We start from the raw sequence: 57,024 nt of genomic DNA on the forward strand, positions 1-57,024 counted from the left end.
GCCGTTCTTCACCTCCAAGGAGTACTGGTCCGCGTGAAAGACTTGCAACGCCTTAGGGTTGATCTCCGGATAGCGATAGAGCCCTTTGGAAACCATCGTCACGACAAATTGCATGACGGCGAAGACGAGATGAAATGCCTCTCCGTCGCCTTGTTCGATCTTTGAACGAGGCACGACAATCAGAGGTACGAGGAGGCCTCGCTTATCCTCGGCGGCCTGCGATTTCTTCTTGGAGGCTTCTTTGGATTTTCGCGAGAAGAATTCGAACATCGAAAATTTTCCGTAGTCCAAAGTAAATGAGACGACTATTTCTGCCGACACCATATCAGCGCCGCTGAAGATAAAAGCCCTTGGCTGATCTATTGAATAGGAATGAGCGACGCCCATCAACTGGGCGCCGCTAGGATATCCTTACACCTCCGGCACGCGCTGGTAGTTGGCGATGTCGGCTTTCACGCCGAGACGCGCGATGGTTTCCTGCGCGCTGAAGGCGATGCGCTCGTGCGCGGCCTTGACGATCGGCACCACCTTGTCGACCGCGGCCTGGCTTTCCCACTCGACCATGGTGACGATGTTGAACTCGCCGGGACCGGAGAATTGCTCGAGCAGGAAATCCTGCACGAAGCCTTCCTGCTGGCGCAGCAATTCATGCGTCATCCTGGCCTTGCTCAGGATTTCGTCGCGCGCTTCGATCGGCACGACGAATTTGTCGACCCGGAAGACACTGCCGGTGCGGTGGTTGTTGGTGCTCATTTCGATCTGTCTCCGTTCTTGGACGCGTTGCTTCGCAGGCGCTCGGAGACGGTTTGCAAGCTCAAGATAGGTTGAGGTCAAGGGGAATTTTCGACTGTTGGGAGGCGCGGCGCCGAAGCTGCTGATCTCCCCCCTTGTGGGGGAGATGTCCGGCAGGACAGAGGGGGGCGCGAAGGAACGCGGCCTTTCTGATTTCAGCGAGGTGGAACCGCGAGCCGGCAGATGTTTGTGGATGTGGAAAGCGTTGACAGGGTCGGCGGGACAGCGCCCCCCTCTGCCCTGCCGGGCATCTCCCCCACAAGGGGGGAGATTGGCGCTCAACCGTCTCAGCTCACCTCCGACGTCCGTCTGCGCACGATCACCCCTAGCTCATCGCCCTCACGTGCGATGCGCAGACGCTCTTCCGCTTCGGTCGCTTCGCGCTGGCGGTCCCACATCGAGGCGTAGAGGCCGTGTTTGGCGAGAAGTGCGGCATGCGTGCCGCGCTCGGCGATCTGGCCGTCCTTCAGCACGATGATCTCGTCGGCCGAGATCACCGTCGACAGGCGATGCGCGATCACGATGGTGGTGCGGCCCTTGCTGACGAGATCGAGCGCCGCCTGGATCTCCTGCTCCGTCTGGGTGTCCAGCGCCGAGGTCGCCTCGTCCAGCATCAGGATCGGCGGCGCCTTGAGGATGGTGCGGGCGATCGCCACGCGCTGCTTTTCGCCGCCCGACAGTTTCAAGCCCCGCTCGCCGACCATCGAGCGGTAGCCTTCGGGGAGCTTGTCGATGAAGGGGCCGATCTGGGCGAGTTCGGCCGCCTTGCGCACCTCGTCCTCGCTGGCGCCGACGCGGCCGTAGCGGATGTTGTAGGCGATGGTGTCGTTGAAGAGCACGGTGTCCTGCGGCACCATGCCGAGCACGGCGCGCAGGCTTTCCTGCGTGACGTCGCGGATGTCCTGGCCGTCGATCAGCACCTGGCCGCGCTGCACGTCGTAGAAGCGAAACAGCAGCCTGGAAATGGTCGACTTGCCGGCGCCGGACGGGCCGACGATCGCCACTGTCTTGCCGGCGGGCACCTCGAAGGAGACGCCTTTCAGGATCTTGCGGTTCGGGTCGTAGGAGAAATGAACGTCGCGGAATTCGACCTTGCCGGGGCCGACCTTCAAAGGCTTGGCGTCGGGCTTGTCGACGATCTCTTGGCGAACGTCGAGCAGGTCGAACATGTGCTCGATGTCGGTCAACCCCTGCCTTATTTCGCGATAGATGAAGCCGATGAAGTTGAGCGGCACCGAGAGCTGGATCAGCATGGCGTTGATGAAGACGAAGTCGCCGACGCTCTGCGTGCCGGCCTGCACTTCCAACGCCGACATGCACATGACGATGACCGTGCCCAGGCCGAAGATGAGGCCCTGGCCGAAGTTCAGCCAGCCGAGCGATGTCCACGTCTTGGTCGCGGCGATCTCGTAGCGCGCCATCGAGCGGTCGAAACGCTCGGCCTCCATCCGTTCGTTGGTGAAGTATTTGACCGTCTCGAAGTTGAGCAGCGAGTCGATCGCCTTGGTGTTGGCGTCGGTGTCGCTGTCGTTCATGTCGCGGCGGATCGAAATGCGCCAGTCGCTCGCCTTGACCGTGAACCAGACATAGAGCCAGACGGTGACGGCGACGACCGCAACATATTTCCAGCCATAGGTGAAGGCAAAGATGCCGGCCGTCAGCGCGAATTCGAGGATGGTCGGCGCCGTGTTCAGCATGATGAAGCGCACGATCGTCTCGATGCCCTTGGTGCCGCGCTCGATGATGCGCGACAGGCCGCCGGTGCGGCGCTCGAGATGGAAGCGCAGCGACAGCTCGTGCATGTGGACGAAGGTACGGTAGGCGAGCTGGCGCACCGCATACTGGCCGACGCGGGCAAACAGCGCGTCGCGCAGCTGGTTGAAGCCGAGCTGGATCAGACGCAGCACATTGTAGGCGATGACCAGCATAACCGGCGCCAGCAGGAAGGCCGGCAGCGGCGGCGGCGTCTTCGCGGCATGGGCCAGCGCATCGGTCGCCCATTTGAAGAAATACGGGCCGGCGACCAGGGTGACCTTGGCGACGACCAGAAGCAGCGTCGCCCAGGTGACGCGGGCCCGGAGATCGGCACGCTCGGCCGGCCACATATAGGGCCAGAGATTGCGCAGGGTCGTGAGGGTGCCGGCTTCGGCGGATACGGTCTTTTCGGCCACTAGTCTTGCCTTTTGGGTAAACTGCCGGAACAGCAGGAATCAACGAGTTGGGTGAGTGAAGCGGAAACGCCGGCGAGCGCGGCGTGGTCCACGGCATATCGCGAGCGCTGCCGGTCGGCCTCGAAGCGGACGAGCCCGGCCTCGACCAGCACCTTCAGGTGCTGCGAAACGGTCGACTGGGCAAGGTCGAGATGGTCGACCACCTCACGGCACGAGCAGCAGGCGCTGGCCGAGAGGCGTTTCAGGATCTCGATGCGCGCCGGGTGCGAGAGCGCGGCCAGGCGGAGCGCCATGGCGCTGCTTTCGGGGGATTCGGTCATCGTTCATCGCCGATAGACGATGGAGGATGAGAGGGCAAGCTAGGCGGATGGGTAGATTGAGATGCGGCGCGCGCCATTCACGTTCGTCATCCTAGGGCGGAGCGCCGCGCAGCGGCGTGCAGACCCTAGGATGACGGGGTTATCCTACTCCGTCTTCGTCGGCGCGGCTGTCATCTGCTCGCCCATGGCCTTCATGTCGGCGTCCTCGCCTTCCTTCGACTTGGACGGCACCTTGAACACCTGGCCCGGCCAGATGCGGTCGGGATCGCGGATTTGATCCTTGTTGGCGAGATAGATGGTCGAATAACGCACGCCATGGCCGTAGACGCGGCGCGAGATGCGCCAGAGCGTGTCGTTGCGGCGGATGATGACGGCGCCGTCGGCATGTTCGAGCTTCGGCGCCACGGTCTCGGGCACGTCGGCCGAAGGCGTCGCCTCGGCGACCTTGGCCGGAGCCTCGGCGGGCTTAGCCGCTTCGGCCGTTGCGGCAGGCGCGGTGGTTTCGGCTTCCACGGCCTGGGATCCGGCGCCTTGGACCTGTGCCAGCTTGGTCTCGGCCGGCTTGGCCTCGCCGGTCTTTGTCTCATTCGGTGCGACGGCGGYGATCGACTCGCCGGGCTCGCGCTCGAACGGCACGGCGGCGCGGGCGACGACCTTGACGCCGTCATCGTCGAGACCATCGACATGGATGGTGTAGTTGCCGACCGGAATGTCGCGGGTCGCCTCGATCAGGAAATGGCCGTCGGCGGAGGTCTGCGCATCGCCGAGCAGGATGGCGTCGGCATAGGCGCGCACCTTGCGGCCGGGATCGGCCGTGCCGGCGACGAAGATCTTGCTGCCGTCGATCTCGACCGCTTCGACGGCGATCTTGGGCTCCGCCGCAGCGGCCGCAGCCGGCGCGGTTGCCTGGTCCGTGGCGGCCGGCGCGGTCGCGGCCGACGCCGTGTCGGATGCAGCCGGCGCGGTCGTTGCGGGGGCGGTCGTTGCGGGGGCCTGGGCTGCCGGTGCCGCCTGGTCGCTCGCGGCCGGCGGCGCCGGCTTGGTCTCGGCCTGCGGCACGGTGATCAACTGCGAGGCCTTGCCCGGCTCCTCGACCATCGCCAGAACCTGCCCGGTCGGGCTCTGCGGCACCGAGACGACGGCGGTCTGGGCCGAGGCGACGGTCGTGCCGCCAACCGTCTGGCGGAGCGTGATCGTATAGTCGCCCGGCTTCAGCGGGTCGTCGAGCACGATGGCGAAGGCGCCGTCGGGGCCGGAATCGGTCGAGCCGAGCACGGTGCCGCCATTCAGGATCTCGACCTTGGCGTTGGGCGCGGCGCTGCCGGCGACGACGATCGAGCCATTGCCTTCGACGCGCACGACGTCGAAGGTCGGCACTATCGGACCCGCCGCGGCGGCAGGCGCCTGGGCAGGCGTCGTTGCGGCCGGAGCCGTCGCGTTGTCGGCCGGCGCCATGGCGTTGTTCGCCGGCGCCATCTTGTTGGCGGGCGCCATCGTGTTGGCTGGAGCCATTGTGTTTGCAGGAGCCATTGTGTTTGCAGGAGCCTGGGGCACGCGCGCCTCCGTGCTCGTGCTCGAGGATTCAGCCGGTTTCGCATCGGTCTGCGGCAGCGCCGCGACCTGCGCCGGCTTCTGGTTGCTGATGTAAGGATCGAGCGCGCCCGATCCATAGGCGACCGCCGCGATGGCGACAACGCCGCCCGTCGCGAACAAAAACGCCTTAGAAGGATTGATAGCCATAATTCTTTATTGCCCCCTTAGCCACCTAACGCCCGGTCTAGCGTGTTTTCTCCATGCTCACAAGAAAAAGCCCGTCCGCGGGCTTGACCGCGCCAACCGTCCCCATCACCAATCATCGCCATGAACACGATTCGATCCGTTTGCGTCTATTGCGGCTCGTCTCCGGGCCGCGACGAGGCCTATATCAAGGCCGGCCACACGCTCGGCCGCTCGCTTGCCAAATCCGGGTTGCGCCTGATCTATGGCGGCGGCACCAAGGGCATCATGGGCGCCGTCGCCGATGGCGCGCTCAAGGCCGGTGGCAAGGTCACCGGCATCATCCCGCGCTTCCTGATCAACAAGGAAGCGACCGAGACCGCACTCGACAAGCTCGATGAGCTTTTGATCACCGACAACATGCACGAGCGCAAGCACAGCATGTTCGAAAAATCCGACGCCTTTGTGGCGCTGCCCGGCGGCATCGGCACGGTGGAGGAAATCGTCGAGATCATGACCTGGGCGCAGCTCGGCCATCACCGCAAGCCGATCGTCTTCGCCAACGTCAAGGGTTTCTGGGACCCGATGCTGGCGCTGATCGAGCACATGTCGGAGGAAGGCTTCATCCACACCGCGCACCGGGTCAAGCCGCTGGTGGTCGACGACCCCGAAGCGATCGTCGCCGCTATGATGGTGGCAGGCTCGTCGGTCGACGCACCGACGGAAGGGGTGCAGTCGGTGATCGATAAGATGTAGGCAGTAGGGATTAGGCAGTAGGCAATAGGAAGACAGCCCTACTGCCTACTGCCTTCCTCAAATCCCCAACCACCGCCCTTCGATCCTGCCTTCGCCATGCCAGATGGATCGAAACGCTGCGCTTGAACCACGGCAGGTCGCGGAAGATCACGCCCGGGGGTGCGGCGCTTCGCAGGCTCTCCTGGACCGTGGCGAGGCCGAGGCCGGCGCTGACAAGGCCGAGCGAGGTCAACGGGTCGTTCGTCTCGTAAGCGATATCGGGCATGAAGCCGGATTCGGCGCAGGCCGCCAGGAACTGTGCGCGGTTGGTGTCGGCGGGCTGGCGCACGACGATGATCCAGACGCGGCCGTCGAGGTGGCCGGGTTGGATGTCGGCGACACCGACCAGCGGATCGCCCTCCGGCATTGCCAGCACCAGCGGCTCGCGCCGCACCAGCATGCTTTCAACATCGGGGTCGCTCTCCGGCGCAGGGGAATAGACGAAACCGAGGTCGAGGACGCGCTGCCTCAGATCCTCGAACTGCGCCGCCGTTCGCCGGCTCCTGAGTTGCAGATGAAAATCCGGCCGCGCACGGCGGAAATCCTTCAGCATCGCGGCAACAAGCCCCGAATGCACCGCGCCCTCGACATAGCCGATGGCGAGGCTGCCTGTCGCGCCACTGGCAAGGTTGTGGCCGAGCTCTTCCAGGCGCGCAGCGTTGGCAAGCAATGCGCGGGCTTCGGCGAGGAAGGCCCTGCCCTCGGCGTTGAGATGGACGCGCTGCTTGGCCCGCTCGAACAGGGCGACGCCCAGTTGCTCCTCGAGCTGCATGATCTGCCGGCTCAAGGGCGATTGCGAAATGTGCAATTGCTCGGCGGCGCGGCCGACATTGCCGGCCTCGGCGACGGCGACGAAATATCTTATCTGGCGCAGATCGAGCATTTTTCCGCTCCCAGCCTCAAGTCCTCAAAGGTCTGAACTTTATCCTAATCAGTCTTGGACAGTCCGACCAGCCGGCGCGATATCTCCCGCAACAACCAGCCACGAAGGAGATCGCCATGCAGTTCTTTGCCCTGCTCACCCGCAACACCGAAAAGTTCAGCGACGCCGATTTCGCGCCGCTGCTGCCGCCCGAGTCCGAACAGCGCAAGACGCTCTACGTGCAAGGCGCGGTACGCCAGATCTGGAACCGCGGCGACATTCCCGGCACCGGCATCATGTTCGAGGCGGCCGACGAGAAGGACGTGCGCGGCCATCTTGCCACGCTGCCGCTGATCGAAGCCGGCATGATGGACATCACAGCGATCGTGCCGCTCAACCCTTATCCGGGGTTCGGGCCGAAGCGCTAAGTGCGACTTCAAGTGAGGCTGTTGTCCCGCACGGCAGCCTCATCGCCTCGGAGCCGTAATCACGGCCACTCRCTCCCTTTGCCGAAGAAGAAGCCGTCGCTATTGTCGGCGGCGATCCGAAACAAGGGGCGGAACATCCATGAAACTTGGCTTTGTCGGCACGGGCACATTGAGCTCGGCCATCGTCACCGGGCTGAAATCGCTGCCGGGCGAGACGACGCCGGTGGTGGTCTCGCCGCGCAACGAGGAGATCGCCGCGGAGCTTGCCAGGCGCTACCCGGATGTGTGCATCGCCGCCGACAACCAGGCCGTGCTTGACCAGTGCGACACCGTCATGCTGGCGGTGCGGCCGCAGATCGCGCACGAAGTTCTCAAGGAACTGCGGTTCCGGCCGGACCATCATGTTGTCAGCCTCATCGCCACGATATCGCTTGAGGGGATCGCCGGCCTCGTGGCGCCGGCGGCGCGTGTCGGCAAGGCGCTGCCGATGCCGATGATCGCCCGCTTGCAGGGCGCGACGATCATCTGTCCGCCGGACCCGATCATGGCGACGTTCTTCGGCAGGCTGGGCGGAGCGATTGAGGTCGGGGACCAGGCCGAATTCGACGCGCTCAGCGTCGTCACCGCGAACTACGCCAGCTATTTCAAATATCTCGGTACGATCGACACCTTTGTGCGCAGCCAGGGTGTGGCTGGAGACAAGAGCCGCGCTTATATCACCAGCATCTACAAGGCGCTGGCCAACGCGTCCGACACCGTGCCGGACGAAGATTTCATGCATCTGTCGCAGGAGTACACGACGCGCGGCGGCATCAACGAACAGGTGCTGCGCGAGCTGACCGAGCACGGTGCGTTCGAAACTTTTGCGGAAGTCCTCGGCCGCGTGCACCAGCGTATTGCCGGCGGGTGATCGGGATTACTCCGCCGGCGCGAGCCGAGGCGATGGTCGACGCGCGCTGAGCCTGTCAAGATAGAGATAGACGACCGGCGTGGTGTAGAGCGTCAGGAGCTGCGAGACGATGAGGCCGCCGACGATCGCCGCGCCGAGCGGCTGGCGCAGTTCCGCGCCCGTGCCGGTTTCGATCGCCAGCGGCAACGCGCCGAGCAATGCGGCGAAGGTCGTCATCATGATCGGCCGGAAGCGCTGGACGCTCGCCTTGTGGATGGCCGCGCGGGCCGACAGTCCTTCCTGGCGTTCGGCCTGCAACGCCATGTCGATCATCATGATGGCGTTCTTCTTGACGATGCCGATCAGCAGGATGATGCCGATCAGCGAGATCACGTCGAACTCCATGCCGGTGACGATGAGCGCGAGCAGCGCGCCGATGCCCGCCGACGGCAGCGTCGACAGAATGGTGATCGGGTGGACATAGCTTTCATAGAGCACGCCGAGCACGACATAGATCGTCGCGAGCGCGGCGGCGATCAGAAGCAATTCGCTGAGCAGGTTGGCGCGGTAGGCGAGCGCGGTGCCGGCCAGAGAGCCATGGATCGTGACCGGCATTTTCAGCTCGGCCATGGCGCGGTCGATCGCGGCCGAAGCGTCGCCGAGCGTCGCGCCCTCGGCAAGGTTGAACGAGATCGTCGTGGCGACGAAATGGCCCTGGTGGTTGACCGAGAGCGGCATGGTCGCCGGCCCATAGGTGCTGAAGGCGGCCAGAGGCACCATCTTCTCGGCCGAGGTGCTGACCGCCGCGCCGCTCGAGGCGCTGCCATGGCCGGTGACGGCAATGGCGTTGGTGGCCTGGTTCCGCAGCGAACCCGTCAGGCTGCCGGCCAAGGCGTTGGTTGCCTGCGTGCCGCTGGCCGTGGCGCCGGACGTGCTGACATAGATGCCGTTCAACGCGCTTGGGTCCTGCAGGTAGCGCGGCGCGACCTCCATGACGACATGGTACTGGTTGCGGGCGTTGAAGATGGTCGACACCTGGCGCTGGCCGAAAGCATCGTAGAGCGTGGCGTCGATGCTGGCGGGCGTCAGGCCGAGGCGTGCCGCACTCTCGCGGTCGACCGTGATGTTGGTCTCGAGGCCAGCCTCGTCGCGGTCGGAGTTGACGTCGGTGAGCTCAGGCGCCCGCTTTAGGAGATCGACCAGCTTCGGCGTCCATTCGTCGAGATCGGCGGTCGTGTCGGCCTGCAGCGTGTATTGATAGGTCGCAAGGCTCTGGCGGCCGCCGACCCTGATCTCCTGGCGCGGATTGAGGAAGAGYTGCGCGCCCGGCAGTTGCCCGAGCTGCGCGCGCAGTCGCGTCAGCACCACCTGCAGCGGCGCCCGATCGCCCTTCGGTTTCAAGGCGACCTGGACGAAGCCGGAATTGGTCTGCCGTCCGCCGATAAAGCCGACGACGTTCGCGACCGCCGGGTCGCTCTTCAGGATCGCCTCAAGCTGCTCGAATTTCTGCCGCATCAGTTGGAAAGAGATGGCCTGGTCGGCGCGCAGGCCGCCCATCAGCTCGCCGGTGTCCTGCTGCGGGAAGAAGCCCTTCGGCACCACCGTGTAGAGATAGACGTTGAAGACGATGGCCGCGAAAAGCACCACGAGCATGATTTCCGAATTGTCGAGCGACCAGCCAAGCGAACGTCCGTAGAAGGCGCGGATGCGCTCGAAGACGCTCTCGCCGAAGCGGGCGAGGAACGAGCGCCTCGTCGACGGGATTGCGCCCGGGCGCAGGAAATGCGCGCACATCATCGGCGTCACGGTCAGCGACAGGATTAGCGAAATCGCGATCGACAGCGACAAGGTCAGGGCGAATTCCTGGAACAGGCGGCCGAGTATGCCGCCCATCAACAGGATCGGCAGGAAGACGGCGACCAGGGAGGCGCTCATCGACAACACCGTGAAGCCGACTTCCCTGGCGCCGACGAGTGCTGCCCTGCCGCGCGGCATGCCGTCCTCGATGTGGCGCGTGATGTTTTCCAAGACCACGATGGCGTCGTCCACGACGAAGCCGGTGGCGATGGTGAGCGCCATCAGCGACAGATTGTCGAGGGTGAAGCCGAGCAGGTACATCGCGCCGAACGTGCCGAGGATTGAGACGACCAGCGCCACGCTCGGGATCAATGCCGCGCGCCAGTCGCGCAGGAAGCAGAACACGACAAGGATGACGAGCAGCACCGCCAGCACCAAAGTCAGCTCGGTGTCGTGCAGCGAGCCGCGTATCGTGGTCGAGCCGTCGGTCGCGACGCTGAGTCGCGCATCGGCCGGCACGGAGGCCTGCAGCGTCGGGATCAGCGCGCGGACGCGGTCGACGGTCTCGATGATGTTGGCGTTGGGCTCGCGGTAGAGCACCAGGAGCACCGCCGGCTCGCCATTGGCGAGGCCGAGATTGCGCACGTCCTCGACGGAATCCTCGACGTCGGCGATGTCGCGCAGCTTGACCGCCGCATTGTTGCGCCAGGCGATGACCAGATCGCGAAAATCGGCGGCGTGGCTCGCCTGGTCGTTGGTGTAGAGCTGGTAGCGCAGCGCGCCGTCTTCCTCGAAACCTTTCGGGCTGCGCGCATTGGCCGAGGCAAGGGCTGCGCGCACATCCTCCAGGCCGATGCCGTAATGGAACAGCGCGCCGGGATTGAGCTCGACGCGCACGGCCGGCAGCGAGGAGCCGCCGAGGTCGACATTGCCGATGCCCTCGACCTGCGACAGGCGCTGCTGCAGCACCGTCGCGGCGGCGTCGTAGAGCTGACCGGGGGTCAGCGTGCGCGAGGTCAGCGCCAGGATCATCACGGGCGAGTCGGCGGGATTGTATTTGCGATAGGTCGGGTTGCTGCGCAGGTCCGACGGCAGGTCGGCGCGCGCGGCGTTGATCGYTGCCTGCACGTCACGCGCCGCCCCGTTGATGTCGCGGTCGAGATCGAATTGCAGCACGACATTGGTCGAGCCGGTGCCCGAGCGCGAGGTCATCTCGGAGACGCCGGCAATCTGGCCGAGATGGCGCTCCAGCGGTGCCGCGACATCGGTCGCCATCGTGTCCGGACTGGCGCCCGCCATCGAGGCCTGCACCGAGATGGTGGGGAAATCGACCTTGGGCAGAGGCGCCACGGGCAGATTGAAATAGGCGATAAGCCCGGCGGCGGCGAGGCCGATCGCGAGCAGCGTCGTGGCGACCGGCCGCGCGATGAACGGCGCCGAGAGGTTCACGGCGCTGACCCGCCGGCGGAGGCCTCGGCGACACCGGAGCCGCGCCGCGTCAGTCGGTCGAAGGCGAGATAGATGACCGGCGTGGTGAACAAAGTCAGCACCTGGCTGACGATCAGCCCGCCGACGATGGTGATGCCGAGCGGCTGGTGCAGCTCCGAGCCGGCCAAGCCGCCGACCAGAAGCGGCAGCGCGCCGAAGAGTGCCGCAAAAGTCGTCATCAGGATCGGGCGGAGCCTCAGCAGGCACGCCTCGTAGATCGCCTCGCGCGGGTCGAGTCCCTGCAGCCGCTCGGCCTGCAGCGCGAAGTCGATCATCATGATGGCGTTCTTCTTGACGATGCCGACGAGCAGGACGATGCCGATTATGCCGATGACATCGAGGTCATGGCCGGCGAGCATCAGCGCGACCAGCGCGCCGACGGTGGCCGAGGGCAGCGTCGACAGGATGGTCAGCGGGTGGATGAAGCTCTCGTAGAGCACGCCGAGCACGACATAGACGGTGGCGACGGCCGCCAGCACCAGAAGCAGCTCGTTGGACAGCGAGCTCTGCAGCGCCAGCGCCGCGCCCTGGAAGCCGGTCGTCAGGCCGGCGGGCGGCTGCATGTCCTTCTCGGCGGCGGTGATGGCCGCCGTGGCGTCGCCGAGCGAGACGCCGGGGGCGAGGTTGAAGGAAATGGTCGCGGCCGGGAATTGCGCCAAATGGTTCACCAGGAGCGGCGCCTGCCGAACATGGATACTGGCGATCGCCGACAGCGGCACCTGGCCCGAGCCCGAGGACGGCAGATAGATCGAGCCGAGCGAGGCCGGCGTCTGGCCGACCGACGGATCGGCCTCGAGGATGACGCGGTACTCGTTCGACTGGGTGAAGATGGTCGAGATGATGCGCTGGCCGAAGGCGTCGTAGAGCGCATTGTCGACGGTCGCCGGCGTGATGCCGAAACGCGCGGCGGTGGCGCGGTCGATGGTGACGTCGACGGCGAGCCCGCTCTGCTGGCTGTCGCTCGCGACATCGGCGAGCTCCGGCAGCGCCGAGAGCCGGTCGGTCAGCTTGGTCGTCCATGCCGCCAGCTCGACCGGATCGGAATCCTGCAGCACATACTGGTATTGCGAAGCGCTTGTCGTGGAATCGACCGTGAGATCCTGCACCGGCTGCATGTGCAGCGAGATCCCGGTGACTTGGGCGGTCTCCCGCGTCAGCCGCCTGATGATGGCGCTGGCGTCGGCCTGGCGCTCGTCGCGCGGCTTCAGATTGATCAGCATGTGGCCGCTGTTGGCGGTCATGTTCTGGCCGTCGACGCCGATGAAGGACGACAGGCTGGCGACATCGGGGTCCTTGAGGATCGCATCGGCCAGCGCCTGCTGGTGCGCCGCCATATCGGCATAGGACGCCGAGCCCGCCGCTTCGGTGATGGCCGAGATGGCGCCGGTATCCTGCACCGGGAAGAAGCCCTTCGGGATGACGTCGTAGAGATAGATTGTAAGCGCAAGCGTCGCGACCGCCACCAGCAATGTCAGCGCCTGGCGGTCGAGCACCCAGCGCAGCGCGGCGGCATAGAAGTTGGCGATCGCGTCGAAGGCGCCCTCGCTCCAGCGCGCCAGCGCCCCTGGCCTGCGCTCGGCCGGCGGCTTCAAAAGCCTGGCGCAGAGCATCGGCACCAGCGTCAGCGAGACGATGGCGGAGATGACGATGGCGATCGCCAAGGTAATGGCGAATTCGTGGAACAGGCGGCCGACGACGTCGCCCATGAACAGAAGCGGGATCAGMACCGCGATCAGCGAGACGGTGAGCGAGATGATGGTGAAGCCGATCTGGGCCGAGCCTTCGAGCGCGGCGGTCACCGGATCGTCGCCATGCTCGATGAAGCGCGAGATGTTCTCGATCATGACGATGGCGTCGTCGATGACGAATCCCGACGCAATCGTCAGCGCCATCAGCGACAGATTGTCGAGGCTGAAGCCCCACAGATACATGACCGCGAACGTGCCGACCAGGGACAGCGGCACAGACAGGCTGGGGATGATCGTCGCCGGAATATTGCGCAGGAACAGGAAGGTGACGAGCACGACGAGCAACGCCGCCATCGCCAACTCGAACTCGACGTCGTCGACCGAGGCGCGGATGGTGGTGGTGCGGTCGGTCAGCGGCTCCACGCTGAGCGCCGCCGGCAGGCCGGCGCGCAACTGCGGCAGCAGCGCCTTCACGCCGTCGACGACGCGGATGACGTTGGCGCCGGGCTGGCGCTGGATGTTGAGGATGATCGCCGGCGTGCGGTTTTCCCAGGCRCCCAGCCTGGAGTTCTCAGGCCCTTCGATGATGTCGGCCACCTCGCCCAGCCGCACCGGCGCGCCGTTGCGATAGGCGATGACCATGTCGGCATAGGTTTTCGGGTCGGCGACCTGATCGTTGGCGTTGATGGTGTAGGAGCGCGCCGGCCCGTCGAAGCTGCCCTTCGGCGTGTTGACGTTGAGCGTGCCGATCGTGGTGCGCAGATCGTCGATGTTGAGGCCCATGGCGGCCAGCGCCTTGAGCTTCACCTGCACGCGCACGGCCGGCCGCTCGCCGCCACTGATCGAGACCAGGCCGACGCCGGGAAGCTGCGATATCTTCTGCGCCAGCCGTGTCTCGGCATAGTTCTCGACCTGCGTCAGCGGCAGCGTCTTGGAGGTGATCGCCAAGGTCAGGATCGGCGCGTCGGCCGGGTTGACCTTGGCGTAGATCGGCGGCGCCGGCAGGTCGGCGGGCAGAAGATTGCCCGACGCGTTGATCGCCGCCTGCACTTCCTGCTCGGCGATGTCGAGGCTGAGGTCGAGGCTGAGGTCGAGGCTGAAGCGCAGCGTGATGACCGAGGCGCCGGCGGAGGAGCCCGACGACATCTGCTCCAGCCCCGGCATCTGACCGAACTGGCGCTCGAGGGGCGCGGTCACCGACGTGGTCATCACCTCCGGGCTGGCGCCGGGATAGAAGGTCTGCACCTGGATCGTCGGGTAGTCGACCTCAGGCAGAGCCGAGAGCGGCAGGAACAGGTAGGCGATCATGCCGACGATCAGGATTGTGGCCATGATCAGCGTGGTCGCCACCGGCCGCAGGATGAACGGCCGCGACGGGTTCAGCCAGCCGGCAACGAGACCGCTCGGCGCGTTCATTGGCTGGCGCCGCTGTCGCCGCCATTGTCGGGGGCACCGGCATTGCCGGCACCGCCATTGCGGCGGCCGCTGCCGTCGCGATGATGGCGATGACCTTGCTTGCCGCTGGACGCGTCGCCTGCAGCACCTGCGCCCGCGCCTGCCGGACCGGTGCCCTGGCCGTTCGACATTGCCGGCGCGCCGGCTGGATTGACCACAGGAGTGTTGTTGCCGGCGCTAGCGGCCGGAGCTCCGCCGGCCGCGCCGCCCTCACCTGTCGCTTGCGGCTGCGGCGCGGCGCCACTTCCGCCGGGGGCCGGCGCGGCGCCATTATCAGGCACCGTGACCTTGGCGCCGTCCTTGAGCCGGTCGACGCCGTCGACCACGACCTTGGCGCCTTGCGGCAGACCCGCCAGGAGCTGCGTGACGGTGGCGTTGCCCGGGCCGAGCGAAACGGTCTTCACCGAGACGGTGCTGTCGTCGTTGAGCTGGTAGACGAAGGTGCCCGGCGCGCCGTGCTGGATGGCGGCGTTGGGCAGCACGCTGACGCCGGTCAGGGTGCGCACCAGAAGATGCACGTTGACGAACTGGTTGGGATAAAGCACGCCGTCGGCATTGGGGAAGACGGCGCGCAGCTTAACCGTGCCGGTGGTCGGATCGATCTGGTTGTCGATCGTCTGCAGCGTGCCTTCGGCGATCTGTTTGGTGTCGTTGCGGTCGAACAAAGTGGCCTTGAGCCCGGCATTGCCATGGGTCTGTTCCAGCACTTGCGCCAGGCTGTCCTCGGGCAGCGAGAACAGCACCGAGATCGGCTGCATCTCAGCAATCACCGCAATGCCGGTACTGTCGCCCGGCGTGACGTAGTTACCCTGGTCGATGAGGCGCAGGCCGATGCGGCCGTCGGCTGGCGCCGTGATGTGGCTGTTGGCGATGTTGACCTGCACGGCCTCGATCTGCGCCTGATCGGACACCACGGTCCCCTCGTCGGACTGGACGGTGGCGCGCTGCAGGTCGACCGCCTGCTGCGTGATGGCGTTGGAGGTGAGCTTCAGGTCGCGGTCGAGGTCGAGCTTGGCATCGGCAAGCAGCGCCTGGTCGTGCTCCAGCTGGCCCTGCCACTGATGCAGCGAGGCCGTCAGCGTGCGGTCGTCGATCTGGGCGAGGAAGTCGCCCTTCTTCACATTCTGGCCCTCGGTGAAGCCGATCTGGGTGATCTGGCCGCTGACCTGCGCGCGCACCGTGACTGTCGATAGCGGGGTGACGGTGCCGAGCGCTTCGAGCACGATCGGGATATCGGCCTGCGTCACCGGAGCGACGGCAACCGGCTGCGCGAGATCGCCGCCGCCACGGAAACGGCCGCCGCCCCGATGGCCGCTCTGCTGCTGAACCTGAAGGGGATGCAGCCAAAGCGCGGCGCCAGCCGCAGCCAGGACGAGGAGCAGCGCAACGATCCAGCCGCGCCGCCTGCGACGCATGGCGGCCGGCTTGACGTCTATCACGGCCTCCTTTGGTGGCCGGAGCCGGTTGGCGACTTCGTCGTCCACTTCGTTACCTATCCGTCGAACTGCACCCAGGAGGCACCTGCGCCTTTGCCGGCCCCGCGCCCAACGTGGGCGTCAAAGCGGCCGCTTGAGCCGGGATTTGGCCGGAGCATAGGCAGGTGGATTTTCCGGCGCAATTCCGGCTCCCATTAAATTCCTGTAATAATTTGAATGGGTTAGGCTTAGGAAATTGCGTTGGATCGCGAGGTGGGCGGAGCGCGGTCTCGCCGGCAAATTCGTGCGGCAAAGAAGCGTAGACCGCCGGCCTTAGACGAATGGCGACAAGGCTTTAGGAGGACAACTCGGCCACATGCAAGAACCGCCAAGGGTGCACATTGCGCCGATCGAGGCGCGGCGCGCCGGCCTGTATGACCGGGGCCGGCGAGGCCTCACCCTGCTCGCAAAGATGTGAACGCGGCCGCGCCAAGACTTGGTCGAACTTAACGGCGTTCAGGTAGCAACCGCAGGACAAAGCCGACGACAAGGCCGAGCACGAAACCGAGCGGGCCTGTGATGAAGATGCCGAGCAGCGGGCCCTGGTTTGCCTCGGGCGTGAAGATCACCGGGCCGACAAAGCCGCCGAGCAAGCCGACGGTGCCCAGTATCGCGCCCCATTTAAGCATCATTCGCCCCATAGCCTGCCGAGCCACAGCAGCAGATTCGCCCATGCGAGCCAAGTTCCAGCTTTAGCGACATCTGAAATAACAACAGCGGATTTGGGTCACCCGAACCTATCGCGGCGGTTGCTGATGCGGCTGCTATCCCCGCTCCTTCTTCCGCCGGCTCGGCAGCGCCTCGATCTCGTCGGCGGAAAGATGCCTCACCTCCGCCCAGAAGCGCGATTTCGCCGAGTTCAGCAGGCCGTCGGGGTCGAGCCGCTTCTTCCAGGCCAGATGCTTGAAATCCGGCTTCATGCTGCCGCCTTCGACACAGGGTACGTGCGGGTCGGACAGTTTCGGCCCATGYGCGGCGTAGATGCTCCCGATTTCACGCAGGCGCGCGTCGTCTGTGTAGCGCACGATCGGCAGGTCGAAGGCGACAAGCCTGTCGTTGAGCAGCGCGAATTCGTGATGCATCAGCACCTCGTCGCCGAAGATTTTCTGCAGCGGCTCGATCGGGCGGCTGTCGAGCGGCGCGGGGAACGTCACCTGCAGATTGGTCACCGTGCGGTCCTGCTTCAGCACCTGCAGCGTGGTATGGTTGTAGGAGAACTCGGACAGCGCCGGCAGGCCGGAGGCCGCGATGCCTTCCGCATCGAGGTCGATCTCGACTGTGCCGCCAAGATGGCGCAGCACATCGCGAACCGCTGCCGCATCCGGCTCGGCGACGATGACGATGGCGAGGTCGCGGCGGCGCTTCGCGAGCTCGCCGAGCTTGGCGATCGAAGCCGCGATGCGACCGTCCACGGTGGTCAGCAGCTTGAGGTTCAGCGCACGCGCGCCGCCGAGCGCCATGYCGGCCTCGAAAGCCTGCCGGTAAGTGTCGAACGAGGCGACGACGTTGCGCCAGCGCGGTGACGCGACGGTGCCGAGCGTCACGTCGGTGATAACGCCGTTCAGCCCCCAGGCGTGATGGATGGCGAGAATTTCAGGACCGGTGAAGACCTGGCGTTGCGGTTGCCTTTCCATTGACAGCACCGTGATTGCCTGGATGTTCCTGCCATCGCGCAGCATGCCGTGGCGGATCGAGCCGATGCCGCCGGAGCCGCCAGCGATGAAGCCGCCGATGGTGGCGATCGCCTCGGTCGAGGGCACGATCGGCAGTTCGCGGCCATGCTGCGCAAGCGCCGCGTTGATGTCGCCGATGCGGGCGCCGGCTTCGGCGCGCACGGTGTCGGGGCCGATCTCGAGCACGCGCGAGATGCCGGTCATGTCGATGATCAGCCCGCCATCCATCGGCACGGCCTGGCCGTAATTGCCGGTGCCGCCACCGCGGATGACGACGGGCGACCGCCACTCAGCCGCCACCGCCAGGCAGCGCRCCAGTTCGTCCACCGTGGCGGGTGCCGCGACGAGATCACCGAAGCAGGACGACAGCTCGCGGCTGAGGATCGGGCTGTACCAGAAGAAGTCGCGCGAGCGCCTCTTGACGATCGACGGCGTGTCGAAGGTTTCGATGCCGTCGAGCGCCCTGGCGAAGGCCTGCCAGTCGATGTCGTTTTTGCCTGAGATGGACATGAACGCCCTCGCCTAGCGTTGCTTCGCAGCGAAACGAACACGTGCCAATGGGCGTCCGCGAAAATCACGTTTGGTCTGGAAAATCCGGCTTTCGTCGAGCATCTCGCTTCTCCGCTGGTCGCGCTGCGACCTGTCGAATTGCGGCTCGTTCCCTCGAAAGCCCTGTGCCATGGGGTGGCGCGACTGTCGTTCAGGCCGGGGCATCTGTCAACCGCCTGCCGGCGCTTGACAAAGCCGCCTCCCTGTTGGACGCTTCCTCCTACCATGGCACCGGGTTCGAGCCGCTTTCTCCGACCGGCAAGGCGTCGGAACGAAACGGACCCGCGATGCCAAGCAATCCAGAAATCGTTACCTACAGTGAGCGAGGCCCTCGCGTGACGGCGTGCGCGTCTGCGTCGGCGACTTCGATTGCGGCACGCCGGTTCCCAAGCATCGCAAGGATCGCAAGATGAGTGAGACCATCCCCGCCATCGACATCGCGCCGCTGTTCGAGCCGCCCTCGCCCGCCCGCGACGAGGCCGACCGCCAGATCTTCGCCGCCGCCTCCGGCATCGGCTTCATGACCGCTCGCGGCTTTCCCGGCGCCGAGCTTCTGACGCGTGAGCGGCGCGGCGAGCTCCTGAAGATCTTCGAGCTGCCGGATGCGGAAAAGCAGAAGCTGCTGCGCTGGAACTTCGATCCGTCGAAATCCAACTACTATCGCGGCTGGTTCCCGCTGCAGCCGACCGCGGTGTCCTACAAGGAAGGCATCGACATGGGGCCGGACATCGCCCATGCCGACGCCGAATTCGCCGCCGACGACCCGCTGCTCGAACGCACGCCGCTGCCGGCCGAAAGCGACGTTCCAGGATGGAAGGCGGCGGCCGCGCATTACTACCGCTCGATGGAAAAGGTCGGCGCGGCGCTGATGGCCTCGATCGCGCGCAGCCTCGGGCTCGAGGACGACATTTTCGACGGCCATTTCCAGGGCGGCATCTCGACGCTCAGGCTGATCCGCTATCCGCTGCGTACCGAGGACGGCGTGGTCGACCTGTCGAAGCCTGAATATTCGGTCATGCACAAGGGCGAGCGGCGGCTGGTCATCGGCCGCGAGCACGCCGATTCCGGCTTCGTGACGCTTTTGGCGCAGGATGGCGTCGCAGGCCTGCAGGCCAGGAACCATGCCGGCGAGTGGATCGACGTGCCGCCCGCCGACGGCACGCTGGCGGTGAATTTCGGGCAGTTGCTGGAACGCTGGACAGGCGGCGTGGTGCAGGCGACACGCCACCGGGTGATCGCGCCGAAGACGGCGCGCTACTCCATCCCCTTCTTCTACGAGCCGCGCGTCGACGCCGAGATCGCGCCGCTGCCGATCAAGGGCGCCAGCGATTTCGCGCCCTTCCTCTACGGCGATTATCTGTGGGAGTCGGCGACCAATTTCGTCGAGATGGCCGGCGTCAAGACTCTGCGAAAGCCAAGACGACCGGCCGCCGCCTGATCGTCAGCAACCAACAGGGGGAACGAACAATGAGCACCGACACGCGCAAGCTGCCTTCCATCCTCGGCGGGTGGGAGGCTGCGGTGAGACAAGGCAAGGTCGACCGCCGCGAGTTCCTCGCCGTGGCCAGCGCGCTCGGCGCCTCCACCGCCGCGGCCTACGCGATGGCGGGCCTTGCCGCGCCGAGCGAGGCGCGGGCCGACGAGCCGAAGCGCGGCGGCGTGCTAAAAGTGGCGATGCTGGTGCCGGGGCTGAAGGATCCGCGCACCTTCGATTCCTCCGACCTCGGCAACATCGGCCGGCAGTTCCTCGAGCCGCTGGTGCGTTACACCGAGACCTTCACCTTCAAGCCGATGCTCGCCGAGCGTTGGGAGGTGAACGACGACGCCACACGCTACACGCTCCATCTGCGCAAGGACGCGACCTGGAACAATGGCGATGCCTTCAGCGCCGACGACGTGATCTTCAACTTCACCCGCTGGTGCGATACCGCGGCCGCCGGCAATTCGATGGCGCGGCGCTTTGCCGGCCTCACCGAAGGCGACAGCGGCAAGCTGCGCGCCGGCGCGATCGAGAAGGTCGACGACCATACGGTCGTGCTCAACCTCTCGGCGCCCGATGTCACGGTGATCCCCAACCTCGCCGATTATCCGGCGCTGCTCGTGCATCGCGACTTCGACGCCGCCGACGGCGATCTCGCCAAGCATCCGGTCGGCACCGGCGCCTTCGAGCTGGTGTCGCTCGATGTCGGCCAGCGGGCGGTGTTCAAGCGCCGCGCGAGCGGCAAATGGTGGGGCGGCGAAGCGCTGCTCGACGGCATCGAGATGATCGACTACGGCGTCGATCCCAACGCGCTGGTCAGCGCCTTCGAGGCCGGCGAGGTCCACACCAATCTCGACAGCAATGGCGACTTCATCTCCGTGTTCGACGGCATGGGCCTGACCAAAAGCGAGATCCTTTCGGCCTCCACCGTGGTTGCCCGCGCCAATGCGGCGACCGCGCCCTATACGGACGAGCGCGTGCGGCGCGCTTTGCAGCTTGCCGTCGACAATTCGGTGGTGCTGAAGCTCGGCATCGCCGATGCCGGCGAGGTGGCGGAAAACCACCATGTCTGCCGCATCCATCCCGACTATGCCGAGCTGCCGCCGATCAAGCGCGACCTCGACGAGGCCAAGCGCCTGATGAGCGAGGCCGGCCAGATGGGCTACGAGCACGAGCTCTTCTCGATCGACGACGACTACCGCAAGAACACCGCCGACGCGATCGCCTCGCAGCTACGCGAGGCGGGCTTCAAGGTGAAGCGCACCGTGCTGCCGGCCTCGACCTATTGGAACGGCTGGGCCAAGTTCCCCTATTCGACCACCAATTGGGCGATGCGGYCGCTGGGCGTCCAGGTGCTGGCGCTAGCCTACCGCTCGGGCGAGGCGTGGAACGAGAGCGGCTTCGCCTCGAAGGAGTTCGACGCCAAGCTCGACGAAGCGCTGAAGACCGCCGATGTCGAGAAGCGCAAGGCGGTGATGAAGGATGTGGAAACGATCCTGCAGCAGTCCGGCGTGATCATCCAACCCTACTGGATGAAGCTCTATTGCCACTCGGCCAAGCAGGTGACGAACCGCCACGCCCACCCGACCTACGAGTTGGACTTCACCGACGTCTGGCTCGCGGCTTAAGGCAGGTCGCAAAGGCGTGACCGTGCTGGCCGACGCCTTGCGCTTGCTTGAGCTGTTGGGCAGGGTGACAATGCCCGTCGACACATCGATGAAGGTGCAAATTGCATTCGACTGATTATCTCGGCCGCCTCTTCGGCCTCGAAGGCAGGCATGCCTTCGTCACCGGCGCCAGCCGCGGGCTGGGCCTCGCCTTCGCGGAAGCGCTGGCCGCCGCCGGCGCCCGCGTCACCATCGGCGGCCGCAAGGCCGATGAGTTGAAAGCCGCCGGCGACCGGCTGCGCGCCGAGGGCTACGCTGTGGCGGAAGCGGTGATCGACGTCACCGACACGCGGTCGGTCGACGCGGCAATCGCGGCGAGCGAAGCCGGCACCGCGCCGATCGACATCCTGGTCAACAATGCCGGCATCCAGCGCCGCGCGCCGCTCGAGACCTTTTCCGATGCCGACTGGGACGCACTGATGGCGACCAATCTCGACGGCGTCTTCAAGGTCAGCCGCGCCGCGGCGAAGGGCATGATCCAACGCCGTAAGGGCGTGATCATCAATGTCTCGTCGGTGCAGAGCGCGCTGGCCCGCCCCTCGATCGCTCCCTACGCCGCAAGCAAGGGGGCGATCACCATGCTGACCAAGTCGATGGCCGGCGAATGGGGCCAGCACGGCGTGCGCGTCAACGCGATCGCGCCCGGTTACTTCAAGACAGAGATGAACGCCGCCTTGGTCGCCGACGAACAATTCTCAGGCTGGCTCACCGGCCGCACGCCGATGCGGCGCTGGGGCGATGTCGAGGAACTGGCGGGCGCCGCGGTGTTCCTGGCCTCGGACGCCGCGAGCTTCGTGACGGGGCAGACGCTGCTGGTCGACGGCGGGATCACGAGTGTGCTGTAGAGGTCCCTCACCTAGACTCCCACGTCACATCCGCCGGCATGCTGTGTTCCAGCACGAGGTCGACATTGGGCAGGTCGTTGCCGCGAACCTTGGCGACCGCGTATTCATCCGGATAGCTCAGGTCCGTCCAGCGCTGCAGCAGCCTTCGTTCGAGCTCGGCGCGCGGCGCGGTTAGGAAGACCGACAGGTCGAACAGGCGGGCGAGGCCGGACCATGGCGCGCGGTCGAGCAAAAGGTAATTGCCCTCGACGATGACATAGCGGGTCGTTGGCGCGATCAGCCTTGCGCCGGCGCGCGACAGGTCGAGCGGGCGATCGAAAGTCGGCACGGCGACGCTTTGCGCGGTGTCTCGCACGCGTCGCAAGGTCAGCTCGAAATTGTCGAAGTCGAAGGTCTGCGGCGCACCCTTGCGCTGGCGCAGGCCGAGCTGGTCGAGCACCGCATTGTCATAGTGGAAGCCGTCCATCGGCAGGATTTCGGCGCTTTCGGCGGCGAGCTCCGCCAGCAGCCGTTCCGAGATGGACGATTTGCCAGCGGCGGGCGGCCCGGCGATGGCGATCATGGTGCGTGCGCCGCCAGCTTCGGTCGCCAGGATGCGCGAGACGAGATCGTTCCAGTCGCTCATGGTCGGTCGGTCCTCGGGTCTTGGCTGATTGCATGGATTGAAAGGGATTTGACCAGCGCCGCCTCGCCAAGGCGGTCAACATGGCGATGCCCGGAGGGAGGCCAGGCAGCGGCACTGGTCAAAGGTATGAGAGTCAGTCGCCCGCAATCCAGCGGATGATGTTCGCCATCAGCCGGCCGTAGAGCGGCCATGCGAGAAAATCCTGCGACAGCCAGTGCGGGCCGATGTCGGTCGTCCAGGCGGCGGTCCGGCCCTTGCCAAGCTCGCGCACCGAAAGCAGCGGCCAGTCCGCGCCACGATAGTGGCAGGAGGCGAGCAGCCGGGAGGAGCCGTCACGGCGGAAATCGGTCTTGTTCATGCCGAGGATCGGCGGCAGCGGCCCCTCGATGCCGGCAAGGATCGGATGCGACGTCTGCAGGATGGAGCCCTGCAACCCCTGCGGCACTTCCAGCCCATCGCTGAAAGGCAGGCAGCGTACCGGCAGAACATCCTCCACCGGCGTGTCGTGGAAGCGCGCGGTGCCGAACATGCCMTGGAAGCCCATATAGCCGCCGGCAAGCATCAGCCCGCCGCCGCCCTCGACATAGGCTTTCAGGACGTCGAGGCGATTGACGCCGACACGGCCGGCGCGCGCCTCGGGCGTAACCAGCAGGCTCAGCGCGCCGACGTCGGAGATCACCACCGCACGATAGGGAGCAAGCGCTTCGAGGTCGTAAGGGAATTCGGCCGGACAACGCTCGCCGCCGATTTGGGTAACCGAAATGCCTTCGGTCTCCAGAGCGGCGTTGAACGTTGCGGCGCCGTTGACGTAGGCGGCGCTGGTCAACACCTCGGCGCCGGAAGCCACCGTTGTCGTGGCCGAAAAGGTTTCGCCCGCAAGCAGGATCTTCATTGCCTAACCGTCCGCGCGATCGAGAAAAGAGCGGCGGGCGCTTGGCGCGCCCGCCGAGTTTAAAGGATCAGAACTTGAACTCGGCCAGGTTCTCCGGCGTCACGATCTTGGCCGGGCCGAGCACCAGCTCGCCGCCGGCACCGATCGTGTATTCACCGAGGCGGCCGGCCTTGAACTTCTCGCCTTCCTTGCCTGTGATCTTGCACTGCGCCAGCGCCTGGGCGGTCTGGTAGGTCAGGTAGCCGAGATCGGAAACGTTCCACCAGATGTCCTGGGCGGAGCCGTCCTTGATGTATTTCGAGATGAGCGTCGCCGGCGCCAGGCCGGTCAGCTTGACCTTGCCCATCAGGCCGGCTTCCTCCAGCGCGCGCGCCGCGGCCGGCAGGCCGATGCCGGCCGGAACGATGATCGCCTTCAGATCGGGGAAGGCCTGGACCAGCGCCAGCGCCTGCTGCTGGTTGACCTGCTCGCTCTCCTCGCCATAGGCGACCTGCACCAGCTTCATCTTCGAAAATTTCGGCTCGGCCGCCATCTTCTTCTTCATGAAGTCGATCCAGGCGTTCTGGTTGGTGGCCGTCGGCGTCGACGACAGGATGGCAAAGTCACCCTCGCCGCCCATCAGATTGTACGCGCTTTCCAGCATCATCTCGGCCAGGCTGTCGCCCTTGGCCTGGTTGGCGAAGACCGCACGCGCGTCGCCGGCGACGTCGGAATCGTAGGACACCACCTTCACGCCCTGCTGTGCCGCGCGCTTCAGCGCGGGCGCAACCGCGTTGGCGTCATTGGCCGAGATGGCGATGACGCCGACCTTCTGGGTGACGAGGCTGTTGATGAAATCGATCTGCGCTTCCGCGGTTGCCTGCGACGGCGCGACCTGGATCGCCTTGCCGCCGATCTCCTTGGCGGCCTCCTCCGCGCCCTGCTGGGCGACCTTGAAATAGGGATCGGTGTCGAGCTTGGGCAGGAAGCCGACGGTCACCGGCTCCTTGGCGCATTCGTCGGCAAGGGCCAACGAGGCTGGGGCAAGCAGAATGGTCGATGCGAGCAGGGCTAGTCCGAACGCTTTCATTGTACACTCCTCCGTTTAATTCGGGCTTGCAGGAAGGGGCCCGAGATCACCCCTTGGTTTCGCGCAAGGCGCGCGATCTTGAGAGACGCTCCTCCAGGGAACGCCAGTAATTGCCGACCAGCAGCGAGCCGATCAGGAGCAGGCCGATGATCATCCCCTGCGCGTCGCCGCCGATCTGGTTGAGCGCGAGCACGTTGCGGATGATGGCGATCAGCACCAGCGCCAGCATGACGCCGGTGAGCTTGCCTTTGCCGCCGAAGACGCTGACGCCGCCGAGCAGCACGATGGTGATGACGTCGAGCTCCATGCCAAGCGCGTTGTTGGCGCGCGCATTGGCGAGGCGCGCCGTGTAGACGATGCCGGCGATGGCCGCGACGACGCCCGATACGACGAAGAGCGAAAGCACCATGCGGCGCGTGTCGATGCCGGAATAGCGCGCGACCTCGGGGCTGCCGCCGAGTGCATAGAGCCGCTTGCCGGTCGCAGTCTTCTGCAAGACGATCGCGAAGACCGGCGCCAGCAGCACGAAGGGCACGATGGTCCAGGGGATCTGCGTTCCCGGCAGGTTGTTTATGCCGAAATCGACGATCGCGGGCGGCAGGATGTTGACCGAGCCGGTGCCGAGCAGGATGTAGCCGATGCCGCGATAGAGCGCCATCGTGCCCAGCGTCACCACCAGCGACTGCAGGCCGAGCGCCGACACCAGAAAGCCGTTGAAGGCGCCGAGCAATGCGCCGAAGAGCAGCGTCAGCGGGATCGCGGCGAAGGTCGGCATACCGGCCTGGACAGCGAGGCCGAAGATCACCGACGTCAGCGCCAGCACAGAGGCGACCGAGAGGTCGATCTCGCGGCAGATGATGAGCAGCGTCATCGGCAGGATCAGCAGCGCCTTTTCCGATGCGCTGGCGGCCAGCTGCGAGAGGTTGAAGCCGGAAACGAAGTTGGGCACGAAAACGGCGGCATAGAGGAACACCGCCAGGCAGGCGGCGGCCAGCAGCAAGTCCCAGAAGTCGATGGAGCGGAGGAACTTGCTCATCTCATCCTCGCCTGTCTGGCCTGCTCGGCGCGCCGCACGATGAAGGTGTCGATGCCGATGGYGACGAGGATCACCAGGCCGTAGACGCCCTGCAGCCACAGCGGATCGACCCGCACCAGGGTCAGCCCGTTCTTGATGACCAGCAGCGTCAGCGATCCGAGCACGATGCCGAGCAGCGTGCCGGAGCCGCCACGGATGGCGACGCCGCCGACCACGGCGGACGCGATCACCGTCAGCTCGAAACCCAGCGCGACACGGGCGTCGATGGTGGCGTAGCGCGAGGCCCACAGCGCGYCGCACAGGCCGCCGAGCAGCCCAGCCAGCCCGAAGGCCATCAAGATGCGCCGGTCGACCGGAATGCCGATGAGGCGCGCGCCGTCCGGATTGGAGCCGGTGGCGAACAGCTCGCGGCCGATCGCGGTGCGGTAGAGCAGCACATAGCCGGCGCCGAGGATAAGGATCGCGATGGCGACARTCAGCGGCACGCCGGCGAGCTTCAGCCCGGTCATGTCGAGCCATCTCTGCGTCACCTCGTCGGCGCTGACCTGGTCGCCGGCGGCCCAGATCGAGTTGAAGCCGCGGAAGATCGACATCGAGGCGAGCGTGACGACGATCGCCGGGATCTTTCCCCGGGTGACGACGAGGCCGTTGATGAGCCCGCAGACCGTGCCGACGGCGCAGGCGGTCGTAAGGCCAATGGCGATGTCGAAGCCGGGATAGGCCTGCACCATGCTCGCCGCCATATAGGCCGACAAGCCGATCACCGACGCGATGGAAAGGTCGATGTTGCGGGTGATCAGCACCAGCATCTGGGCAAGGGCGGCAACCACCAGCAACGCAGCATCCATCGATACCGCTGTCAAATTGGCGGCGCTGACCATGCGCGGATTGATGATGGTGACCGGAACGGCGACCGCCAGCATCGCGGCGAGCAGGCCGAACTCGCGGCGCTTGAGGATATTTGCCGGGCCTTTGCTTGCTTCCTCGAGAGCGGCCTGCTCCGTCTGCGTCGTCGCGCCGGCCTGCTCGACCGTGCGGGTCGCGGCCTCGAGCACTTTTTCCTGGGTTGCTTCGCCGCTCGCGAATTCAGCCGTGCGATGGCCCTCGCGCAGGACGACGATGCGGTCGCACATGCCGATAAGCTCCGGCATTTCGGAAGAGATCAGCAGGATCGCCATGCCTTGCGCGGCAAGATCGGCGATCATGGCATGCACCTCAGCCTTGGTGCCGACGTCGATGCCTTGCGTCGGCTCGTCGAGGATGAGCACACGCGGCTCGGTGCGCAGCCATTTGGCCAGCACCACCTTCTGTTGGTTGCCGCCGGACAGTTCCTTGACCGRCTGGCCGTAGCCGGCGAAGCGCAACTTCATGCGCTTCAGCCAATCGGCAACGAGGCCGACGGCGCGGTCGGCGCCGTAGAGGCCGAAGCGAGATGCCTTGTCGAGAACCGGCAGAACGGCGTTGTCGAGAACGCCGAAATCCATCACCAGGCTCTGGCCCATACGGTCTTCCGAGACATAGGCGATGCGCGCATCCATGGCGTCGCGCGCCGAGGCGAAACGCACCGGCCTGCCGTCGATGAGGATCTGGCCAGCGTCAGGCTGGTCGATGCCGAACAGCACGCGCGCGATCTCGGTGCGGCCGCTGCCAACGAGACCGCCTAAGCCCACCACTTCGCCGGCATGGAGCTTCAGGTCGATATCGGCGAAGGCACCGGCGCGCGACAGTCCGCTTGCCTCCAACACCAGCGCGCCGGGCTTTTCGCGCCGGTCCGGGTAGAGATCGCTGACCTCGCGGCCGACCATCATGGAGATCGCGGCGGCGCGGCCGAGCTCCACCTTCGGCTTGACGCCGACCAGGCGGCCGTCGCGCAGCACCGCGATGCGGTCGGCGATGCGGAAGATCTCGTCCATGCGATGGCCGACGAACATCATCGCCACGCCGTGCGCCTTGAGATCGGCGACGACGRCGAAAAGCCGCTCCACCTCGCGCTGCGAAAGTGCCGCGGTCGGCTCGTCCATGATCAGCACGCGCGCCTCGAGCGACAGCGCGCGGGCGATCTCGACCAGCTGTTGCTCGGAAGTGCGCAGAGCGCCGAGCCTGGTATCGGCCGGCACGGCAAGACCGACGGTGGCCAGCACCTTCCTGGCGCCGACAAGCATGGCGGCATTGTCGATGCCGCCGAAACGGTCGCGCGGCATGTGGCCGAGATAGATGTTTTCCGCCACCGACAGGTCGGGAAACAGGCCGGGATGCTGGTGCATGACCGCGATGCCGGCGGCTTGAGCGTCGTGCGGCGAGCGGAAGCTGGCGGGTTTGCCGTCGACCTCGACATGGCCGTCCGTGGGTGAATACACGCCGGCGAGCAGCTTGACGCAGGTGCTCTTGCCGGCGCCGTTCTCGCCAAGCAGCGCCAGCACCTCGCCCGAACGCAGGTCGAAGGAAACATCCTTCAGCGCGACGGTGCCGCCAAAGGCCTTGGTGGCGCCGATCAGCGCCACTGGTGCCCTTGCCGCCGTCGCGACGGCTTCGCCAAGCGCGCCTTGCTGCAGCACGTTTCCTCCCTGGTCGTAGTTATTTTTTCAGTTTGCTATATTAAATACACCAAACCCGCAACCGGAAAATTGACTTCCTCGGGCGCAACGCGCAGTGTCGCGCCGTGCTCAGCCGTGATCCGTCAGCCTTATGGCCGTGACCATGGATAGAGCCGGCCGCGCTCGCGGCAAGACCTGGGAGATGGCGTTTTGTCGGGAAAAGGCAGCAATTCGGTCAAGGTTCGGCACTATAACGAGCGTTTCGTGCTCGACGCCATCCGCCGCTTGAAGGAGGCATCCAAGTCGGACCTGGYGCGCGCCGCCCACCTCACCCCCGCCGCCGTCGCCGATATCGTCGACGGACTGGAGCAGGCCGGTTTCGTAAAGCAAGTGGGAAAAAGGTTCGGGCAGCGCGGATCGCCATCGATCCTCTATCGACTGGCGCCGGAGCGCATCTACAGCGTCGGCATCAAGATCGGCCGGCGCGCGCTGGAAGCCGTGCTGGTCGATTTCGCCGGCGAGGTGCGGGCGCGCGCATCGCACGAGTACCGCTATCCGGATCCGGATCTGGTGCGCAGGGCCGGCAACACCTCGCTCGCCAATTTCGAGGCGCTGGTCGACGGGCTCGACGATGCCTCGATCGTCGGCGTCGGCATCGCCTCGCCMTATTTCCTCGGCGGCTGGAGCGAGGAGCTGGGTTTTCCGGACGACCTCGGCGATCGCTGGGAAGCGATCGACCTCATGACCTTCTTCGCGACGCCGCCAAAGGTTCCGGTGTTCATCGAGAACGACGCCACCTCGGCGGCGTTGGCCGAGCTCGTGCAAGGCGCCGGCGCGCGCTTCCACGATTTCATGCATATCTCGATCGACACCTTCGTCGGCGGCGGCCTGGTGCAGAGCGGCAAGGTGCATACCGGCCCACATGGCAACAGCGCCGCGCTCGGCCCGCTGCCGGTCTCGCCGTCGAGCCTGGATTCGGTGGCGGCGAAGCCGGCGCGCTACCAGAGCCTGCTGCACCGCGCCTCGATCTATGTGCTGGTCAATCACCTGAAATCGCGCGGCATCGAGATCGTCAGGGTGCGCGAGCTCGACCCCATGCCGCCCGGCGCGCGCGAACCGCTGTTCGAATGGATCGAGGACTGCGCCAACGCGCTGGTCGAGGCGATCATCGCCATCACCTCGGTCATCGACATCGAGGCGATCGTGCTGGACTCGATCCTGCCGCGCTCGATCCATCTCGAATTGCTGGCGAAGGTGCAGAACCAGTTCAACCGGGTCAGCGCCATCGGCATTGTCGCTCCGGAAATCGTGCCGGGGCAGTTCGGCCCCGAAGCCTCGCCGATCGGCGCGGCCATGCTGCCCTTCTCGGCGCTGYTCGCGCCCGACAGCAGCGTTCTGATGATCGGCAAGGACCGGACGAAGCTCTTAGGCAGCCTCTCGGCGCTTGCCGGCCAGGCTGAACGGGCGGGTTAGTTCACGCGGGATCGTTGGTAGACCCGATCGATGATCTCATGCACGGCCAGCGCGCCGTCGCCGCGCGGCAGCGGGCGCCCCGAACCAATGTCGTCGATGAAGGACGCCACACATTGCTTCCAAGCAAGCGTCAGATCGGCATGATCGCCGGCCACCGCCATGGATCGAGAATTCAAATCGGCGTCGAAATAGCGCAAGGGCTCCTGGTCGCCATTGGCTTCGGGCCAGTAGTCCAGCCCTCCCTTGTCGCCGATAACGCGCACGCGGTTTTCGTCGGGGCCGGCATAGGCCCAGGCCACATCGCATCTTATCTCGACGCCCTTGTCCGAGCGCAGAGAGACACTGGCCCGGTCCTCGACGTCGAACTGGGTTGCGGACGCCTCGACCGGCTGATGCGGGCTCCAATCGCCAAGCCCTTTGCCAAGGGGACCCAAGCTGCGCCAGATTCTTGACTCGGTCACGGCCGCGCTTGCGCTCCCGGACAGCCACAGAGCCAGGTCGATGACATGCGGACCAAGGTCCGCGAGCACGCCGCCGCCCGCGGTCTGCTTGCGGGTGAACCAGGTGCCGAAACCAGGGATGCCGGCTCGCCGCAACATGCGCAGCTCGACCGTCTGAACATTGCCGATGCGGCCGGCCTCGATGGCATCTCTGATGAAACGCATGGACGGCCGGTGACGCTGAGGCAGGTTGACGGCGAAGCCGATGCCGGCTGCCGAGGCCCCATTGACCATGGCCCGGGCATCGTCGAGCGAGGTCGCGATCGGCTTTTCCATCAAGATGTGCAGCCGCGCTTTGATCGCGGCTTCGGCCGCCTGGCGGTGCAGGAAATTCGGCAAGGCGACCGCCACCGCGTTGAGGCCATCGACGCCCGTCGCCTCCTCGATGGTCCCGGCAACCGTCGGAATCCCGAATTCGGCGGCGAGCTCACCGGCGGTCTCTTTGTTGCGGCCGTAGATCGCCGCCACGTCGACCCTGGCATCGCCAAGCAAGGCGGGCAGATGGGCGCGCCGCACGATCATTCCGGTGCCGAGGACCGCAACCTTGAGCTACTTCACTGCGCTTTCCTTGGAAGGGGCCGGCGGGAATTCCCGCCGGCCCGTTTGAAGATCAGTTCTTGCCGCAGGTGTCGGCCATGTCGGGCGTGCACTTGACGAAGCCGGTGTCGATATAGGGCGGCACCGTCTTGCCCTGCTTCAGCTCGTGCAGGGCCTCGATCGACTTGTAGCCCATATTGTACGGGCTCTGGCCGACGAGGTAATGGGCAAGCCCATCCTTGAGCAGCGGCAGCTGCGGCGCGAAGGCGTCGCCGAAGGAAATGACGAGGTCCTTGGAATCGACGCGGTCCTTCACGCGGCCAACTGCCTGGCGGTAGGCCGACGGCGCGTATTGCGCCCAGCCGCCGACGGCGACGAAGGCGTCGAGCTTGGGATTGGCCACCAGCACGTCGTTCATCTGCTGGGCGGCGAGGCTGATGTTGTCATTGTTGTAGATCGGGCAGCCGTCTACCTCGGTCCAGCCGTTCTCGCCGGCAAGACGCTTCACCGGCTTGTCCTTGGAGACATTGGCCAGCGTGTCGCGAATGCCCTGGACGCGCAGGTCGAGATTGAGCGAGCCGGCCGTGCCGGTCTGGATGCAGACCGTTCCGCCCTTCGGCTTGTATTCGACGACCTTCTTCGCCAGCTCGACCCCGAAATTGTAGTTGTCGGTGCCGATGAAGGTCGAGCGCAGGCCGGCGTCCTCCTGCAGCAGATCGCCGTCGAAGGTCACGATCGGGATTCCGGCGGCCTTGGCCTTCTCCAGCAGCCGGGCCACGGACTTCGGATTGGTCGCGGAGACCGCGATGCCGTCGACGCCCTTGGTCAGCACGTCGTTGATGACCTGGAGCTGCTGGGCCTCGTTCACCTCCGACGGGCCGATGTAGTAGCACTCGACGCCGAGGTCCTTGGCGGCCTTCTCGCAACCCTCCTTGACCGGGGCGCTGAAGACGTCGTTCACCGTCTTGACGATCACCGCATAGGTCTCGGCCGAAGCCGGCGCGGCTGTCGTGCCGGCGGCAAGCGCCGCCGCGATCGCGGTCGCGGCCAGCCGCAACGTCAGTCTGTTGATGATGCCTGTCATGATGTTTTCTCCTCTCTTTTGATGTGTCGTCTGCACGAATTGCGCGATCCCTCCCGGACATGATCTGCGGACCGGGCGCATGGGCTCGGCCTGTCCGGGAGGGTGCTAGGCGCGGGTGGAGCGGAACCGTTCAAGCAGTACCGCGAACAGGATGAAAAGGCCGACGAAGGTGCCCTGCCAGAACGGGTTCACGCCGGCGAGCAGCAGGGCGTTGCGGATCACTTCGATCAGCACCGAGCCGATGACGGCGCCGAAGGACGTGCCGAAGCCGCCGAGCAGGTTGGCGCCGCCGATGACGGTCGCGGCGATGACCTGCAGTTCCTGGCCCTGGCCAAGCGCGTTGGTGGCGGCGCCCATCCAGCCGACGAGGAAGATGGCGGTCATGCCGGTCATGGCGCCGAGCAGCGCATAGGTCGAAACCTTGACGCGATCGACCGGGATGCCGGAGAGACGCGCGGCGTTTTCATTACCCCCGATGGCGCGCACGTAGCGGCCCCATCTGGTCATCGACAAGAGCCACTGCATGACGACGGCCGAGACGATCACGGCCCACAGCACATTCGGCACCCCGAGGAAGGAGCCGCTGCCCAGCGCCAGCAGCGTGTCGCCCGCCTTGCCGAAATCGTAGACCACCTGGTTGTTGGTGACGACCAGCGTCTGCGAGCGCACCAGGCTCATCATGCCGAGCGTGACGATGAAGGGCGGCAGCTTCAGGTATGAGACCAGCGCGCCGTTGACGATGCCGACGAACGTGCCGACGAGAAGCACGAACAGCACGACGACGGCGAAGGGATAGCCGCTGGCGCAGAACAGGCCGAGCAGCACGCCGGTCAGGCCAAGCGTGGAACCGACCGAGATGTCGATGCCGCCGGTCATGATCACCGGCGTCATGCCGATCGCCATCAGCGCCGTGAAGCAGAAATTCTGCAGGATGTTGGCCATGTTGGCGCTGGTGAGGAAGCGCGGCGCGATCATGCCGACCACGGCGCCGATGATCAGCACCGCGACGACGATCCAGAATTCCTGGCTGCGCAGCATCTCGCCGAGCTTGCTGCGTTCCGACAGGCTGAAGACGGAATCCAGGTTGCTTGCGTCCGGAGACTTGTTCATCTCATCCTCCCCTGTTGCCTTCAGGCCGCGGCCTTGGCGCCGACGATCAAGGCGGTGATTTCCTCGGGCGAGCTGGTCGAAGCGAGCTTGTTGGCGACCAGGTGGCCGCGCCGCAGTACCATGATGCGTTCGCACACGCCGAACACGTCGGGCATGCGGTGCGAGATCAGGATGACGGCGACGCCGCGCTCCTTGAGGCGCTTGATCAGCGCCAGCACCTCGGCAACCTGGCGCACCGAGATCGCAGCCGTCGGCTCGTCCATCAGCACCAGCTTGGCGTCGGCCAGGCGGGTGCGGGCGATGGCGACGGCCTGACGCTGGCCGCCCGACATGCGCTTGACCACGTCGCGCGGCCGCGTCTCCGACTGCAGCTCGCGGAACAGCTCGGCGGCGCGCTCGCGCATCTTGCGGTGGTCGAGGAATTTGAACGGGCCGACCGAGCGCATGATCTCGCGGCCTAGGAAGACATTGGCGGCGGCGCTCAGATTGTCGCAGAGCGCCAGGTCCTGATAGACGATCTCGATGCCGGCGCGGCGGGCATCGGACGGCTGGCTGAACTGGACCTCCCTGCCGTCGAAGACCATCTTACCCGACGAGGCCGGGAAGTTGCCCGCGATCATCTTGACCAGCGTCGACTTGCCGGCGCCGTTGTCGCCCATCAGGCCGACGATCTCGCCCGGCTCGATCTTGAAGGACACGTCCTCGACGGCGTGGATGGCGCCGAACTGGCGCGAGATGTTCTTCAGCTCCAACAGGCTCATGGCAGGGACTCCCGTTCTTGCTTGGCTTCGGATGCCGGCATCGATCGCGCCGCGGCATAGTCGTCGGCGGCCTTGAGACCGCCATAGAGGACGGCGCGCCAGYCGAGCCCGGCCCAGCGCAGATCCATCGGGCGGCCCGTCTCGGCGAAGGGCGCGCGCAGCGCCACCAGTTCCTCCAACTGCCGGCGCGGGAATGCTTCGATCGCGCAGACCCCTCCCCCGAGCACGATGGTGGCCGGGGAAAACAGCGCCACCGCCGTGCCGACGGCGAGCGCTTGATCGCGCACGAACCGGTCGACATCCGCGTTGAGCTCAGGGATGCGCCGGGACTGGACAAAGACCTCGGTGACCGGAACGCCGTGCCGGGCGGCGATCACTTCCAGAGCGCGGCCGGAAACATAGGTTTCCAGGCAGTCGGTACGCAGTCCTTCCAGCGTCCTGCCCTCATTGCCGAACGGCATGTGGCCGATTTCCAGCGCCCAGCCGCCGCCGCGAAAGGCTTCGCCGCCCTGCAGGAAGGCGCCGCCGACGCCCGTGCCGAAAAACAGGCCGAGCACGCTGTCGGCGCCTTTCGCAGCACCCGCGATCGCCTCGCCCGCAAGCACCAGCACGGAGTCGCGTTCGATGATGACGGGGAAGCCAAGCAGCGCGCCGAGCTCGCTCGCCAGACGATGGCCGTTGAGCTCGGGCACATTGCCGGCGAAGAGCACGCGGTCGCCGTCGGTATCGATGAAGCCTGGAACGGTCGAGACCATCAGGTCGGGGGGGGTAAGGCCCGCCTCGGCACAGAACTCCCTGACGAGCCTGGCGAAGCTGCCGACGGGATCGGCGTTGCGCAGCAAGGCCGACGGGAAGAGCCGCTCGCCGGCCTGCGGAACACGGTCGACGATCATGCCGCATTTGACCGAGGTGCCGCCGACATCGACGACCAGGATCGAGCGGATCGAGGCGCGCGTCATCGGTCGCCTCCCCTGCCCGGAAGGAAGCCTGCCAAGGCGTTCCGGAACTCGGCGACATAGGCCGCGCGGTCGATCGTCTTCGACGTGATCTCGGCCAGCCGGGCGCCCGGGATGAGCCCGGCCAGCTCGCGCGCATAGGCCAGCGGATGGACGTAGTCCTGGTCGTTGCCGATGACGAGCGCCGGCTGCCGGATCGCCTCGATCCGGGCGCGGCTCACGCCGGGCCAGTCGAGCGGAATGCGCGACAGGAGCGCGATCGTGGTATCAGGCCGCGGGCGCCTGAAGAAACCGATGAGCGAGGCCGCATTGTCGGGCGAGGCCGCCATGACCTGGAGGAACTCAGGCGCGGCGCGAAAACGCTCGGCGCCTTCATCGACGCCGTATTTTTCGAGGTATTGCGCCGCGACGTGATAGCCGTGCTGGCGCTCGATGGAAGGTCCGTCCACCCAGGCAGGCCGCGCCAGCACCAGCTTTGCGACGCGCGGAGCGTTGAGGCTTGCAAGCCTGAGCGCGATCGCCGCGCCCAGCGATATGCCGCCGACCCCGGCCTGCTCGATGCCGAGATGGTCGAGCAACGCCAGCGCGTCTTCGGCGAATTGCGCGATCGAGAGGCGCGACGGATCGCCAAGCGCGGAGGCGCCGTGACCCCGGCACATCAGCGTGATGCGTTGCAGGCCGGTGCTTTCGGGGAACACTTCGACCGGCTGGTCGAGGGGCGCGCCGAGCCCGTGCTGCCACAGCACCGGCTGCCCTTTACCCTCGACATCGAAGGCAAGCGCGCAGCCGTCGGCGGTGATGAAGCTGCCGGCGGTCACGATATGTCCTCGAGAAGCGCGCGAAGAGCTGCGCCCGACGCGGCCGCATCCTTGTGCTCGAAGCCATGCGCGACGACCGCCTGGCCGTAGCCGCAGGAGCGCAAGAGCCGAAGGAAACGGTGCAGGTCGACGGCGCCGGCGCCGGTGGCGACAACCTTGCCGGCGCGGTCGATGTCCTTGGCGTGAGCCAGGATGATGTTCTCGCCGAGCAGGTCGACCGCCTCTTCCATGACCCGGGCCTGGTCGCTCAGCCTGTCGCCGACGAGATTGGCGGCATCGAGGATGATGCCGAGGCGCGGATTTCTGACCTCGTCGAGGATGCGGCGCGCGAGAACCGCATCGGCGACCACGTTGCCGGGCTCGGGCTCAATGCCGAGCCTGACGTCGTGCCTCTCGGCAAGCTCGAGCGCCGCCTCGAGCTCGGCGCGCATGTCGGCCCAGGCGTCCGCCGAGGCGTTGCCGGGGTGGGCTGCCCACATGTCGTCGGCGTTGCGCGAGCCGGTGCACAGCGTCACGATCGGCGCGCCAAGCAGCGGGGCAGCGGCCACGACATTGGCGAAGCGGGCGCGGGCGGCTCGGCGCAAGGCCTCGTCCGGGTGAGCCATGTTGTAGGTGCCGGAAAGGCCGGCGATCGCCAGGCCCCGCTCGCGGGCGGCTTCGGCGAAGGCCGTCAGGTCACCGGTAGGGATAGTGTCGGGAAGGCTGGCCAGTCCGAGGCATGACAGGTTGAACTGCATGCCTTCGTAGCCATCCCGCGCGATCGCCGAGAACAGCTGGCCGACGGAGCCGAGCGGATAGGTCCGGGCAAAGATTGCGGGATACATCAGACCGGCCCCGCAGCGTCCGCCAGATCGACGGGCTTGCCGCTGCGGACCGACTGGCCGATCGCCACCATGGCGCGGACGGAGGCGACGCCGTCCTCGATCGAGGCGCCGTTCATCGGCACGCCGTTCAAGACGACATCGGCGAAGCCTTCGAGCTGACGGCGGTAGAAATGCCCGTCGGCGCCGAGCACGCGCTCGGAGGAGGCGCTGCTCTCGCGAAAAATGTCGACCTCGCTCGACTTATAGTACCAGGGATTGAAAATCTTGCCGACGGCGCTGCCGTTCTCGCCATAGAGCTGGAAGCCTTCGTGCCAGTCCATCCGGATCGGCAGCGTCAGATCGAGATGGCCGAGCGCGCCGTTTTCGAATTCCGTGTCGACGAACCAGCAATGGGCGCCGAAGCGTTCGAGCAGACGCGCCTGGACCGACTTGATCGGCCCGGCCAGATAACGCGCGAGATCGACGAGATGGCTGCCATGCGCCAGCATGAAATAGCGCTGGCGGTCGGCTTTCTGGTCCCCGGCCGGYTTCAATGCCTTGGCGCCGTTCCTCGGCACCGGCTGCACGGCATCGGTCATGGTGTAGCGATGAGTGGAATCGCAGTACCAGGCCTTCAGCGCCAGCAGCGAGCCCATCTCCTTGGTGACGAACTCATGCGCCGCCTGGATGCCCGGATCGAAACGCAGCATATGGCCGATCTGCAGCACAAGGCCGGTGCGCTCGACATGGACCTTCAGGTCCTCCGCCTCCTCGACCGACATGGCGATCGGCTTTTCGCAGAGAACATGCTTGCCGGCCGAAAGCGCCTTGATTGCCGCCGGAACGTGGAAGGCATCGGAAATGCCGATGACGACCGCCTCGACCTCGGGATCGGCGAGCATGCGGTCATAGTCGTCGTAGATGCTGATCGCGTCGTAGAAGGAGCCGAAGCGGCGTGCCAGATCGACATCGGCGTCGCATACGGCCTGGAGGACGACGTTCCTCCCCTTCTGCGCCGATTCCAGATGCGCGAACTGGGATATTGGTCCGCAACCGAGGATACCGATGCGCAGACAACGGGCGTCTTTCTTGACGGGCACGGGCTCGCTCCCTGATATTTGTTTTTGTCTTATACAAAAACAAATATCACAAACGGCGGCGCGTCAAGGGCGGTTCCTGGGAATTTCGGCGATTGCCCACCTTATTTCAGTGAATCGGCGCAAACGCTGGGATTGGCTAAGACCTTCCAACCTCGTCATCCCTGGGCGGAGCAGCCGCGAAGCGGCGTCGCGGAGACCCTGGGATCCATTCCGCGACGTTGCGCGAGGATAAAGGCGGAGCAGAACCGTACTCATTCTGAACCGCTGCAACGCTCACAGGTAACGGAATGGATCCTCGGGTCTGCGCGCGTCGCTTCGCTCCTTGCTCCGCCCGTGGATGACGACTTGATCAGCGTTTCGGCTAATCTCGAAGGTTGCGAACGCTTTGCCCCACGCTGTAGCGGAACTACAGCGTGCTGGCTTCGAGGTCCGGCAGAGCGAAAAGCGTGTCACGGATGGTGGCCGCCGCGCCGATCGCGGCGCCGTCGGCGCCGAACTGCGCCACCCTGATCTCGGGCATGGCGAAACCCGCCAGAAGCCGTCGCTTGATGTCGGCCTGGATGCGCCGGCTGAGTTTTGGGTAGAGGCCGGCCAGCGGACCGCCAAGCACGATGCGACCGGGATCGAGCAGATGGATGGCGTTGACGAGGCCGGCGGAAAGGCCACTGACCCAGGCGTCGAGCACAGTGTCCACATCCTTGTCGCCGACATTGGCGAGCAGCATCTGGACGCCGTCGGCCACCGGCTGGCCCTCTTCGAACAGCCGGGTGAAAAGCTTCGCGCCGGCCAACATCTCGAACGTATCAACGCGTCCGCTGGCGGAAACGATGGTGTGGCCGATTTCGCCGGAATAGCCGTGTCCGCCCATCACGACGCGGCCGTTATCGATGATGGCGCCGCCGATGCCCTCGGCCAGGAGAACGACCAGCATGCTGCCGGCCTTCGCCGTGGCGGAGGCGGCGAGCTCGGCATTGGCGAAGGCGAAGGCGTCGTTGCAGACCATGACCGACCAGTCGGCGGGCGACCTGGCCGTCAGCTCCGCCTGCAGGGGATAGTTGCGCCATTCCAGGAACGGCGCATGCACCACGCTGCCGTCACGCCCGACGAGGCCCGGCACCGAAATGCCGATGCCTTCGACCTTGTCCTGCAAGCCGGGGTTTTCGTTGAGCAGCCTCTCGATCAAGGAGAGCAGCCTGGCCGATATATGCCCGGCATCACGGTAGCGCGGACCGGTCGGCTCGACGATCCGGCTGACGACGTTCATCTGCAGGTCGAGCAGCACTCCGGTCAGGGAACGCGTGCCGACATCGGCGCCGACAAAATAGGCGCCCGAAGGGTTGAGCGACACGCCAACGCCAGGACGGCCCTTGCGCGATTCGGGCGACATTTCGGCGCTCTCGACGACCAGGCCGGCATCGAGCAGCACGCGCATGGCATTGCCGATGGTAGCCCGTGTCAGCCCGAGCTGGCGGGCCATTTCGGCGCGCGAGAGCTGCCGGCCGTTTTGCAGCAGTCGAAGGCAACGCCTTGCATTGATGTGGCGCAGTAGGCTTGTCGTATTCAAGGCGACGTCTTCAGGTTGGGCCCCGAGCAAATAACATCGGGCGCGAGCAATCCAAAGAAATTTCCTTGTCGGCTCGCGCGACGTGACGCGGACCCTGCCTCAAACCGGCAGGCTGGTCTCCCCCACCGACAGGTGCTGTTCGATAGGCGGATCGATCTTGGTGTCCTTGACGAGGCCGGCCAGCACCCTGTCCACCGACAGCCTGCCGGAACCGGCGAGCGCCAGGACGAACATGCCGCCGGCGATCGCCAGATCCTTCTCGAAATGCAGCAATTCGTTCTGGCTGGCGAAATTGGTGTGAAAGAGGCTGGCCGTCATCAGACAAAACAGGCCGAGGCCGATCGCGCCCAACCGCGCCAGGATGCCGAGCGCCACCGAAAGCCCGGCGCCGAGTTGCAGCGCGATGGTCGCCAGAAGCAGCGGCGTGCCGACGCCGAGCGCGGCCATCGCCTTCTCGGCGCCCTCGAAATGCGTCGCCAGTTGCAGACCCTCATGCACGAAGATCAGCGATAGAAGCAGGCGGCCGGCAAGCAGGACCACGTCCCTGGCGTAAAGCTTTTCGGTTAGTTCGGTCGGTGTCATTGTCGGCTCCAATCTTTAGTAACAGTTGGCCGCTACGCGTCCGCATGGACGCACGTGCTCGATGTTGAAAGGTCGGAGCCGGCGCGAGGGAGAGGAACGCCGGCTCCGGTTTTCGGGCGCTACCGCCGTGGCGCCCAAAAGTCGGTACTTGTAGGGGCAACGTCAGTGCCGGGCCCCTCTCCGGCCGCTTCGCGGCCACCTCTCCCCGCTTTGCTGGGCGAGGAAATAGACGCTTTACTTCGTCACCTTGGTGTCGATCGCCTGCTTGAGGTCGGAAAGCTCCTCGCAGCCCGCCGGACAGAGTTTTTGCAGCGAAGCGAGCTGCTCGTTGGCCTTGGCCATGTCGCCGGTCTCGACATAGAGCTCGCCCAGATATTCATGCGCGGCCTTGTGGTCGGGCTTAAGCTCCAGCGCCTTGGTGTAGTAGGTCAGCGAGGTCTGGTAGTCGCCGGTCTTGCGCAGCGTGAAGCCGAGCAGGTTGTAGACATCGGCCTGCTGGTTGTCCTGCGCGAGATCGCGCAGGTCGGCCAGCGCGCCCTTGTAGTCCTTGGCGTCGATCTTGGCTTTCACGGCCGTCAGGTCGGGCGCGTCGGCGCCTTCAATGTCGTCGACGGCATAGGCCGGAACGGCGATGGCGATGGGGGCCGCGGTCAGCACCGCAATGGCGCCGAGCACCGCGAAAAGTGCGTGTTTCATGGGAGTTGTCGCTTTCTGTTCAGGATCCGATTCCGATCAGATCTGGGTTGGGGTGAAGGCGTAGGCGTTGCCGTCCTTGACGAAGCTGCCTGTGCCGGGGAACGGGAAGTGCGAGCCGCAGATGCGGACATTGTCGGCAATGACCTGGTCGATGATCTTGTGGCGCGTGGCGATCGCCATCGGCCCGTCCTGGTCGTAGCTGCCCTGCCATTCGGGATGCGGGGCAAGCAGCGCCGGCACGTACATGGTGTCGGCCGAGACGAGGAACTGCTCGGAGCCGGCATCGACATGGTAGACCGAGTGTCCAGGCGTGTGGCCGGGCGCCGCCATGAGGCGGATGCCGGGCACCACTTCCGTGCCGTCGTCGACCAGCTTCCAGTTCTTCCACTTCGGGAAGTTCTCGGCGATGCRCTTGCCCGCCGGCTTGCGGCCCTCGGGCAGCTTGGCCAGGCGGCTCGGATCCGTCCACCAATTGTATTCGGTGGCGTTGACGATGAGCTCCGCATTCGGGAACACCGGATTGTTGGTGCCCTTCTCCATCAGGCCCCAGACATGGTCCGGATGGAAATGCGAGATCATGATGGTGTCGATCGCCTTGTAGTCGATGCCGGCTGCCTTCATGTTGGCCGGAAGATGCGTGGCGTTGGCCTGCCACTGTCCAACGCCGGAACCAGCATCCATCATGATGGTGCGGCCGTTCATCTGGAGAACGACGACGGTGAGCGGGATCGGCATGAACTCGGTGGTCAGCCCCGCCTTGGCGAGCGCTGCCTTGGTGTCGTCGACCGACACGTCCTTGATGAAGGCCGGGTCGTGAGGCTTGCGCCAGATGCCGTCATAGACGGCGGTGACCTCGAGCGAGCCCACCTTGTATTTGTAGAAGCCGACCAGCGGCTCGACCGGGGTCTCGGCGTAAGCCGCGGGCGCGAACTCCAGCTTGCCGGCAATGCCGAAGGCGGCAGCGGCGGCGGCGGAACCGAGCACCATGCGGCGTGTCATGTTGAACATCAGAAATCTCCTCTTGTGGCTGCAAATCTGCTTCAGGTTTCAGGCGGTAATTCATTGGTCTGCCGCATGTCACCCAAAGCACTGCGCAGTTTTGGGCGACATGCGGGGAATGGCGGAGGGCCCGGTGCTGCCCTCCGCCGGCTGCGAAACCGGCGCCGGCCGTCGCGACTGAAGACCGGCCGGCGCCGGGGAGATCGGGACGTCTGGTCGTTGAGCCGGGGCGAGGCGTGCCTTCCTCACACTGGCGTCCGGACCTTCGGTCCCGGCTCCAAGGCGAGGACCTTTCGGTCCCGCCGGCTCAACGACCCCAAATGCCCTGGCCGGGCTCTTCCGCAGCAATCCTGGCCGCCGGCTTCATGTCGTGGCGGTCCATGTCCGGCTTCGCGATGGAACCGGTGGCGATGGTGTCGATGGCGACGGCCTGCTGGCCGCCATTCGTCCAGGGGAAACGGTCGCTGCCAGCAAAGGCGCTGCCGGTGGCAACGAGAATGGCGAGAGCGGCGAAGACGGTTCTGTTCATATGCGTAGTCCTTCCGGGTTGGTTGATGCGTGCCTTGGGAGGATGGCCTCGCTACAGCCAAGACCCGGAAGGCCCGCGCTTTATTCCCGGGACGCGGAAGATTTTTTGAGACGCGCGAAATCAGGACCGAGACGGCTGAGCGACGGCCGTCATCGAACTGTCACACCCAAACGGGTCGCGCATGCTAGAAACGCTGCTTGGCCGCCCCCGCGAGCCCGACCGCATCAAGAGCCGGCGAAGCCGCCATGAACATCGCCCTCCCCGCCGAAGGCACCGACCTCTCGCCCTATCTGCCGGACGAGCACGGGCTGTTCTTCATCTATCATTTCAAAGCCGACGGTTCCCGCACCAAGGATCCCGCCGAGGCGCACTGGACTTGGCGCAGCTACCAGATCACCGACATGCGTGCCCGCCAGGAGATCGGCGCCGAAGAGGCCCTGCCGGCGCCGGTGCGCGATGCCTTCCTGTCGCCCAGCCATGGCTGCCAGATCGACTTCGAGGACGACTTCCTCTATGGCGACCTGCCCGACCTCAGGCACGATTTCGCCGAGGCGCGCGGGCTCACCCATTTCCGCTTCGCTTTCAACGACCGGATGCTGGTCGGCGCCCGCAAACAGCCGCTGGAATCGGTCGACAAGATCCGCAAGCTGGTGGAGAACGGCACGCGCAAATTCCGCACGCCGGCCGAACTGATCGAAGCGGTGATGGGTCAGTCGCTCGACGGCATGGCGGCCGAGCTCGACAAGATGGGCGACACGCTCGACGGCATCGAGGACCGCATCGTGTGCGATGCATGGCACAATGAGCGCCAGGCGCTGGTCGACGCGCGCCGGCAGCTGGTGCTGATCCATCGGCAGATGGCGACGCTCACCAACCTCTTCCGTCACCTAGACCATTCGCATCGCAATGAGCTGCCCGACCCGATCAACGACATGGCGACACGTCTCTCGCACCGGGCGCACACGCTGCACCATGACGGCGAGCAGTTGCAGGCGCGAACAAGGCTGCTGCAGGACGAGCTGATGGCGAAGCTGACCGAGCAGTCGAACCAGCTGCTCTATATCCTCTCCGTCATGACGGCGGTGCTGTTGCCGATGACCATCATCTCCGGCCTGTTCGGCATGAATGTCGGCGGAGTGCCGCTGGTCGACATGCCGTCCGGATTCTGGGTGGTGACGGCCATCTCGGTCGTCATCGCCGCCATCGTCTATATGGTCGTGCGACGGCTGGGGCGCGTCTGAGGGCAGATGCCTTATCTTGTCGCGGGAGCCGCCTGGCGGATCTCGCGCCCCTTGAACATCGACCAGCTGTAGACCGCAAGCGCGGCCCAGATCAGCGCGAAGGCGATCGCCTGCGTCGTGCCGAACGGTTCGTCGAAGACGAGCACGGCGATCAGGAACACCATAGTCGGCGCGATATATTGCATGATGCCGATGGTGGAGAGGCGCAGCAGCCGGGCGCCGAAGGCAAAGAGCAGCAGCGGCACCGCGGTGACCGGACCGCAACCGATCAGCAGCGCGGTGTCGGCACCGGTGCTGGAGATGAAATGATCCTGGCCGGTGGCGATCAGGTAGAGGATGTAGCAAAGCGCCGGCACCGACAGCAAAAGCACTTCGAGCAGGAAACCCTGGCTCGGGCCGATCGGCAGCGTCTTGCGGAAGAAGCCGTAGGCGGCGAAGGAGAAGGCGAGCGCCAGCGACACCCAGGGCAGCTTGCCGGCCTCGACGGTAAGCACCGTCACCGCGATCGCGGCCAGCGCCACCGCGACGATCTGCAAGCGGTCGAGCCGCTCGCCGAGCAGCACCGCCCCAACGACGATCACCACCAGCGGATTGATGTAGTAGCCGAGCGCCGTCTCGACGGTGCGGCCGACGGAGATCGCCCAGACATAGATGCCCCAGTTGACCGAGATCAGCACGGCCGTCAGCGCGGCCATGGCAAGGCTTTTGGGCGAGCGGATCGCCGCCTTGAAGTCGGCGGTGCGGCCGGCCCAGATGAGCACCGCCGCCGCGATCGGCACCGACCAGACGACGCGGTTGGCGATCACCTCGGCAAGCGGCAGATGCGCCACCGCCTTCATGTAGAAGGGCAAGAGCCCCCAAAGGAAATAGGCGCCGAGCGCCAGTAGGAAGCCGCGGCGACCCTTGGCGTCCTGATCGAGATCGGCTGTAGCGGTGACCATGGCCTAACGCTATGGCCCAGCGCACCGTCCAAGACCATCACAAAATTATGATGGATCAACGGACTGTTGGTGATGGTTCAAACGAGCTCGGCGCCCTTCCTCACCCCACGCAGTGGGGAGAGGTGGCCCGGCGGAGCCGGGACGGAGAGGGGTCAGCGCGGCGGCTGACAATTACTGCTTCGGGATAAGTGTCGTTGTAATCAGCCCTAGCACCCTCCCCTGCATCGACTCTGGCTTCGCGGAGGGCGTCCCCTCTCCGTCCCGGCTTCGCCGGGCCACCTCTCCCCCGCTTCGCGGGGGAGAGGAAAGGAGCCCTCACTCCGCCGCCACCAGTCCCGCCATCTCGCGGTTCTTCATCAGCTTGTAGATGATCGAATCCATCAGCGCCTGGAAGGAGGCGTCGATGATGTTTTCCGAGACGCCGACCGTCCACCAGCGTGCGCCGGTGGAATCATGCGATTCGACCAGCACGCGGGTGATAGCCTCGGTGCCGCCGTTGAGGATACGCACCTTGAAGTCGGCGAGCTCGAGGTCGACGATCTCGCTCTGGTACTTGCCGAGGTCCTTGCGCAGCGCAATGTCGAGCGCGTTGACCGGGCCATGACCCTCGGCCACCGACATCTTCTCCTCGCCGTCGACCAGCACTTTCACGATCGCTTCCGAGACCGTCTTCAACTGGCCGTTGGCGTCGAAGCGACGCTCGACCATGCAGCGGAACGAGGTGACGGTGAAGAACTCAGGCAAGCCATGCAGCATCTTGCGCGCAAGTAGCTCGAAAGAGGCGTCGGCGCCTTCATAGGCGTAACCTTCCGCCTCGCGCTCCTTGACGACGGCGATCAGCGCGTCGAGCCGATGATCGTCCTTCGGCACCTCAATGCCGCGCCGTTTCAGCTCGGCGAGGAAATTCGCCTTGCCGCCCTGGTCGGAGACCATGACGCGGCGGCGGTTGCCGACGGCTTCCGGCGGCACGTGCTCATAGGTCGCCGGCTCCTTGGCGAGAGCCGAGGCATGGATGCCGGCCTTGGTGGCGAAGGCGGACGAGCCGACATAGGGCGCCTGCGCTTCCGGCGCGCGGTTGAGCAATTCGTCGAAGGCGCGGGAAAGCCTGGATATTCCGGTCAGATCCTCGGCCGAAATGCCGGTTTCAAAGCGATCGGCAAAGGCGGGCTTCAGCGCAAGCGTCGGGATGATGGTGATGAGGTTGGCGTTGCCGCAGCGCTCGCCGATGCCGTTCAGCGTGCCCTGGATCTGGCGCACGCCGGCTTGGACGGCGGCCAGCGAATTGGCGACCGCCTGGCCGGTGTCGTCATGAGCGTGGATGCCGAGATGGTCGCCGGGGATGCCGCCGGCGATGACCTTGCCGACGATTTCGCGCACTTCCGAGGGCTGCGTGCCGCCATTGGTGTCGCACAGCACCACCCAGCGCGCGCCGGCATCAAAGGCGGTCTTCGCGCAAGCCAGCGCGTAGTCCGGGTTGGCCTTGAATCCGTCGAAGAAATGTTCGCAATCGACCATCGCCTCCTTGCCGGCCGCGACTGCCGTCTCGACCGAGGCGTTGATCGATTCCAGGTTTTCCTCATTGGTGCAGCCGAGCGCCACGCGCACATGATAGTCCCAGCTCTTGGCGACGAAGCAGATGGCATCCGACTTCGACTGCACCAGCGCCGCCAGCCCCGGGTCGTTGGAAGCCGAGACTCCCGCCCGCTTGGTCATGCCGAAGGCGACGAATTTCGCGCTTTCCGTCCGCTTCTTCTGGAAGAAGGCCGTGTCGGTCGGGTTGGCGCCCGGATAGYCGCCCTCGACATAGTCGATGCCGAATTCGTCGAGCAGCCTGGCGATCGCGATCTTGTCCTCGACGGAAAAGTCGATGCCCGGCGTCTGCTGGCCGTCGCGAAGGGTGGTGTCGAACAGATAAAGGCGTTGCTTTGTCATGGCAGTAGCTCGAAATGCCGCGCTCCTTCAGTGTGGAGCGCGAACGTACATCACTATTTCCCCGCGAACCGATCCGTCGCCCGGATCAGCCGATCCAGGATCCCGGGCTCCGAATAGGCGTGGCCGGCGCCCTCGATGAGGTGGAAATCCGCCTTCGGCCAGGCTTTGTGCAGCGCCCAGGCGTATTTCGCCGGGCATGGCATGTCGTAGCGGCCGTGGACGATGGTGCCGGGGATGTCCTTGAGCTTCCAGGCGTCGCGCAAAAGCTGCCCTTCCTCCAGCCAGCCGGCATGGACGAAGTAATGGTTCTCGATGCGGGCAAAAGCGATCGCATAGTCGTCCTGGCCGAACGGGTCGCTGGTCTCGGGCTCAGGCAACAGCGTGATCGTCTCGCCTTCCCAGATGCTCCACGCGCGAGCCGCCTCGACCTGTGCCTTGCGGTCGGAACCGACCAGCCGCTTGCGATACGCGGCCATCATGTCGCCGCGCTCGGCCTCGGGGATCGGCGCCAGGAAGCGCTCCCATTTGTCGGGGAACATCTCCGAGACGCCGAACTGATAATACCATTCGAGCTCGGCGCGGGTGAGCGTGTAGATGCCGCGCACGACCAACTCGCTGACACGCTGCGGATGCGACTGCGAATAAGCGAGCGCCAGCGTCGAGCCCCAGGAACCGCCGAAGACAAGCCATTTGTCGAAGCCCGCCATCTCGCGCAGCCGCTCGATGTCGGCGACGAGGTGCCAGGTGGTGTTGGCCTCAAGCGAAGCGTTGGGCGTCGACTTGCCGCAACCGCGCTGGTCGAACAGGATGACGTCGTAGAGCTTCGGGTCGAACAGCCGCCGGTGTTTCGGCGAGATGGTGCCGCCCGGGCCGCCATGCAGGAACACGGCGGGCTTGGCGCCCCTGGTGCCGCAGCGCTCCCAGTAGATGGTGTGACCGTCGCCGACGTCGAGCATACCCGACTCGAACGGCTCGATCTCGGGATAGAGCGAGCGCAAGGAACCGCTGTGTATCGTCATAGTTTCAAGCCCTGCTGCGGCCAGTTGGCCGTCTCGTGGTCGGGATGCTGGAAGGAGATGATCTGCTCCTGCCGTCGATAGAAATCGGGGTCGTCGAGGATCGGCGCCTCGAAGATCTTCTCCACCCAGGGCAGCCGCACGGCGTAGTTGACCTGGATCTGGGGCGCCAAGTCGGAGCGGTCGTCGAAGGCGCCGATGGCGATCTCCAGCGCGCCGGGCTGGCGGTAGGTCAGCGGCGTGCCGCAGCGGGCGCAGAAGCCGCGATCGATGTTGACCGAAGACTGGAAATAGCTCGGCTCCTCATGGGTCCATTCGACGCCGTCCTTCGGCACCGTCACCAGCGCGCCGAAGAAATTGCCGAACTGCTTCTGGCACATGCGGCAATGGCAGATGGACGGGCGCCCAAGCTTGCCCTTGATGCGGAAACGCACGGCGCCGCACTGGCAGCCGCCGGTTCGAACTTCATCGGTCATGGTTTTTCCTCCGGCGGCCATTGGTCGGTGTCGTGATCGGGATGCTGATAGGAGACGAGCTCGGCGAGATACGGCGCCGACGAGACATCGCCCATCGTCTCCTCCGACGGCAGTTTCGGGATGCCGTCGACATAGGGAAGCTTTGCCTCGACACCCCATTGAATGGTGGGCGCGATGCCGGCCGGGTCGTCGAAGGCGGCGATCGCCAGCGCTACGCCGTCCGGAGCCTCGAAAGTCAGCGGCGTGCCGCATTCGGCGCAGAAGCCGCGCCAAGCAGCATTGGACGAGCGGAAACGTTTCGRCTCGCCGCGCGTCCAGTCGAGCGTGGCGCCGCGCACCGACACCAGCGGCAGATAGAAATTGCCGCTCGCCTTCTGGCACATGCGGCAGTGGCAGACCGAGGCGTCGCCCAGCGCGCCTTCGACACGGAAGCGCACGGCGCCACACTGGCAGCCGCCGGTGTAGACCGGCCTGTTGTCGAGGCTCATGGCTCGCTCCTGGTCATCGGCTCACTCCGGGTCATGGCAGACCGCCTCGACATTGTTGCCGTCGGGATCGAAGACGAAGGCCCCGTAATAGTTCGGGTGATAGTGCGGGCGCAGGCCCGGCGCGCCATTGTCCCTGCCGCCGGCGGCAAGAGCCGCGGCATGGAAGGCATCGACCTCGGCGCGGCTGCGCGCGGTGAAGGCGATATGCTGGTGGTCCTTCGGCTTCTCCTTGCCTGCGCTCACCCAGAACACCGGCCGGTCGCGGCCATAGCCGCCGACCTTGGCGCCACCGGTATATTCCTGCGGCACCATGTAGAGCAGCGACGCCCCCAGCGGCGCCATCGCCTTGTCGTAGAAAGCCTTGGATGCGTCGAAATCGGATACGGTGATGCCGAGATGATCGATCATGGAACGAGCTCCTCCGTTAGTGGCGCGGCGGCCAGCCCGGCCGCGATGACGATGTGCTGGCAGACATTGTCGATATCGCGGATCACGTCGTCGTTCCAGAAACGCAGGATGGTCCAGCCAAGCGCTTCAAGCTTCGCAGTGCGCGCCGAGTCGGAAGTCGAGACTTCCGCAAGGGCGTGCTGAGAGCCGTCAATCTCGACGATCAGCTTTTTGTCAGGGCAGGCAAAGTCAACGATGTAGCCGGCGATAGGCATTTGCCGCCGAAAGGAAAGGTCCATCAGCCTGTTTGCTCGAACTTCATTCCAGAGCTTCAATTCGGCATCGGTCATTGCCTTGCGCATCTTGCGCGCATTGCCGCGACTGACGGGCGATACATGATGATGGGTCATCGCGAGGCCCCCCTCTCTGCCCTGCCGGGCATCTCCCCCTCAAGGGGGGAGATCGGCAGCTTCGCCGACGGCGCCAAATCGTCAACGTCGGCGATTGGCGAAAGCCAAGGCGACGTCCAATCTCCCCCCTTGAGGGGGAGATGTCCGGCAGGACAGAGAGGGGGGCCTCGCTCCAACCTCTCCATCAAGAGAGCATCGCCCCTCACCTTTTGATCTCCCACGTCGTCACGCGCTCGCCCGTCGCGGGGTCCTTGCCGTCCTTCAGCTGCACGCCCTGCGCCAGCAGCTCGTCGCGAACCCGATCCGCCTCCGCCCAGTTCTTCGCCGCGATCAGCGTGAGCCGGTCCGCGATCGCCTTGGCGACCGCCGCCTCGTCCACCTTGGCCGCGCCGACGTCGAAGCCGAGGAAGGCCAGCGCTGCCTTCAACGAAGCGGCGGCTTTCTCGCCGCCGGCGTCGCCCGCTTCGCTGGCGAGCTGCGTCAGTCCCTGGAAGGCGGCGTAGGTGGCGAGATCGTCGGACAGCGCTTCCACGACCCCGGTCGGCAGATCCGTCGAGGCCGCAGGCGCCAGGTCTGCCGCCCGCTTCCATTTGCGCAGCGTGTTTTCCGCCTCCTCAAGCTTGCGCACGGAAAAGTCGATCGGCTCGCGGTAATGAGTCATCAGCATCGCCAGCCTGAGCACCTCGCCGGGCCATTTCCTACCGCCGAACGTCTCGGTCTCCAGCAGCTCATGGATGGAGAAGAAATTGCCGAGGCTCTTCGACATCTTCTGGCCTTCCACCTGCAGGAAGCCGTTGTGCATCCACACGTTGGCCATGACCTTGGTGCCGTGGGCGCAGCGCGACTGGGCGATCTCGTTCTCGTGGTGCGGGAAGATCAGGTCCAGCCCGCCGCCGTGGATGTCGAAAATCTCGCCGAGATAGGCGGCCGACATGGCCGAGCATTCGATGTGCCAGCCGGGCCGGCCCCGGCCCCACGGGCTTTCCCAGCCGGGCTCTTCGGGCGTGGACAGCTTCCACAGCACGAAGTCGCCGGGGTTCTTCTTGTGCGCGTCGACCGCGATGCGCGCGCCCGCCTGCTGCTCGTCGAGATTGCGCTTCGAGAGCTCGCCATAGTCCGGCATCGAGGCGGTATCGAACAGCACCTCGCCGCCGGCCACATAGGCGTGGCCGCGCTCGATGAGTTGCCGGATCAGCGACAGCATGTCGGCCTTGCCGTCGGCGCGGGGCGCGACGAACTCGGTGGCGCGCGGTTCAAAAGTCGGCTGCAGGCAGCCGAGGGCCGCGACATCCTTGTGGTATTGGTCGGCGGTCTTTTCGGTGACCTTGCGGATCGCGTCGTTGAGCGACAGCTTTCCGGCCGCGATCTCGCCGCCGAAATCGCGCAGCGCCCTGGCATTTATCTTGTCGTCGACATCCGTGATGTTGCGCACATACGTGACGTGGCTTTCGCCGTAGAGATGGCGCAACAGGCGGAAAAGCACGTCGAAGACGATCGCCGGCCTGGCATTGCCGATATGGGCAAAGTCATAGACGGTCGGGCCGCAGACATACATGCGCACATTGCGCGGATCGATCGGAACGAAACGTTCCTTCGTCCGCGTCAGCGTGTTGTAGAGGCTGAGGCCCTTCGATGCGTCCGACATGCGTGCCCTTCCGATCCGTTACTTCAGTTGAGCATGATCTGATCCGAAAACCGGTGTCCACTTTTCGGGATCATGCTCTGGTCGGAGCCTTGTCTGCGCCGAAAGCGCAAATCAGGCTCCAGCCTGCTGGCCGGGGCGTTTTTCCGATCTGGGGAAAGATGAGGCGAAAACGTCCGGACCAGCGCGAGGCTAGCCAATAATGCAAATGCCACAAATGGCGAAAGACGTTTTCATGGGCGGCTTTATCGCGCTGGCGGGTGTTGCCGTCAAGTCGCTCCACTGAGGAAAGATGTCGTTGGATCACAGGTAAAAACAGGCCGAAACATTTTATTAAACATGTCGGCACAGTGATGAAACATTCGCCGGCTAGACCGCCAGATGTCACGATTTGGTCGGAATCGGCCGCCAAACGCTGAACACGAAACCGTTACCAGGGAAGAGAATCATGGCTCGCAGCAAGCAGGAACAGAACCGACAAACGCAGCCGGCTCTCACCAGCCACTACCGCGCGATCGGCCCGGCGGCCATCGTCGCCGCCCTCCTCCATACCGCGAAGAAGAAGAAGCCCGCGCAGAAGATCGTCTCGCCGCGCGCCGCCTGAAGGCACGATCGGCACGGTCCCCGATGATGGGGACGCCGTCGATGAGGGCGCTAGAGAGCGCCCTGGAGATGAAGGCCTCCGGAATCAGCCTCGCATGGCCGATAGTCTTCGCTAAAACAAGCTCATCTGGTTTTCGTCCGCGCCAGGTTTCTGGCGCCCGGGCTTTTCGGCCTGCGGTGAAACGATGCCGCGCTCTTGGATCTCCGGCCCGGTGTTGGCGACCTTGTTGACAAGGCCGGAAACCGGTATCGCCTCGAAGAAATCGGGATCGGCCGGCTTTAGCAGATCGAGCACGTCGCGCGGCTCCTGCGTGCGGCAATCGAGCCAGCGGGCGAAGTCGCGCTCCTCGATGACCACCGGCATGCGGTCGTGGATATGGGCGATGCCGGCATTGGCCTCGGTCGTGATGATCGCGCCGGTATCCATCTCCGAACCGCCAGGCTCAGCGTAAGTCTCGATCAGGCCGGCGAAGGCGAGCACGCCGGCGCGTCGCGGGCGGATCCAGTAGGGTTGCCCCCTGGCCCCACCCGACTGCTGCCACTCGTAGAAGCCCGATGCCGGCACAAGAGCGCGCCGGTGGCGCATGGCGGCCTTGAACGAGGCTTTTTGCAGCACGCTTTCGGAGCGGGCGTTTATGAGCAGCGGAAACGCCTTGGTGTCCTCGACCCAGGCCGGGATCAGGCCCCAGCGCACCAGCATCGCCTGGCGGTCCGGCAGGTTCGAGCCAGGTTCCCGCGGCGGGCCGGCAAGCGCCATCAGCACCGGCTGTGTCGGCGCTATGTTGTAGCGGGCCGGAAATTCCTCCAGCTCGGCCAGACCGAGAAAGGCGGCAGTCTGATCCGGCGTGGCGGTCAGGGCAAAGCGTCCGCACATGGATTTGGGCTCACCAATTGACGGACCATGAAAGTGGCGATGGAACCGCCGCGCCGCAACGGCTAAAGCTGGTTTCGCCCAATCGGTCCACAAAAGCCTGCAGGAAGATCGGCACGCATGGAACAGCGCAAGATCATACCGGCCGTTTCCGTCGCGGTCGTTCGCGGCGGCACCGTGCTTCTGGTCAAACGTGCGCGAGCGCCGTCGCAAGGGCTCTATGCCTATCCCGGCGGCAAGGTCGAGCCGGGCGAAACGCTGGCGGAGGCGGCGGCGCGCGAATTGCTGGAGGAAACCGGGCTCAAGGCGACGGGCTATCGCCCGCTTCGCGACATCCATATCGACGGCCGTGCTGAAAACCACGCGGTCGACTATCTGCTGACGGTGTTCGGCGCCGCCTATGCCGGCGGCGAGCCCGTGGCAAACGACGACGCCGAGACCGCGGCGTTCTACACGCTGGCGGAAATGGCAGGGATGCCGCTTGCCGGCGATGTGTTCTCTGTCGCCGAGGCGTTGCTTGGCCCCGCGCAAGGCGCCAGGCGGTGAGCATCCAGAATGGCCTTGCAGGCGACAAAATGTTTCGCCACAAAGCCCTGCCCTTTCATCGCAAGGCTTTGATGACCCGCGCTTCCGCTTTTCTCGCCGCGTGCCTCGCCGTCAGCGTCGCYGCAGCGGCACCCCCGGCGCTCGCCGCCGAGGCGCCTTTCGAGCCGGGGCTGATGCGGCTGGCCGAGGTGCTCGGATCGCTGCATTTCCTGCGCAATCTCTGCGGTGAAAAAGGCGACCAGTGGCGGATCCAGATGGAAAAGCTGCTCGAGTCGGAAAATCCCGATCCCGACCGGCGCGCCCGCTTCATCGCCTCGTTCAATCGGGGCTACCGCTCCTTCAGCGGCACCTACACCCAATGCACGCCTTCGGCGGCCGAGGCCATCGCCCGCTACATGAAGGAAGGCGAGACGCTGTCACGCGACATCGCCTCCCGCTACGGGAATTGAGCCCGGCTCGTCCGGCGCAAGGTTTTACGCAGTTTTTTTGCGGCAATCGGCGCCAATGTGAGGTGCCTTATTGTCTCCTGTCCCGCTCTGGTGCAATCATGTGTTGCGCTTGCGCAACAGCGTTAATGAAACGTTAGCGCGCACTTGCGGAATTAACTCAAACTGAAGGTTTTGATGCCGCGAGCCGGTCTAATCGGCTAAGCTCGGCATCGATTGAGGGCAGTCTCGCCCACAATGTAGATTTCGACCCCAAAAATGTCGTATTTACAACGGCTTAAGTGAGACTGCAGACGAACTGGCAGACCAAGCCGGATCCGTCCGTCGGATCGCCGCTTGCAGAAGGTGGACATCGCAAATGGAACATGGTGTCAGCGACATCGACGCGTTGGTCAGGGAAGAAAAGCGCCTGACAGCCGTGGAGAGCCACAGCGAAGCCTGGGCGGAAGGCCTGTCGGCTGGCATCGAACCGGAAATCATCGCCGAAGCAGCACTGGAGACGGCTTTCGGCGAGATGCTGCGCGCCAATGGCGAGACCTCGGCGCTGGCGCTGCTCGACCGCATGCGCGAAAAGGTGATTGCCGGCGCCTTCGAACCGGAACGGCTCAAGCACTAGTCACCTGTTTTGACAGCGACTTTTTGACAGTGAGTTTTGACGCGGGCGCGCCGTTTGGGCATCATACCCATGCGCTTGATTGTTCGGAGCGCGGCCCGGGCCAGGCCGGGTAACAATGGAGAGGCAAGCGGTGAGATTTTCGATGTCAGGCCGGCCACGCGGGCTGGCCCTCAGCATCCTGATCGCCGCTTCCTGTCTGGCGTTGCCGCTGTGCCTCGCCAGCACGCCTTCCTACGCGCTGAGCGAGATCCAGCGCGAGGACCTGCCTTCCCCGGTCGTCCCGCCCGCCAACGGCGACAGCGCCGCGCCCGGCACCGCCGTGCCGATGCCGGAGGCGCCCGGCACCAAGCCCACGGACGGCGGACAGCCGGCCGACGACACCGATAAGCAGGAGCCGGAAACGCCGCCCGCCAATGGCGGCATCACCAGCCCGCGCGCCGATCCGGACGCGCCGCCGCCTGCGGTCGTCTACGACCTCAACACGCTTCCCGAACCCGTCAAGCGCATGCATGGGCTGATCATCGAGGCCTGTAAAAGCGGCGACATCGAGAAGCTGAGGCCGCTGATCGGCAAGGGCGATGCCATGACGCAACTGTCGCTGGGCGACATTGACGGCGACCCGGTCACCTTCCTGAAGGGCCTCTCGGGCGACGGCGACGGCCAGGAGATCCTCGCCATCCTGGAAGAGGTGCTTTCGGCCGGCTATGTGCATGTCGACGCCGGCACGCCGCAGGAACTCTATGTCTGGCCGTATTTCTTCGCGCTGCCGCTCGACAAGCTCGACCCCAGGCAGCGCGTCGAATTGTTCAAGCTGGTCACAGCCAGCGACTATGACGACATGAAGCAGTTCGGCGCCTACATTTTCTATCGTGTGGGCATCACGCCGACGGGCCAGTGGCTGTTCTTTGTGGCCGGGGATTGAGCCGCTTTAAACCGGCAGCGCCTCGGAAAACTCGACCGCCCTGCCCTGGCCGGGCGTCACGATCTCGCCTTCCCACATGACGCGGGTGCCGCGCACGATGGTGCCGACCGGCCAGCCGGTGACCTCCTTGCCGTCATAGGGCGTCCAGCCGGCCTTGGAGCCGGCCTGGGCGTTGGCGATGGTCTCGCGGCGCTTCATGTCGACGATCGTGAAGTCGGCGTCGTAGCCGGCGGCGATGCGGCCTTTCCTGGCCATGCCGAAAATGCGCTGCGGACCGTGGCTGGAAAGGTCGACGAAGCGCTGCAAGGTGAGCCGGCCGGCATTGACGTGGTCCAGCATGATCGGCACCAGCGTCTGCACGCCCGTCATCCCAGACGGCGAGGCCGGATAGGTCTTCGCCTTCTCGGCCAGCGTGTGCGGCGCGTGGTCGGAGCCAAGAACATCGACGATGCCTTGCGCAACGCCATGCCAGACGCCGTCGCGGTGGCGGGCGTCACGCACCGGCGGGTTCATCTGGATCAGCGTGCCAAGTCTGGCATAGTCGTCCGCCGTCAGCGTCAGATGATGCGGCGTGACCTCGCAGGTCGCGACATCCTTGTGCTGCTGGAGGAAGACGATCTCCTCGGCGGTCGAGATGTGCAGCACATGGATGCGCGCGCGTGTCTGCCTGGCGATGCGCACCAGCCGCTCCGTGCAGCGCAGCGCCGCGATCTCGTCGCGCCAGACGGGATGCGACGATGGATCGCCCTCGACGCGCTCGCCGAGCCGTTCGCGCAGGCGGAACTCGTCCTCCGAATGGAAGGCGGAGCGGCGGCGGGTGTTGCGCAGGATCGAGGCGACGCCTTCATCGTCCTCGACCAGCAGGTCGCCGGTGGACGAGCCCATGAACACTTTTATGCCGGCTGCTCCCGGCAGCCGTTCCAGTTCGCCGACATCGCGCGCGTTGTCGCGCGTGCCGCCGACCCAGAAGGCGAAGTCGCAATGCATGCGGTTCGTGGCACGCCGCACCTTGTCGGCGAGTGCGGCCTCGCCGGTGGTCAAAGGATTGGTGTTCGGCATCTCGAAGACGGCGGTGACGCCGCCGAGCACCGCCGCGCGGGAGCCGGTCTCCAGGTCCTCCTTGTGCTCCAGCCCCGGCTCGCGGAAATGCACCTGGCTGTCGACGACGCCCGGCAGGATGTGCAGGCCCGTGCAGTCGATGGTTTCGCCGGCCGAGGCCTGGCCGAGATCGCCTATCCGCGCGATGCGTGCGTCCTTCACGCCGATGTCGCGACGACCCTCGCCGTCATGGTTGACCACGGTGCCGCCTGTCAGGATGAGGTCGAAGGTGGTTGCCATAGGCAGGTCCAATCTCTTGCGGGGGGAGTGTGGCCGGCTTACGTAATGACCGACCGTTTTGCAAGATCAGGCCGATTTCACGCTCATGCCCTTTGCCCAGCTCAAAGACCGCGCGCTCATTTCCGTGTCAGGCCCCGACGCCGAGCATTTCCTGCAAAACATCCTCACCACCGATCTCGATGCGCTCCGGCACGGCGAGGCAAAGCCCGGTGCGCTGCTTTCGCCGCAGGGCAAGATCCTGTTCGATTTCCTGATCTCGCGCGCCGGTGACAACGCCTTCCACCTGGAATGCCGTGCCGACATCGCCGACGACTTCGTGCGCCGCCTGATGCTTTACCGGCTAAGGGCGAAGGCCGATATTGCCAAGCAGGATCAGGCGCTTGTCACGATCGCATGGGGCGATGATTCAAGCCGCTCAGTTTCTGATTCAACGGCGCTTGCCGACACGCGTTTTCGCGACATTGCGATCAGCCGCACTTATGGCGGCGAAACAAAGGACGGTGACGATCCAAATACCTGGCAAAAAATTCGCATAGGCTATGGCATTGCCGAAAGCGGCAGCGACTACCAGCTTGGCGACGCATTCCCGCATGATGTGCTGCTCGACGAAACTGGCGGAGTCGGCTTCAAGAAGGGCTGCTATATCGGCCAGGAGGTCGTCTCGCGCATGCAGCATCGCGGCACCGCCAGACGCCGTGTGCTGATAGCGTCGGCCGATAGCCCCCTGCCCGCTGCCGGGGCCGAGCTCACGGTCGCCGGGCGGCCGGTGGGGACGCTCGGGTCTGTCGACGGCCGGACCGGTCTTGCCGTTGCCCGCATCGACCGCGTCAAGGCGGCGATCGACGCCGGCGAAGCGATCATGGCGGGCGAGACTCCGGTGAAGCTCGCGATTCCCGCCTGGGCGAAATTCGCCTTCCCGCAGGACGCGGCCAGCGCGGAGGAGGCCTGATGGCGGCCGACCGGGCAGGCGCGCCGCCGCGCGCCTGGCAACGCATGCTTTCGGGCCGGCGGCTCGACCTGCTCGACCCCTCGCCGCTCGACATCGAGATTGCCGACATCGCGCATGGGCTTGCACGCGTCGCGCGCTGGAACGGCCAGACCAGCGGCGACCATGCCTTTTCCGTTGCGCAGCATTCGCTGCTGGTCGAAGCGCTTTACGGTGAATTGGCGCCGCAGGCCACGGTCGAGGCGCGGCTCGCCGCGCTGCTGCACGACGCGCCGGAATATGTCATTGGCGACATGATCTCGCCGTTCAAATCGGTGATGGGCGGCTCCTACAAGGACTGCGAGTTGCGCCTACAGCGCGCCATCCACCTGCGTTTCTCGCTGCCGGCGGAGCTTAACGCGGCCTGGCGCAAGGACATCAAGCGTGCCGACCAGATCGCCGCCTA

54 protein-coding genes and 1 pseudogene (2 of these 55 cut by a window edge) are annotated in these 57,024 nt (G+C 65.4%); 15 read left to right on the forward strand and 40 right to left on the reverse strand.

The genetic code is table 11. The features are described from left to right. From LCM4577_RS31230 to LCM4577_RS31250, 5 genes are all read right to left on the reverse strand, one after another. Positions 1–387: the beginning of a DUF4375 domain-containing protein gene (locus tag LCM4577_RS31230; RefSeq protein WP_083354918.1), read on the reverse strand. The gene continues 984 nt to the left of window position 1, outside the view; the window shows 387 of its 1,371 coding nt (coding positions 1–387); its start codon is at positions 385–387; its stop codon lies beyond the left edge, outside the window. A gap of 24 nt (positions 388–411) precedes the next feature. Further along, entirely contained in the window at positions 412–753 is a 342-nt protein-coding gene (locus LCM4577_RS31235) for an antibiotic biosynthesis monooxygenase (protein ID WP_071035721.1), read from the reverse strand. A gap of 326 nt (positions 754–1,079) precedes the next feature. Then, positions 1,080–2,963 carry an ABC transporter ATP-binding protein/permease gene (locus LCM4577_RS31240; protein ID WP_071074632.1) on the reverse strand — a complete coding sequence of 628 codons (1,884 nt, stop codon included), beginning with the start codon at positions 2,961–2,963 and terminating at the stop codon, positions 1,080–1,082. Further along, complete coding sequence (locus LCM4577_RS31245) at positions 2,963–3,283, reverse strand: helix-turn-helix transcriptional regulator (protein WP_040984585.1); 321 nt, start codon at positions 3,281–3,283, stop codon at positions 2,963–2,965. The genes LCM4577_RS31240 and LCM4577_RS31245 overlap by 1 nt, the downstream gene beginning before the upstream one ends. Positions 3,284–3,427: 144 nt before the next feature. After that, on the reverse strand, positions 3,428–5,023 hold the full coding sequence (locus tag LCM4577_RS31250; protein ID WP_071074633.1) for a LysM peptidoglycan-binding domain-containing protein: 1,596 nt from the start codon (positions 5,021–5,023) through the stop codon (positions 3,428–3,430). 120 nt (positions 5,024–5,143) lie between these two features. On the opposite strand from LCM4577_RS31250, the gene LCM4577_RS31255 reads away from it, so the two are divergent. Next, positions 5,144–5,755: a TIGR00730 family Rossman fold protein gene (locus tag LCM4577_RS31255; RefSeq protein ID WP_071074634.1), complete on the forward strand. Its 612-nt coding sequence runs from the start codon at positions 5,144–5,146 to the stop codon at positions 5,753–5,755. Between the two features lie 10 nt (positions 5,756–5,765). On the opposite strand, the gene LCM4577_RS31260 is transcribed toward LCM4577_RS31255, so the two are convergent. After that, complete coding sequence (locus LCM4577_RS31260) at positions 5,766–6,677, reverse strand: LysR substrate-binding domain-containing protein (protein WP_071074635.1); 912 nt, start codon at positions 6,675–6,677, stop codon at positions 5,766–5,768. Between the two features lie 116 nt (positions 6,678–6,793). Here LCM4577_RS31260 and LCM4577_RS31265 point away from each other — a divergent pair, with 116 nt between their 5' ends. Then, on the forward strand, positions 6,794–7,084 hold the full coding sequence (locus tag LCM4577_RS31265; RefSeq protein WP_071035716.1) for a muconolactone Delta-isomerase family protein: 291 nt from the start codon (positions 6,794–6,796) through the stop codon (positions 7,082–7,084). Positions 7,085–7,223: 139 nt separating this feature from the next. Continuing rightward, positions 7,224–7,994, forward strand: coding sequence for a pyrroline-5-carboxylate reductase (locus tag LCM4577_RS31270; RefSeq protein ID WP_071074636.1), 771 nt, complete (start codon positions 7,224–7,226; stop codon positions 7,992–7,994). A 6-nt stretch (positions 7,995–8,000) separates the two neighbouring features. On the opposite strand, the gene LCM4577_RS31275 is transcribed toward LCM4577_RS31270, so the two are convergent. The 5 genes from LCM4577_RS31275 to LCM4577_RS31295 form a co-directional block, all read right to left on the reverse strand. Then, positions 8,001–11,219, reverse strand: coding sequence for an efflux RND transporter permease subunit (locus LCM4577_RS31275; protein ID WP_071074637.1), 3,219 nt, complete (start codon positions 11,217–11,219; stop codon positions 8,001–8,003). Next, complete coding sequence (locus LCM4577_RS31280) at positions 11,216–14,329, reverse strand: multidrug efflux RND transporter permease subunit (protein WP_071035919.1); 3,114 nt, start codon at positions 14,327–14,329, stop codon at positions 11,216–11,218. The genes LCM4577_RS31275 and LCM4577_RS31280 overlap by 4 nt, the downstream gene beginning before the upstream one ends. Positions 14,330–14,358: 29 nt before the next feature. Further along, positions 14,359–15,885 (reverse strand): efflux RND transporter periplasmic adaptor subunit, encoded by a 1,527-nt coding sequence (locus LCM4577_RS31285; protein ID WP_071074638.1) that lies wholly within the window; start codon positions 15,883–15,885, stop codon positions 14,359–14,361. A gap of 437 nt (positions 15,886–16,322) precedes the next feature. Beyond that, on the reverse strand, positions 16,323–16,508 hold the full coding sequence (locus tag LCM4577_RS31290) for a hypothetical protein (RefSeq protein ID WP_040984570.1): 186 nt from the start codon (positions 16,506–16,508) through the stop codon (positions 16,323–16,325). A 132-nt stretch (positions 16,509–16,640) separates the two neighbouring features. Next, the gene (locus tag LCM4577_RS31295) at positions 16,641–18,059 is read right to left on the reverse strand and encodes an FAD-binding oxidoreductase (protein ID WP_071074639.1); all 1,419 of its coding nucleotides are present in this window, start codon (positions 18,057–18,059) and stop codon (positions 16,641–16,643) included. A gap of 448 nt (positions 18,060–18,507) precedes the next feature. On the opposite strand from LCM4577_RS31295, the gene LCM4577_RS31300 reads away from it, so the two are divergent. The 3 genes from LCM4577_RS31300 (at position 18,508) to LCM4577_RS31310 (ending at position 22,090) form a co-directional block, all read left to right on the forward strand. Beyond that, positions 18,508–19,536, forward strand: a complete 1,029-nt coding sequence (locus tag LCM4577_RS31300) for an isopenicillin N synthase family oxygenase (protein ID WP_071074702.1) — start codon at positions 18,508–18,510, stop codon at positions 19,534–19,536. 29 nt (positions 19,537–19,565) lie between these two features. Further along, a complete protein-coding gene (locus tag LCM4577_RS31305) occupies positions 19,566–21,206 on the forward strand; it encodes an ABC transporter substrate-binding protein (RefSeq protein ID WP_071074640.1) in 1,641 nt (546 codons plus the stop codon). A 101-nt stretch (positions 21,207–21,307) separates the two neighbouring features. Then, complete coding sequence (locus LCM4577_RS31310) at positions 21,308–22,090, forward strand: glucose 1-dehydrogenase (protein WP_071074641.1); 783 nt, start codon at positions 21,308–21,310, stop codon at positions 22,088–22,090. 7 nt (positions 22,091–22,097) lie between these two features. On the opposite strand, the gene LCM4577_RS31315 is transcribed toward LCM4577_RS31310, so the two are convergent. From LCM4577_RS31315 to LCM4577_RS31335, 5 genes are all read right to left on the reverse strand, one after another. Further along, positions 22,098–22,715: a nucleoside/nucleotide kinase family protein gene (locus LCM4577_RS31315; RefSeq protein WP_071074642.1), complete on the reverse strand. Its 618-nt coding sequence runs from the start codon at positions 22,713–22,715 to the stop codon at positions 22,098–22,100. Positions 22,716–22,848: 133 nt separating this feature from the next. Further along, positions 22,849–23,607 (reverse strand): glutamine amidotransferase, encoded by a 759-nt coding sequence (locus LCM4577_RS31320; RefSeq protein WP_071074643.1) that lies wholly within the window; start codon positions 23,605–23,607, stop codon positions 22,849–22,851. A 67-nt stretch (positions 23,608–23,674) separates the two neighbouring features. Further along, positions 23,675–24,676, reverse strand: a complete 1,002-nt coding sequence (locus LCM4577_RS31325) for a rhamnose ABC transporter substrate-binding protein (protein WP_071074644.1) — start codon at positions 24,674–24,676, stop codon at positions 23,675–23,677. 46 nt (positions 24,677–24,722) lie between these two features. Beyond that, positions 24,723–25,712, reverse strand: a complete 990-nt coding sequence (locus LCM4577_RS31330) for an ABC transporter permease (RefSeq protein WP_071074645.1) — start codon at positions 25,710–25,712, stop codon at positions 24,723–24,725. Continuing rightward, positions 25,709–28,267 carry an ATP-binding cassette domain-containing protein gene (locus tag LCM4577_RS31335; RefSeq protein WP_116390225.1) on the reverse strand — a complete coding sequence of 853 codons (2,559 nt, stop codon included), beginning with the start codon at positions 28,265–28,267 and terminating at the stop codon, positions 25,709–25,711. The genes LCM4577_RS31330 and LCM4577_RS31335 overlap by 4 nt, the downstream gene beginning before the upstream one ends. Positions 28,268–28,456: 189 nt before the next feature. Here LCM4577_RS31335 and LCM4577_RS31340 point away from each other — a divergent pair, with 189 nt between their 5' ends. Beyond that, positions 28,457–29,719 (forward strand): ROK family transcriptional regulator, encoded by a 1,263-nt coding sequence (locus tag LCM4577_RS31340; protein WP_071074646.1) that lies wholly within the window; start codon positions 28,457–28,459, stop codon positions 29,717–29,719. Here the strand turns inward: LCM4577_RS31340 and LCM4577_RS31345 are convergent. The 14 genes and pseudogenes from LCM4577_RS31345 to LCM4577_RS31410 all read right to left on the reverse strand — a co-directional run bounded on the left by LCM4577_RS31345 (position 29,716) and on the right by LCM4577_RS31410 (position 41,758). Next, the gene (locus LCM4577_RS31345) at positions 29,716–30,453 is read right to left on the reverse strand and encodes a Gfo/Idh/MocA family oxidoreductase (RefSeq protein WP_338012050.1); all 738 of its coding nucleotides are present in this window, start codon (positions 30,451–30,453) and stop codon (positions 29,716–29,718) included. The two genes, LCM4577_RS31340 and LCM4577_RS31345, sit on opposite strands and share 4 nt — an antisense overlap. After that, a pseudogene (locus LCM4577_RS31350) lies at positions 30,430–30,756 on the reverse strand (Gfo/Idh/MocA family protein); the annotation flags it as partial. The gene LCM4577_RS31345 and the pseudogene LCM4577_RS31350, both read right to left, overlap by 24 nt. Positions 30,757–30,829: 73 nt before the next feature. Continuing rightward, positions 30,830–31,840 (reverse strand): sugar-binding protein, encoded by a 1,011-nt coding sequence (locus LCM4577_RS31355; protein ID WP_071074648.1) that lies wholly within the window; start codon positions 31,838–31,840, stop codon positions 30,830–30,832. 105 nt (positions 31,841–31,945) lie between these two features. Further along, positions 31,946–32,950 carry an ABC transporter permease gene (locus LCM4577_RS31360; RefSeq protein WP_052468986.1) on the reverse strand — a complete coding sequence of 335 codons (1,005 nt, stop codon included), beginning with the start codon at positions 32,948–32,950 and terminating at the stop codon, positions 31,946–31,948. Between the two features lie 20 nt (positions 32,951–32,970). After that, entirely contained in the window at positions 32,971–33,711 is a 741-nt protein-coding gene (locus LCM4577_RS31365) for an ATP-binding cassette domain-containing protein (RefSeq protein WP_040984558.1), read from the reverse strand. Then, complete coding sequence (locus LCM4577_RS31370) at positions 33,708–34,670, reverse strand: ROK family protein (protein WP_071074649.1); 963 nt, start codon at positions 34,668–34,670, stop codon at positions 33,708–33,710. Before LCM4577_RS31370 ends, LCM4577_RS31365 begins: the two co-directional genes overlap by 4 nt. Continuing rightward, a complete protein-coding gene (locus LCM4577_RS31375; protein ID WP_157900520.1) occupies positions 34,667–35,485 on the reverse strand; it encodes an alpha/beta fold hydrolase in 819 nt (272 codons plus the stop codon). Before LCM4577_RS31375 ends, LCM4577_RS31370 begins: the two co-directional genes overlap by 4 nt. Then, complete coding sequence (locus LCM4577_RS31380; RefSeq protein ID WP_071074651.1) at positions 35,482–36,309, reverse strand: sugar phosphate isomerase/epimerase; 828 nt, start codon at positions 36,307–36,309, stop codon at positions 35,482–35,484. The genes LCM4577_RS31375 and LCM4577_RS31380 overlap by 4 nt, the downstream gene beginning before the upstream one ends. Continuing rightward, on the reverse strand, positions 36,309–37,388 hold the full coding sequence (locus LCM4577_RS31385; protein ID WP_071074652.1) for a Gfo/Idh/MocA family protein: 1,080 nt from the start codon (positions 37,386–37,388) through the stop codon (positions 36,309–36,311). The genes LCM4577_RS31380 and LCM4577_RS31385 overlap by 1 nt, the downstream gene beginning before the upstream one ends. Before the next feature lie 406 nt (positions 37,389–37,794). Continuing rightward, positions 37,795–38,865, reverse strand: coding sequence for an ROK family protein (locus tag LCM4577_RS31390; RefSeq protein ID WP_131803548.1), 1,071 nt, complete (start codon positions 38,863–38,865; stop codon positions 37,795–37,797). 186 nt (positions 38,866–39,051) lie between these two features. Then, the gene (locus tag LCM4577_RS31395; RefSeq protein ID WP_071074654.1) at positions 39,052–39,534 is read right to left on the reverse strand and encodes a DoxX family protein; all 483 of its coding nucleotides are present in this window, start codon (positions 39,532–39,534) and stop codon (positions 39,052–39,054) included. Between the two features lie 234 nt (positions 39,535–39,768). After that, the gene (locus LCM4577_RS31400) at positions 39,769–40,230 is read right to left on the reverse strand and encodes a tetratricopeptide repeat protein (RefSeq protein WP_071074655.1); all 462 of its coding nucleotides are present in this window, start codon (positions 40,228–40,230) and stop codon (positions 39,769–39,771) included. A gap of 36 nt (positions 40,231–40,266) precedes the next feature. Beyond that, complete coding sequence (locus LCM4577_RS31405) at positions 40,267–41,238, reverse strand: MBL fold metallo-hydrolase (protein WP_071074656.1); 972 nt, start codon at positions 41,236–41,238, stop codon at positions 40,267–40,269. 298 nt (positions 41,239–41,536) lie between these two features. Beyond that, on the reverse strand, positions 41,537–41,758 hold the full coding sequence (locus LCM4577_RS31410; RefSeq protein WP_040984544.1) for a DUF680 domain-containing protein: 222 nt from the start codon (positions 41,756–41,758) through the stop codon (positions 41,537–41,539). Between the two features lie 245 nt (positions 41,759–42,003). On the opposite strand from LCM4577_RS31410, the gene LCM4577_RS31415 reads away from it, so the two are divergent. Continuing rightward, positions 42,004–42,999 (forward strand): transporter, encoded by a 996-nt coding sequence (locus tag LCM4577_RS31415; protein WP_071074657.1) that lies wholly within the window; start codon positions 42,004–42,006, stop codon positions 42,997–42,999. An 11-nt stretch (positions 43,000–43,010) separates the two neighbouring features. On the opposite strand, the gene rarD is transcribed toward LCM4577_RS31415, so the two are convergent. From rarD to cysS, 8 genes are all read right to left on the reverse strand, one after another. Next, entirely contained in the window at positions 43,011–43,940 is a 930-nt protein-coding gene (gene rarD, locus LCM4577_RS31420) for an EamA family transporter RarD (RefSeq protein ID WP_071074658.1), read from the reverse strand. Positions 43,941–44,255: 315 nt separating this feature from the next. After that, positions 44,256–45,872, reverse strand: a complete 1,617-nt coding sequence (gene cimA / locus LCM4577_RS31425; protein WP_071074659.1) for a citramalate synthase — start codon at positions 45,870–45,872, stop codon at positions 44,256–44,258. Between the two features lie 53 nt (positions 45,873–45,925). Further along, positions 45,926–46,891 (reverse strand): prolyl aminopeptidase, encoded by a 966-nt coding sequence (gene pip, locus LCM4577_RS31430; protein ID WP_071035692.1) that lies wholly within the window; start codon positions 46,889–46,891, stop codon positions 45,926–45,928. Further along, on the reverse strand, positions 46,888–47,364 hold the full coding sequence (locus tag LCM4577_RS31435; RefSeq protein ID WP_116390226.1) for a GFA family protein: 477 nt from the start codon (positions 47,362–47,364) through the stop codon (positions 46,888–46,890). Before LCM4577_RS31435 ends, pip begins: the two co-directional genes overlap by 4 nt. Continuing rightward, entirely contained in the window at positions 47,361–47,852 is a 492-nt protein-coding gene (locus LCM4577_RS31440) for a GFA family protein (protein WP_071074660.1), read from the reverse strand. Before LCM4577_RS31440 ends, LCM4577_RS31435 begins: the two co-directional genes overlap by 4 nt. 21 nt (positions 47,853–47,873) lie before the next feature. Beyond that, the gene (locus LCM4577_RS31445) at positions 47,874–48,260 is read right to left on the reverse strand and encodes a VOC family protein (protein ID WP_071074661.1); all 387 of its coding nucleotides are present in this window, start codon (positions 48,258–48,260) and stop codon (positions 47,874–47,876) included. Next, positions 48,257–48,649: an endonuclease domain-containing protein gene (locus LCM4577_RS31450; RefSeq protein WP_071074662.1), complete on the reverse strand. Its 393-nt coding sequence runs from the start codon at positions 48,647–48,649 to the stop codon at positions 48,257–48,259. The genes LCM4577_RS31445 and LCM4577_RS31450 overlap by 4 nt, the downstream gene beginning before the upstream one ends. Positions 48,650–48,851: 202 nt before the next feature. Next, positions 48,852–50,294, reverse strand: a complete 1,443-nt coding sequence (gene cysS / locus LCM4577_RS31455) for a cysteine--tRNA ligase (protein ID WP_071074663.1) — start codon at positions 50,292–50,294, stop codon at positions 48,852–48,854. Between the two features lie 445 nt (positions 50,295–50,739). Here cysS and LCM4577_RS31460 point away from each other — a divergent pair, with 445 nt between their 5' ends. Then, complete coding sequence (locus LCM4577_RS31460; RefSeq protein WP_116390227.1) at positions 50,740–50,895, forward strand: hypothetical protein; 156 nt, start codon at positions 50,740–50,742, stop codon at positions 50,893–50,895. A 111-nt stretch (positions 50,896–51,006) separates the two neighbouring features. Here the strand turns inward: LCM4577_RS31460 and LCM4577_RS31465 are convergent, their stop codons facing one another. After that, entirely contained in the window at positions 51,007–51,768 is a 762-nt protein-coding gene (locus LCM4577_RS31465) for an SOS response-associated peptidase (RefSeq protein WP_071035687.1), read from the reverse strand. Between the two features lie 117 nt (positions 51,769–51,885). On the opposite strand from LCM4577_RS31465, the gene LCM4577_RS31470 reads away from it, so the two are divergent. The 4 genes from LCM4577_RS31470 (at position 51,886) to LCM4577_RS31485 (ending at position 54,295) form a co-directional block, all read left to right on the forward strand. Further along, positions 51,886–52,311 (forward strand): NUDIX hydrolase, encoded by a 426-nt coding sequence (locus LCM4577_RS31470; protein WP_041009514.1) that lies wholly within the window; start codon positions 51,886–51,888, stop codon positions 52,309–52,311. A 71-nt stretch (positions 52,312–52,382) separates the two neighbouring features. After that, complete coding sequence (locus LCM4577_RS31475) at positions 52,383–52,760, forward strand: TIGR02301 family protein (RefSeq protein WP_041009585.1); 378 nt, start codon at positions 52,383–52,385, stop codon at positions 52,758–52,760. Positions 52,761–53,115: 355 nt separating this feature from the next. Further along, positions 53,116–53,373 (forward strand): hypothetical protein, encoded by a 258-nt coding sequence (locus LCM4577_RS31480; RefSeq protein WP_040984202.1) that lies wholly within the window; start codon positions 53,116–53,118, stop codon positions 53,371–53,373. 130 nt (positions 53,374–53,503) lie between these two features. Continuing rightward, positions 53,504–54,295 (forward strand): hypothetical protein, encoded by a 792-nt coding sequence (locus tag LCM4577_RS31485; RefSeq protein WP_071074664.1) that lies wholly within the window; start codon positions 53,504–53,506, stop codon positions 54,293–54,295. Between the two features lie 6 nt (positions 54,296–54,301). On the opposite strand, the gene LCM4577_RS31490 is transcribed toward LCM4577_RS31485, so the two are convergent. Further along, a complete protein-coding gene (locus LCM4577_RS31490; RefSeq protein WP_071074665.1) occupies positions 54,302–55,633 on the reverse strand; it encodes a dihydroorotase in 1,332 nt (443 codons plus the stop codon). Positions 55,634–55,718: 85 nt separating this feature from the next. Here LCM4577_RS31490 and LCM4577_RS31495 point away from each other — a divergent pair, with 85 nt between their 5' ends. Beyond that, the gene (locus LCM4577_RS31495) at positions 55,719–56,582 is read left to right on the forward strand and encodes a folate-binding protein YgfZ (RefSeq protein WP_071074705.1); all 864 of its coding nucleotides are present in this window, start codon (positions 55,719–55,721) and stop codon (positions 56,580–56,582) included. Then, on the forward strand, positions 56,582–57,024 hold the 5' portion of the coding sequence (locus LCM4577_RS31500) for a YfbR-like 5'-deoxynucleotidase (RefSeq protein WP_071035683.1). 196 nt of this gene lie beyond the right edge of the window; the window shows 443 of its 639 coding nt (coding positions 1–443); the start codon lies at positions 56,582–56,584; its stop codon lies off the right edge, out of view. The genes LCM4577_RS31495 and LCM4577_RS31500 overlap by 1 nt, the downstream gene beginning before the upstream one ends.

This window comes from Mesorhizobium sp. LCM 4577 (assembly GCF_001854795.2).
Classification (GTDB): domain Bacteria; phylum Pseudomonadota; class Alphaproteobacteria; order Rhizobiales; family Rhizobiaceae; genus Mesorhizobium; species Mesorhizobium plurifarium.

Excerpts from the sequence above, each read along its gene's own strand:
- LCM4577_RS31315 (WP_071074642.1), bottom strand. The coding sequence starts at position 22,715 with ATGAGCGACTGGAACGATCTCGTCTCGCGCATCCTGGCGACCGAAGCT.
- LCM4577_RS31415 (WP_071074657.1), top strand. The coding sequence starts at position 42,004 with ATGAACATCGCCCTCCCCGCCGAAGGCACCGACCTCTCGCCCTATCTG.
- LCM4577_RS31465 (WP_071035687.1), bottom strand. The coding sequence starts at position 51,768 with ATGTGCGGACGCTTTGCCCTGACCGCCACGCCGGATCAGACTGCCGCC.
- LCM4577_RS31290 (WP_040984570.1), bottom strand. The coding sequence starts at position 16,508 with ATGATGCTTAAATGGGGCGCGATACTGGGCACCGTCGGCTTGCTCGGC.
- LCM4577_RS31445 (WP_071074661.1), bottom strand. The coding sequence starts at position 48,260 with ATGATCGATCATCTCGGCATCACCGTATCCGATTTCGACGCATCCAAG.
- LCM4577_RS31235 (WP_071035721.1), bottom strand. The coding sequence starts at position 753 with ATGAGCACCAACAACCACCGCACCGGCAGTGTCTTCCGGGTCGACAAA.
- LCM4577_RS31480 (WP_040984202.1), top strand. The coding sequence starts at position 53,116 with ATGGAACATGGTGTCAGCGACATCGACGCGTTGGTCAGGGAAGAAAAG.
- LCM4577_RS31395 (WP_071074654.1), bottom strand. The coding sequence starts at position 39,534 with ATGACACCGACCGAACTAACCGAAAAGCTTTACGCCAGGGACGTGGTC.
- rarD (WP_071074658.1), bottom strand. The coding sequence starts at position 43,940 with ATGGTCACCGCTACAGCCGATCTCGATCAGGACGCCAAGGGTCGCCGC.
- LCM4577_RS31365 (WP_040984558.1), bottom strand. The coding sequence starts at position 33,711 with ATGAGCCTGTTGGAGCTGAAGAACATCTCGCGCCAGTTCGGCGCCATC.
- LCM4577_RS31245 (WP_040984585.1), bottom strand. The coding sequence starts at position 3,283 with ATGACCGAATCCCCCGAAAGCAGCGCCATGGCGCTCCGCCTGGCCGCG.
- LCM4577_RS31460 (WP_116390227.1), top strand. The coding sequence starts at position 50,740 with ATGGCTCGCAGCAAGCAGGAACAGAACCGACAAACGCAGCCGGCTCTC.
- LCM4577_RS31255 (WP_071074634.1), top strand. The coding sequence starts at position 5,144 with ATGAACACGATTCGATCCGTTTGCGTCTATTGCGGCTCGTCTCCGGGC.
- LCM4577_RS31260 (WP_071074635.1), bottom strand. The coding sequence starts at position 6,677 with ATGCTCGATCTGCGCCAGATAAGATATTTCGTCGCCGTCGCCGAGGCC.
- LCM4577_RS31380 (WP_071074651.1), bottom strand. The coding sequence starts at position 36,309 with ATGTATCCCGCAATCTTTGCCCGGACCTATCCGCTCGGCTCCGTCGGC.
- LCM4577_RS31355 (WP_071074648.1), bottom strand. The coding sequence starts at position 31,840 with ATGACAGGCATCATCAACAGACTGACGTTGCGGCTGGCCGCGACCGCG.
- cysS (WP_071074663.1), bottom strand. The coding sequence starts at position 50,294 with ATGTCGGACGCATCGAAGGGCCTCAGCCTCTACAACACGCTGACGCGG.
- LCM4577_RS31345 (WP_338012050.1), bottom strand. The coding sequence starts at position 30,453 with ATGGTCAATGGGGCCTCGGCAGCCGGCATCGGCTTCGCCGTCAACCTG.
- LCM4577_RS31470 (WP_041009514.1), top strand. The coding sequence starts at position 51,886 with ATGGAACAGCGCAAGATCATACCGGCCGTTTCCGTCGCGGTCGTTCGC.
- LCM4577_RS31435 (WP_116390226.1), bottom strand. The coding sequence starts at position 47,364 with ATGACCGATGAAGTTCGAACCGGCGGCTGCCAGTGCGGCGCCGTGCGT.
- LCM4577_RS31400 (WP_071074655.1), bottom strand. The coding sequence starts at position 40,230 with ATGAAACACGCACTTTTCGCGGTGCTCGGCGCCATTGCGGTGCTGACC.
- LCM4577_RS31495 (WP_071074705.1), top strand. The coding sequence starts at position 55,719 with ATGCCCTTTGCCCAGCTCAAAGACCGCGCGCTCATTTCCGTGTCAGGC.
- LCM4577_RS31410 (WP_040984544.1), bottom strand. The coding sequence starts at position 41,758 with ATGAACAGAACCGTCTTCGCCGCTCTCGCCATTCTCGTTGCCACCGGC.
- LCM4577_RS31390 (WP_131803548.1), bottom strand. The coding sequence starts at position 38,865 with ATGGCCCGCCAGCTCGGGCTGACACGGGCTACCATCGGCAATGCCATG.
- LCM4577_RS31270 (WP_071074636.1), top strand. The coding sequence starts at position 7,224 with ATGAAACTTGGCTTTGTCGGCACGGGCACATTGAGCTCGGCCATCGTC.
- LCM4577_RS31300 (WP_071074702.1), top strand. The coding sequence starts at position 18,508 with ATGAGTGAGACCATCCCCGCCATCGACATCGCGCCGCTGTTCGAGCCG.
- LCM4577_RS31360 (WP_052468986.1), bottom strand. The coding sequence starts at position 32,950 with ATGAACAAGTCTCCGGACGCAAGCAACCTGGATTCCGTCTTCAGCCTG.
- pip (WP_071035692.1), bottom strand. The coding sequence starts at position 46,891 with ATGACGATACACAGCGGTTCCTTGCGCTCGCTCTATCCCGAGATCGAG.
- LCM4577_RS31265 (WP_071035716.1), top strand. The coding sequence starts at position 6,794 with ATGCAGTTCTTTGCCCTGCTCACCCGCAACACCGAAAAGTTCAGCGAC.
- LCM4577_RS31490 (WP_071074665.1), bottom strand. The coding sequence starts at position 55,633 with ATGGCAACCACCTTCGACCTCATCCTGACAGGCGGCACCGTGGTCAAC.
- LCM4577_RS31330 (WP_071074645.1), bottom strand. The coding sequence starts at position 25,712 with ATGAGCAAGTTCCTCCGCTCCATCGACTTCTGGGACTTGCTGCTGGCC.
- LCM4577_RS31450 (WP_071074662.1), bottom strand. The coding sequence starts at position 48,649 with ATGACCCATCATCATGTATCGCCCGTCAGTCGCGGCAATGCGCGCAAG.
- LCM4577_RS31325 (WP_071074644.1), bottom strand. The coding sequence starts at position 24,676 with ATGAAAGCGTTCGGACTAGCCCTGCTCGCATCGACCATTCTGCTTGCC.